Here is a 57,671-nt window from a genome sequence, read left to right as displayed (position 1 = left end):
ATAACGCAGAGTGAGACCACAACGACGACGGTCCGACTCATTCGCTTCGGAGCCGTGCAGCAACAAGTCGGAGTGCACCGAGAACTGACCGGCTTTCAGTTCATCATCGACGGGTTCGCCGTATTGTTCGACGTTTTCGATGACCTGATCGAGCACGCTGTGTTCCGACGAATCCGCTGGGCGATACGTCATGTGGCCATAATGATGACTGCCGCTGATGAACCGCATGCAGGCGTTTTCGGTGTCGGCATCGTCGATGGCTAACCAAACGGTGACGGCTTTCGACGGACTCAGCGGCCAATAACTTGCGTCTTGATGCCACGCAACTTGCTTGCCATCGTGTGGCATCTTACAGAAGAAGTGCGAACCCCATGCGACCACATCTTCGCCGAGCAAATCCTTCACGACGGCGATGATCTGCGGATGTGTCAGCAAATCGTACACGCGACCATGCTTCAGATGAGCGGTGCTGATCGAGTAACTGTCGCCGCCCGCCGCGATCACGTCTTCCAATAGCCGATCGAAATACTCTCGCAGTTCGGCGGCTTCCGTTTCGTCGAACAGTGAGAGCGGTCGCAAGTAGCCGCCTGTGTTGAACTGCTCGATCTGATCAGCCGATAGAGTTTTCGCCTTTGAGGAATCTGCCGGGTGGAATTTCAGATTCCGTGCAAGTTGATCCAACTCGGCCTGCGTGGGTGTGATGGCAAACTTGGGTTCGGTGCTCATAATTGTTCGCGCTCGATAAAGACTTCGGTCGTTTCTCTATTCTTATCATGGAGTCACAAAAAATGCACGGGGAAGACGACGTCGAATCGTCCGCCAATTTCCTTCGACGGGACCGTGTTCAATCGGAATCAGAATCGAGTTCGTTTAAGTCCAAGCGGTACAGGACTTGATTATAATTGTGTCGTGGGGCGGGTTCGGCGGTCTTGGAAAATTCTTTGGTGAAGGTCGCTTCGAATAACAGTATCGGCGAGTCTTTATCGGTCATGCCGGGATGCAACTGCGGATTGTAAAAGGTGTAGTTGTCGTGCGTGACGACTTGGATTGCGTTCCCCCACGGCCCGGTGGGTGCGTCGGATTCGGCGTACCAGAGTTCTCCCAGGAACGATTTCTCTCCGCCGTATTGCGTGAAGATTGTCACCCATTTTTTCCGGTAGGCATTCCAGGCGATTGCCCCCCGATGCGGTTTCACTTTTTTGTCGCCACTCCGGCTGGCCACTTCTTTTTGGGGTGTTAGTTCCTCCCAAGTTTGCGGATTTGCCCAGGCTTCGAACGTTGCCGGACAACGCAGTGACGGAAACGGATCGCCGAACAGCACCCATTCGCGATTGTCTTCGTCCGTCCAGAACACCGGATGACCGATCGGCATGGAAGGCGGATGTGGCGTATCCGCGGATTTCTCCCAGATCGTTTTCAGCTTTTCGAATCGAGCATCCCCTTCATTCCATACGCACAGCCCTTTTTCATAGGCGGTGAGCGGTGGTCGAATTTTTTCGTAGGCGGCTACAAGTCGGTGGCGACCTTTTTCATCCGGCAAACTTGCGAAGCCCCATAGCCACGTGGGTCCGCTGCCCGGCATCTCGGCAATGTTACGAGGCGTGCCGGCGTCGTCCGTGAAGTAGTCGTATCGCAGGCGAATCGGTGGTTCGAATTTTGAAAGCGGTTTTGGTGAGGTGGTGGCACCGATCATGTGAAACCGCCCCAGCGGGTAACCCGGCAGAACGGTATCGCCCCAGGCCCAAAAGAGTTTTCCGTTGTGAACCGTGTTCTGAACGCTGTCGCAACCGAGGATTTTTTGTTCCGTCCAATCGGATTCCAACCCCAGTTTCTGACTTTCCGCGAATAACCCGCCCCCGGTGATTCGCCCTAACCGTTTTGCGGGTAACTCGCGGTAGACTTCGACGGTCAGTTTCCCGCCCGGCTTGGGGACGAGTCGCACGCCTTGAAACCCGAAGCCATCTTTCGGGACGCTGTAGCCGTGCCCTGCGACCGTGAACCACGTCGGTACGCTCATCAATTCCGGCAAGTCGAACGCGATCCGCCCGGCATTGTCGGAGATGAACCGCACGCCATGCGTCGTCCGCAATTCCACCAACGGCACCGGCCAGTTGTTCTCGGCATCGACGACCTGAATCTCACATGGTTCGACCGCCCACAACCTGTCGACAGATGCCAGACAAACGCCGAACAGAAATGGAAGCAAAAATCGTCTCACTTCGAACTCCTCGTGCCGAACGCTTTGAATGGTCGCAAGTGTATCGCAGGCAGTCGACTCTTGATATCCTACAGCATCATGGACAGCGTGATGATCAGGGTATGTGGTTATGTCATCGGATAACAAATCGATCGTGGTCGGGCTGGGGGAAGTTCTCTGGGATTGTTTCAGCGACTTTCGCCGACCCGGCGGAGCGCCCGCGAACATGGCGTTCCATGCCGACCAGCTTGGTGCCTCCGGTGTGGTGGCTTCGAGAATCGGAACCGATGAACTGGGCGACGAATTCGCGGCTTACCTCACCGAACAAGGGCTGACAACCGACTACTTGCAACGCGATGAGCTCCATGCGACCGGTTGGGCCACCGTTGACGAGAGTCTGCCGGGCCATCCGGATTTCATCATTCACGAACCGGTGGCTTGGGACTTCCTCGAACCGACCGAATCGCTACGGGAACTGATGCAGTCCGCCGATGCCGTTTGCTTCGGCACACTCGCACAACGATCCGAAGGCACCCGGCAAACCATTTACGATGCCCTGGCGGCGACGAAGTGGGATTGCATGCGGGTTTACGATGTTAACTTGCGACAGGATTACTACCGACACGATTGGATTCGTCAGTCGCTCGAGTTGGCCAGTGCGGTGAAACTCAACGAACACGAAGCAGCCGTGCTCGGGGCAATACTCGAAATTGGATCGCCCGATACCGAGGACGCGAACCGCCTGGCGGAATTCGCCAAGCGGGTCTGCGAGATTCACCGCTTGCGATTGGCATGCATTACGCGAGGTGCGGAAGGTTGTGTGGTGGTGTCGGGCGAGCAGACGGTCATCGTGCCCGGTCAACCGGTGAACGTGGTCGACTCCGTCGGTGCGGGGGATTCCTTCACAGCGGCATTGGTGACAACGCAACTCGCCGGTTGGTCACTCGAAGAATCGGCGGCTTTTGCGAATGCCGTCGGTGGGTTGGTCGCCTCGCAACAAGGAGCCATGCCTCCGCTACGGGACGAATACGCCACACTGAAGACGCGGTTCCATTCCGACTAAACTGCGTTTCGTCTTTCCCCCCAATTTCCCTCGCCCATTCCCTGAGCCGACAACAAGAGTTTCTCCGTGTGGTCTCGTAAACGCCTCGACATTGGTTGGTCCGATCTCGCCGCCGGATTGCTCGGTTGCCTGTTCCGTTGGAACCGCGAGAGACAACACGAAGCCATCGAACAGCAGTGGTCGGAAAAACGTGATTCGCTGGTTTGTCTGTCTGTTCGCAGCGGCTGGGATTTGTTTCTGTCGACACTGAATTTACCGCCCGGCAGCGAAGTATTGATGTCCGCGTTGACGATCCCCGATATGGCTCGAATCGTGGAAGCGCATGGATTGGTACCAGTGCCCTTGGATCTCGATCCACATACGCTCGTGCCGACAGTCGAAACCTTCGAACACGCTCTCACGGACCGCACCCGCATCGTGCTTGTGGCCCACCTCTTCGGCACACGGAATGATCTTTCCGACCTCATCGCCGCCGCTCACGCGCACAATTTGATGTTCGTCGAAGACTGCGCTCAGGCCTACACCGGTCCCGATTTTCGTGGCCATGCCGACAGTGATGCGGTGCTGTTTAGCTTCGGTACGATCAAAACTGCGACCGCTCTTGGGGGTGCGGTCCTGCAGATTGCCGACGAAACCGTCCGCAATGCGATGCGAAGAACCCAAGCGGAATATACGGTGCAATCACGAGTCAAGTTCGCCAAACGTATTGGGAAATATTCGGGATTGAAATTCATTTCACTGCGACCATGTTACGGGTTATTCGTGCGGGGATGTCGAATTCTCGGGCGGGACTTCAACGCGATCCTCAATGGAGCCGTCAAAGGGTTCGGCACCGCAGCACCGATCGAACGCTTCCGCATGCAACCGTCCGCACCGCTACTTGGTTTGTTGCGGCGTCGTATTGCAAGTCCGCCGGTCGAACGCATCCAACGTCAACAGATGTTGGGCCAGCGAATCCATCAGCGACTTGGCAGCGAAGTCGCATGTCCCGGTGGTCGTGTCCCGGAGCACAACTTCTGGGTATTTCCTTTGACGCCGACCGATCCCCAAGGGCTGATGGAAGCACTTCGCAACGCCGGTTTCGACTCCACACAGGGCGAGAGTTTATGTGTTGTGAACGCTCCCGTGGATCGTCCTGAACTCGACGCGAGCCACTGTCGGGAACTACTCGAACGCTTGGTCTACCTGCCGCTTTACCCTGCTCTGACGGAAGCCGCCTGCGATCAGATGGCGGAAATCGTCGAAAAACACGTCCATGAACCGTCAAAAACGCCGTAACGCAGCTGCAAGGAGTCTCCGAAATTGGAAGAATTCTTCATGTCAGAGGGCGTGCGTTCGGTTTGCAGTGTCCCTAGAATAGGGGTTTGGTGAATTCGATCCGGCGTTCGCCGCAGACTTCAGACTATTCGACTATGCAACACCTTCGCAGCTTGCACGACCTCAGTGCTAATGACATTCGAGACATCCTGACTCTCTCCGGCGAAATCAAATCGGAAGTCCAAAGCGGGACACGTTCGGACCGGTTGGCCGGTCGCGTGTTGTCTTTGGTTTTCGAGAAACCGTCGTTACGAACCCGCGTGAGTTTCGAGGCGGGGATGGCTCAACTTGGCGGACGCGGCATATTTCTGTCGTCCAAAGAAGCCGGCTTGAACGGTCGCGAAAGTTTGGCCGATGTGGCTCGCGTGTTGAGTTCCTACTCGGACGCCATCGCTCTCCGGACGTTCTCGCAAGCGTTGATCGAGGAATTCGCCGAGTGGTCGGGTTGCCCGGTCATCAATGCCCTCTCCGATGATCGTCACCCCTGCCAAGCATTGACCGACTTGTTCACGATTCAGGAAGCCTTCGGCACACTCGAAGGTGTGCGAATCGTGTACGTCGGCGATGGCAATAACATTGCCGCTTCATTGGCGATCGCCACATCGATGTTAGGCATGCCGATGACGTTCGCCTCGCCCGCCGATTACGAACTCGATGCGGATTTCTTGAAAGCACTCCGCGATCGACATCCCGGTGCCGACCTGACGGTGACGAATGATGTCAAAGCGGCCGTTGAAACCGCGAATGTGGTCTACACCGACGTGTGGGCAAGCATGGGGCAGGAAGCGGAATCCGATTCCCGACAAGCGGTGTTTCGCCCGTTTCAGGTGAATCAAGAATTAATGAGCCTGGCCCCCGCTGATGCCAAGTTCATGCACGACTTGCCCGCTCACCGTGGCGAGGAAGTCACGGATGAAGTCATCGACGGTCCCCAAAGTCTTGCATTCCCGCAAGCCGAAAACCGCATGCATATCGCGAAGGGTTTGTTAGTTTGGCTGATGAACAAGTCGGACAAACCGTAAACAATAAACCGTCATGCGAGACAAGCCGTCAACCATCACAACGGAAATGCGTGACCATGCCCAAAATCCTGATGATGCTCGCCGGGATCGTGCTTTCAGGAAGCATGCTGGCGGTCGCCGACGAAAAACCGGTAGCGGTTGAATTGGACACCAGCGAAGTTCCGCATCTCAACCAATGGGGTGAGGACGCCAAAGCATTGATCTTGGAATGGCATCCTCGACTCGTCAATCTCATTCCGGCCCAACAGTTTGAACCGGCACGAGAAATCAAGCTGAGAATTCGCAAATCGAACCGCGGAGTTGCGGCAACTTCGGGGCGAGCGATCACGGTATCTTCTGGGTGGGTGGAGAAACATCCCGAGGATATCGGCTTAGTGTTCCATGAACTCGTGCACGTCATTCAAGCCTACCCCAACGGTCAACCATTGTGGATCACCGAGGGGATTGCCGACTACCTGCGATGGGGCATCTTCGAAGCGAAGCCACAAGCGTGGTTTCCTCGTCCCAAAGACAAACAGGGGTACCGCCAAAGCTACCGCGTTTCGGCCGGATTTTTCCTGTGGCTGGAATCCGGTCAGGCGCCAGGGATCGTCAAGAAACTCAACGTCGCCATGCGACGCGGTGCTTACTCTGACGAAATCTTCCATCAAGAAACGAATAAAACTCTCGACGAGTTGTGGGCGGAGTACACCCAGTAACCACGAAAGCACACGGTCGATGTTGCTGATGCTCGAAGACGATAACGAGCGAGTCACGCAATTCCAAAGTGCGTTAGCAACTTTGCAAGACCCACCAGCATTGCAAGTTTGGGCCGATGCTCACCGTATGATTTCCGAGGCACCCGTCTTGTTGCCTCGGACACATTTGATCTCATTGGATCACGATCTGATTCCGGACGAAGGCATGCCAGACCCCGGCGACGGCTACTTCGTCGTTCAATGGCTCACATCGCAATCACACGTACGACCGGTCATTATTCATACCAGTAATGCCGAGCGGGCTGCCTGGATGAGTGGTGAATTCGATCTCAACGGTTGGACGTACTTCCGCGTGCTCCCCTTAGACGAAAACTGGATTCGCGATTGGTGGCTGCCAACCGTGCAAGACATTCTTGCAAGTTAGAACAGTTCGCGTTCGATCGCAGCAAACCTCTCCTAACACCGTCCCTAGTATTTTGGTTCGTAAAGAACCTTTAAGATGTTTGGCTCACTCGGTTTTGCCCGGTTTCAGGATTCCAGAAGAAAAGTTCGTCGAAGTCTGGTGAACTAAATAGTTCGTCGGTCAGTCGTACAACGCGACGATAATCGTTGTTGATTCCCCGCGAACCGAACAGGTTTTTGACAATCTTCGGCGTTGTCCCTGGGGTTGGGTCCGTCAACGACACACGATTCACACCCGTGACGGTGTTCCAAGCGAAGACATCATCGAGACCGTCGCCATTAAGGTCGGCCACCTCGATTTGATCAAACTCGCGACCGTTAAACACGCTCTGTGGAATCACGTCGGTTTGGAAAGTCGCTAGAGACGAGCTGATTCCCGGTCGTGTCCCCGAGAGCGAAACAATTCGATTCCGCCCGGTCTCGAGATCGATGAACAGCAACTCATCCATCCCACCCGCGATGAACTGCCCGACTCGCACCGCCTGAAACTCGCCGTTGATGATCGTGCGGTCGATTACATCGGTTTGCACGTTGCTAATGTTCGACGCGAAACCGGGGTTTGAAGCTGCCAAATGGTACAGCCGATTACGTCCACTCACGGGGTCCCAGAAGAAGAAGTCATCCGCGCCACCGCCATCAAAGTTGCCGATTGTCAGCGTGGAATAGTCGCCCCCATTGATCTGTCTGACTGAGACGAAATTGTGCTGCACCGCGGGAACGACATTACCCGTCTCACCATTGAGGTGAATTAAACGATTCCGGCCATCAAGCGGGTTCCAGAAGAAAAGATCGGTCCCGCCCCCTTCGTCCAAGTTTCCAGCATAGACGTGCGTGAAGTCTCGGCCATTGATGAGACTTGTAGGAATGGCGTTTGTCTGTACCGAACCATCCCCAAAGACAATCCGATTGTCACCAGTCACCGGGTTCCAGAAAAAGAGGTCGTCGGCATCAGCCTCAGTGAGTGCCGGCGTCCCATCGAAATTGCCACTCACGATCTCCGAGTAAGTGACGTTGATCGTCGTCTTAGCAACACTCTCCGTTTTCAGCTGACCGGTATTCGTATCGAGATCGTCATTCACGATCTTCCCGGTACCAACGGCATTCGCGAGCGTCACGTTCCGACCCGTTGCATTCAGATTGGAAAGCAATGCCGTCAGGGTTTCATGATCTTCCACATCGACATCACTAAGAATCCGAATCGATACCGTTCGCGTTTCTCCCGCGAGGCCGAGGAAATTAAGAGTTTGATTCTCAGGCGGAGTGTAGTCCTCGTTCGCTGTTGCAGTTCCTTCTTGCGTGGCGAAATCGACGGAAACACCAACATCGACTGCCGCGTCGAGCGTGACTGTAAATGTTAGCTCTCGCTCACCCTGATCCCCCTCTGGGATCGAGACGTTGCTCACCGACAAACTTGCAAAATCGTCGTTTTGAATGATTCCACTAGCAAACCGGTTATCGAAACGCACATCGCGGCGGTCCGAGAACAATTCTGTTAGCTCGAGATGGAATCGTTCAGTGAGTTCAACAACACGATCCGCCGCAAGTTCAATCACAAGATTCGCGTTCGTCGTATTGGCCGGAATCGACGCAAAACTAGGAACCGATGTTAAATCACTTTCATCCGCCGTGCCCGCGAGGACATCAAAATCGATCAGAATCTCTGTATCAACCGGCTGATCGAGTGATACTAGGAAACTGATGAATCCAGAATCTTCCGTCGCGGTTGCATTACTAATCGAGACAGTCGCCGCATCATCGTTGAGGATTGTTCCGAACGCACGACTATCGTCGAACTGAACCTTGCGTCCACTCGCATTGGCATTCGCAAGTTGAACTTGGAATCGCTCATCGAGTTCAACACTAAGATCTGCAATGATTGACACACCAATCGTTGTTGTCAGTTGGCCCGCTGGGATCGTCGCCGTGCCGCTCAATTCGGTAAAGTCGTTTGCGGTAGCAATGTCTGCAACCGTGTTGAAATCGATGAGTACATTCTCATCGACCATCCGATCGAGCGAGATCGTGAAGACCATCTCGCCCGCATCTTCGCCAAGTGAGACGTCGGCAATCGAAATGTTTGCGACGTCATCGTTGCGAATCGTCCCAAACGCTCGAGTATCTCTCACCTCAACGGTTCGCGAACTTGCACGCGGATTTGTCAGGCGAACCTCAAATCGCTCATCGCGTTCGACGATGCTATCAGACGTAATTGGGATTGCAATTGTCGTCGACAGAACACCCACCGGAATGGTGACCGTCCCCGATTTGGCCATGAAATCGTCGGATCGTGCACTATCACTTTGTGTGCTGAAGTCGACTTGAACATCAGTCTCAACTAGCCGATCCATCGTAATCGTGAATATCATCTCGCCGGCATCTTCGTCTTGCACGACATCTGCAATCGAAATTCCGGCAACGTCGTCATTCACAATCGTGCCGACTGCACGCTGGTCTCCGAAGGAAACCGCTCGGCCATTGGAACGCAAGTTTGACAGGTCGATAAAGAACTGTTCGTTTCTTTCAACAACCGAGTCGACAGTCACCGGGATTCTAACTGTCGTTGAAAGAAGACCTGCTGGCACGGTAGCCATGCCGGAAGTCAGCGTCACGTCATCGGCGGTGGTGCTATCGTGCATCGTGCTAAAATCGAATTGCACATCTGCATCTGCCGCATGGCTCAACACGACGGTAAAGACAAGTTCACCCGTGTCTTCATCCGACTGCCCATCGAGCACCGATAGCATCGAACTATCGTCATTCCGAATTGTTCCAAATGCTCGGCTGTCGCCAATCTGAACATTACGCTGATTGGATCGTAGGTTCGATAGAAGAACTTGGAATCTCTCGTCAAACTCGACCGTTGAGTCTATGACAATTGGGACCGTCACAGTTGTCGACAACGAGCCGGCTGCAACTGTGGCTATCCCGGAAGTCGCTACAAAGTCATTCTGACTAGCAGTGTCGACAAGTGTGTTGAAGTCAACATGCACGTCCGTATCAACGACGCGGTCCATCGCAATAGTGAATGTGATCTCTCCTGCATCTTCGTTCGCTGAAGCGTCTGTGATCACAACTTGCGCGGTATCATCGTTGACTAAGATTCCTTCAGCCTGCGTTCTACCGATTGAGACGCTGCGACCCGCCGCCTGGGCGTTGGAAAGGTTGACGAAGAACCGCTCATCAAGTTCAACAAGATTGTCGACAGCGACAGGTACTTTGAAGGTGCTTGTCAAAGTCCCTGCACTGATAGTTACCACCCCGGAACTTGGACTAAAGTCATTACTAGTCGCGGAATCCGGATGTGTACTGAAACTAACTTGGACATCCGTGTCTAAAGGTTGGTCCATTGAGATCGTAAAGACGATCTCGCCGGTATCTTCGTTCTGGATGGCGTCGCTAATGGAGATGACTGCGGCATCGTCATTTCGAATGGTGCCAGCCGCCTGACTATCGTCAAACTGAATCGTCCGGTCGGAACCGCGAGCGTTGCTGAGGTGTAACTCGAAGCGTTCGTCGAGTTCAACCGTATTGTCTGACAAGACTGGAATTATCACCATTGTCGATCGCGAACCGGCAGGAATCACGGCGGTTCCTGACTTTGCAACGAAATCACTGTGACCTGCGGTATTCGTCACAGTGTTGAAATCGACTAGGACATCCACGTCGACTAGGTGATCGAGCGAAATCGTAAACGTTATGTCGCCAGAGTCTTCATCTTGCGACACATCCGTAACACTCACGACGGCAATCTCATCGTTGCGAATGGTTCCGAACGCGCGAGAATCAACCAACTCAACGTTTCGATTATTAGCCTGAAGATTCGAAAGTTGAACTTCGAACCGTTCGTCAAGCTCAACGATACTATCAGATGCAACTAGCACATTAATTGTCGTGCTGAGTGAACCCGCTTCGATCGTCGCTGTCCCGGACGTCGCTATGAAATCGGAACTAGTCGCACTGTCGGTCACGGTCGTGTAAGTAACTTGCACATCCGAATCGACAGGTTGACTGAGTGATATTGTAAACGTCATCATTCCCGTGTCTTCATCCTGTGACACGTCTTGGATGGCGACTGTGGCAGAGTCATCGTTAAGAATCGTCGCGTTCGCGGTCGCCGTCTCGATGATGGTCTCGGCCGACGCATTCGATAGAGTGACAGTCAACATTTCGTCGGCTTCAACGGTGTTATCGCTCGCTACTAAAACCGTGATGGTTTTTGTCGATTCCCCGTGGTTGAACATAACCGTACCAGACGGCAACGTCCCGCCAACAAAATCAGTGCCAGTGACTTCGCTTCCGGAAACGGTATAGTCAACGGATGTTTCGCCGATGACACTATTCGTTCGCGAGACTGTGAACGTAAACTCGGTAGCGCCATTGTTGCCTTCCGACTGACTTGCACTATCAGCTACAACCGAAAGCGTCGGCTGAGCCTCGACGGCACCAAGATCGATCGTGCCACGAACCACCCGAGCTTGCCCCCGTTGATCGGTGAGAAGCGAAGTCGCAGCCATAGTGCTTCCCGCATCGATCACCGGACTGTTCGGTTGCGATCGATGAGTGCGTGTGGGTCCGCCATTATCCGCGAGTGCTAGTAAGTCTGCATCGATGACAATCGTATTGAGACCGTCAAACAGTTGGCTACCGAGTTCGATCAGGTTATGTGTTCCCGATTTGGAGACGATACCTCCGTTGATGATGGATTCTGCATAGTCCGAGCTGGCAGTCGAGTCTGCTAAGATGGTGTTGTTCATCGTTAGCTCGGACGTGGCACCGTCTGCGAGGACATAAACTGCACCACCACTGCTAGCCGTATTATTGGCAATTGTCGAGTTCAAGATGTCGATCTGACTGTTCTCGATTGCGATCCCGCCACCGCTGGTTTCACCTTGAGAACGTTGAAGCCCGTCAACCGCCGAGTTACCGGAGAGTGTGCTGTTGATGAGACTGGCCGATCCGTTGTTGACGTAGATCGCACCACCCATCGCCGAACTACCGACGGCACTATTGTTAGTGAGCAGAACCGCGTTCAACTTGAGTTCGCCCCCGTTCACGTAGATGGCACCCCCAGACTGAGATCGGTCTTGGTCACCCATGCTCTGCTCAACGTCGCGTGCCGAAAAACCCGTCAGAGTGAGATTTGCAAGAGAAAGGCGACCTTCGTTTTGAACGAGAAACGCTCGATACGTGTCTTCATCATTGGCACTCTCAATGAAGTCACTCTGCAACGTCACTCCATTCGGGCCTGTCGGTCCAATAATTGTAATGTCGGTATTGATCGTGAAGGCAGAGACACCATGCTCGTTAGTGACCGCAAACTCTTTCGAAAGTAAAATCGTTTGATCGAGATCGGTAAACAGATTCGAATCAAAGGTGATCGTGGTCGGATCGTTATTAGTTTCCGCGAGTTTGAGTGCTTCGTAAAGCGAGAGGTCGCTGTTCGAGTAGTCGTCGTTTGTGTCGCTATCGAGAACCGTGACGACCAGATTTGTTGGAATGAACTCAGATGCGCCAATATCGGTAGCTTGACCGATTAATCTGGGCTTGAGTGTTTGGTCTGTCTCGACGTCGACGATTGCTAGTCCGTTGTCAATAGCCGGGCTGTCGCTAAGCAAGGCCACAGTATGAGTCGGGCCGCCATTGTCGGCGAGAGTTCCCACGAGAAGTTGGTCTGCGGAAACATCAATCAGGTTGTTGCTACTCGATAGACTGATCGACCCACCGTTGACCGCCTCAAAGTTGGGACTAGTCCCGGTGTTATTGCTATTTCGTGACAGAATGACGTTCGTGAGCTCCACATTGGACTGACTCTGTGCGAGTGCTCCGCCGCTTCCCCCTGTTATGTTGTCGACGATCGTGGTCGCCATGACGGAGGTGCTCGACGCTTCCGACCAGACTGCACCTCCGCTCTCCGTCGCCGTGTTCCCGGCAAAGGTACTATTTGTGATCGCTAGTTGTGTGGAGCCTGCAGCACTGAATACGGCTCCGCCGTGGCTTGCCGAGTTTTGTGTGAAGGTCGAACCATTGAGAAGGAGTGAGCCGTTATTCTCGATCGCACCGCCATTCCCGATCACGTTTCCTCCACTCAACGTGAGATTGTTGAGCGTCAGACTAGCACCAGTGTTGATACTGAAGTGTCGTTTCTGAGTCGCCGGTGCGATTGCCAGGACAATACCCGCTCCGCTAGTCAGACCGTTGATAATAAGGTCGTCATCAATGACTAGCGAGTTGACATCGCTAGGACTTGCCCAGCCTTGGCTAAGACTTACTGATTGACCAACGAGTTCGTCGGCGAACGTGATTGTGTTTAGCCCGGGTGTACTGTTGGCGAGTGCAATTGCTTCGCGGAGGCTTGTTCCCGTCCCGAAAATTGGGTCCGCTGTTCCGTTATCTTCATCGACCAACGTGGTAACAACGAAGGACTCGGCTAAGTTGAAATCGATTGTCGTCGCATCGTTTTCACCGCTTTCCGTCGCATCGGAGTTGTTGTTTGCGTCAGTTATGATGCCGGCGTCGGAAATGTCCGAAACCATTGTGTCGCTCGGTGATTTGGCGGTTGCGGTGACTTGATGCGTATAGATGCCAGATGTGGACGGGAGAATCTGGTCGACGCGTACGATCAGTTCAAACACGTCGGATGAGCCAACTCCGAGACTGCCCGAGCGAATGAGTTCATTCTCTGTGCGGCCATTGAAGTCCGAGTTGAGAACTAGCACAGGTCGTGTGCTAGTCAGCTGTGGCAAACCAATCAACTCGTAGTTGCCACTTCCAAAGAGGCTGTCTAAGTTCTCGGTGAGACTGAACTGGTCTAGCGATGTGTTGCCGAGATTTTCGAGGGTATAGGTCAGAGTCACGAACTTGCCGTCGACACTAGCGTCGAGTGCAACCCCAAGTTGAGAGTTGACGACGGTGAATGTCGTAGCCGTGCTTTCGCCAACATCTGCGGGATTCGCGTTTCCATTGGGATCGGGATCGGTGCCATCTGTGGAATAGTCGCCTGTTGCGCCACCAGAAGGAGTGTCTGCGGTTACGTATGTTTGAACATGATAGGTGCCCACTCCGAAGCCACGATCGGCTAACGTGCCAATATCGAGAAGCATGCGGATCTGGATGGTATCGCCCGCTGCAAGACTACTGTTGGCATCAAACAATGCGGTGTCTGAACTGCCATCGAACAGCGAGTTAATTGTGACGGTACCGGGGTCATCAATAAAAGCCGGTTGCGTCAAGATCGTGTAGTTACTAGTTCCAAAGACGGCATCGAGGTCTTGTGGCAGAGCAAGATTCGTGAGGGTTTGATTGCCGAGATTCTCGAGATAATAATCAATCGTAACTTGTTGCCCATTGACTGTGGCTGTGGTGGCAACTCCGATGGATGGTTCTTCACCGATCACGAATGGCGTCGAGTCGTTCTCGCCAGTTTCGGTGGGATCGCCGTCGGCATCGGAATCGGAAAGGATCCCTGCGTCGGACTGGTCCGAAACACCCTCTCCGGTCGGTCCCGTTCCAACGACGTTAAAACTCGTCGTGTATACTCCAAATCCTTGGCCTTGATCGGTCACATTGTCAACATTGATGACGTAGCGAATACGAGCTTTCTCTCCGGCCGCAAGCGACGAATTTGACAGCAAAGCGGTCACGAATGTGCCATCAAAGCTCGCGTTGAGAGTTACCGTGTCCGGTCCACTGATTAGTGTTGGCTGGGTGACCGTACTATAGTTCGCAAAGCCAATCACACTAAACAGAACATGAGACGCACTGATTCCCGTGATGGTGTGGTCGCCGAGATTCTCGATCGTATAGTCGAGTGTGACTTCGGTGCCATTCACATAGGTATTCAAGGCAGCCCCGAGGGCCACGTTTCCAATCAGAAAGAAGTTTGGATCGTCTTCCCCGTCAACAGGCGGGTCCTGAAGTCCGGGGAATGTCGGGTCTTGATTGTTGTCGAAGTTGTCTGGATCGGAGTTTGCATCTGAGAGATCGATTGTTCGTAGATTCTTCGAATCGACACTCGTCACAATAGCTTGGTGTCGATAGACGCCCAGCCCGAGATTAGCGGGATCGGTAAGTTCAATCACATTGACCACAAAACGGATCTGCGCAGTATCTCCCGCAGCTAAAGTGCTGCCAGCACCCAGGATCTCAGTATCGCCACTGCCGTCGAAACCATTGTTCAGAACAAGAGTTCCCGGGTCGTCAATGAACTGGGGAGCAAGCGAGATTGTGTACTTGCCCTGACCGAATACAGCGTCTAGGTCATCGGTGAGACTTACACTTTGGCCAGTTGAGGTGCCAAAGTTCTCGAGGTACAAGTCAATCGTGATTTGTGAATCACTCACGGAGACTTCGCTTGCCACACCGATCGTTGCATCGGAGACAACCTGGAATGATGTGGCGGTGTCTTCACCAGCAGAACCTGGAGTCGAGTCATCATTGGGGTCGGGATTAGTGCCACTCTCCGAGAGGTCACTCACCGTTGCCCCGTAGGGCGTCGAAGCCAAGACTTCGACTTGGTGTTCGTACTGTCCGAGACCGCTTCCATTGTTCTGAAGTGTATGGACCGTAACCGTATATGAGATTTGCGCTGTATCAAGGGCCGATAAGGTGCTAGTTGGTTCTAGTAATTGATTGTTGGAACTTCCATCAAACTCTGGATTAAGTGACAAAGTTCCCGGGTCGTCTACGAGTGTTGGTCCACTTGTGATTGTATAGTTTCCGACACCGAAGACAGAATCTAGGTTGTCAATGAGCGATATTTCACTGAGGTCTTCGTTTCCGAACGATTCTAGGTAGTGACTCAATGTCACTTGATTACCTGTGACCTCTGCTGTCAACGCGACACCTAAGTGTGAGCCGATTGCGAATGTCGTTGGATCGTCTTCGCCCGTTTCTGTCGGGTCACCATTAAAGTTCGAATCCGCAACTCGTCCGGCGTCGGAAAGATCCGTTGTCACGGAGGAATCGGGCCCGACTGCGGAAATGCTTGCTTGATGCGAGTAAACGCCAATGCCCTGTCCCACGTCGGCGACAGTTGTCACTAGTAACTCGGTCGTAATCGTTGCAATGGCACCTGGGCTGAGAGTGCCGTTCGTGATCAACGCGGTTTGCGACGATCCATTGAAGTTTGTGTCAACAGACAGACTCCCGCCACCGACGATTGTCGTTTCGGGCAATAGACTCGATTGATAGGTACCAAAGTTTCCGGCTCCGAAGACGTTCGTAAGATCGTCTGATAGGGTAATGTTAGAAAGATCGACGTTGCCAAGGTTCTCGACTGTCCAAGTTAAGACGACTCGCGTGCCTGATTCGGTCGAGTTTGATCCACCTTTGTTGATGAATGCCGTTGTCTCGTCGGTAATGATGAATTGAGTCGCAAGCCCAATCACAGGGTTCTCGGCGACGGAGAACTCGGTGAGATCGTCTTCGCCGCTTTCTGACGGATCACCGTTACCATTCGGATCGGGATCGGTTCCATGATCGGAGAGATCCGTTACGGTCCCACCTACAGAATCCCGCGCGGACACTGTCACCTGCGAACGATAAGTCCCAGCACCGAATCCGAGATCATCGAGCTTGTCGACCACGACCACGAATCGAATATGAGCGGACTCCGCGACGGCTAGCGTGCTGCCAGGGTCGCTATTTCCCGTCCGCCCGTCAGTTCCTTCAATCGTGCCCGGGTCGAACAAACTCAGATTATCACTGCCATCAAACGTTGCATCGAGAAGTATCGAGCTTGGTCCCGCAACGATTACGGGCGATTGAGTCATCCTATAGTTGAATTCACCGAAAACGCTATCGAGATCGATCGGCAACTCGATATTCGTGAGAGCCTCCTCGCCGAGGTTTTCGACGAAAAGGTCGAAGGTCACTTGACTACCAGCCACATCGACAGAGTGGGCAACCCCGATATGAGGATTGTTCGCGGTTGGCGTCATCGCTGAGCTTGGTGCGAGATTGCTCATACGAATCAGAGCGCCGCCGTTGTTTTTGAGAACGACTAGGTCTCGGTCAGCGGTGCCCGTCGAGGTTTCTTCCACACGGAGTTGAGTGGAGCCATCGTTGCGTTGAATATGAAAACGACCAGAAGGCGTTGCATGTCCAACCCCGATGTAACCTTGGTCTCCGATAACCAAGCTATCAGCCTGCGACCCAGTAGCAACTTGGAAGGCATACTGGTTGTTATCGACATTCTGAATATAGAAGCCGTTCTCGTCGCCGCCAAAGTCCCAGAATGCGGAAGCAAAACCGGAAGTCGTGTCTTGACCGAGGCGGACAGTCGGCGTACTTGAGTCGATTAAATGGAGATCTTTTTCAGGCGATCGTGTTCCTAAGCCGATACGGTTTGTGGAGTCGATTACAAAGGCGTCTTGTCGCGCACCGGCGATAATACGGAACTTAGGACTCCCGTCTGAAGCCCCGACTGTCGATTGTTGATCGAACGAGAAATACGATTGACCGCCATTCTTCGAACTGTTCGCTGTAAGTTGCCAATCAGCCCCTGGTGACCCATCGGTACTCGTGTCATGAAAACCAATACGATTATTGTTTTCGGAGATTCGGATCGTGTCTGTTCCGAAGTACATGCCATTGGAACTATCAACGCCAACGCCGAGATTGCCAACGAATGTCTGATTGCCATTGAGGACTCGATCTTCTAAGAGGACAAGCTCGCCATCGTCGGGAATGGGATCACTCGTTGCGTTCGCATAGAGTGTCTGAATCAAGGCGATATCAAGATTCGAGAACGTGGTGTGCTCACCTCGGTAAGCACCGTCCATCACGTCTTGTCCTTGAACGTGGTCGGTATGGCCAAGTCCTAATGCGTGTCCGAGTTCGTGCAGAAACACAGTTGCAAGATCGTATGTTCCTTCGACATCTCCGTTGCCGACGACTTCGTCCCAGTTTTCGAGTTGATCTAACCACACGACGCCATTGGTGATCGTATAGGCATCGCCGGAACTAACAATGCCACCGCCGACGGCCAATGTACCGCCTTCGCCACCTTGAAATCCAAACGCTTCTAACTGACCAAGCCCTAAGTTGATGATTTGCGAACGATCGACTGTTGTGTTGCGGACAAACTGAATACTTCCACCGGCTGCATCCTCCCACGAATCCAAAGCGGCTATCGCGATTGATTGCTGTGCATCTGTAATGTTGTTTGAATAGCCGTCTTCATTGCGGAAGTCATAGTAAATCTCGGTGATGTCTGGCGTGGTGAGGTCCTGATCTTGCCATGCGAAATATGCATTGCTACCAGTTTCCGCAAGAAACAAGTTGTGAGAGTCCTCGTGTGCTTCCTCACCATCCTGCATACTGTGAATGACCAACGTAGAGGTTGTCTCGACTGTTGTTACCGTCGGATTCACGGCCTGGAAGCTCTGCACCGATTGCGTTGTGGTATCGGCTGATGAACTGCTAGTCGATTCGTCATCAATCGTGCTAGGAACCGGAACACGAGGCGTGTCCCAAGTGGCTAATGTGGTCCAGTTCTGGCCGAGTGTTTGTGTGATCGCTTCGAGTTGCTGACCTTGATGCGCCGCGACTTGCATGAGTCCCTGTAAACCAGAGAGGGCAACGGTGACCAAGTCGGAGGCAGCGAGATGTTGAGCGTCTTCTCCTAATCCGAATGCGGCATAGAAGTCTTCGGCCGTCGGTCCAAGATGCTGTACGTCGGGTCCGTCGTCCGTATAGTTCCAGCGATAGATTGGCAGATCGATCAACCGATCGAGAACACTCGCCGAGTTCAAATGTGAGAAGTTCTCTTTGAGGGTATAAGAAGATCCCTGACTGAGTGTTCCTGCAATTGTCAGGTTTCCATTCGTGTCCAACACGAAGTTCGCCGCACCGTCTGGGCCAATTGTAACTTGACCGTTGGCGTCGATTGTAAACTCACTACCGGTGGTACTAGCCAAGTCGATTGTGAACTCGTCAGATCCTGTGACGCCTGTCCGCCACGTCACATCCTCTACGCCGCTGGTGTCGGTTATTGCAATCGAAGACCCACCCGCATTCAGCAGCTCGATGAGTTCGCGTTGGGCCGTAGTTATAGATTGTTCGGTAATAAGAACTTGAGCGGTACCATCATCCCGAGTGACGTGAACAGTACTGCCTGCTTCATGAACACCCACCCCGATGCGACCATCTTGCGATATCGAAAGGCTATCTGTGGGGGCAGTCGCATGAACTCGAAACGGAACCGTTTCTCCTGTCGTCGAGTTCTGGATGAAGAAGTTGACTTCATTCGCTGCGATATCCCAGGAGGACGATGCGTATTCGCCCAGGTCGGACTGTTCCAAGCGTATTGTTGGAGTGTCTCCACTGTTAACGTGAATGTCCTGCTGCGGCGTCGAAGTACCGACCCCTAACCGGCCGATGGCATCAACGAGCAACGCGTACTCCGGCGCGTTTGCATCGATTCGGAATCGTGTTTCGCCTGATTCGACGTCGACGATCGAAAAGTGACTTTCTCCTCCTGCCGTTTCATCATTGATGACAATCCGCCAATCGTTTGAGGAATCCCCGGGCCGTATGCTGGTATCCTCGAAAAGAACGCGGATGACGTCATCTTGAATTCGAATGGAATCGAAACCGGGATTAACTCCGTTTACGCTCGTATCCCCGACAATCAGACTTTCTCGAAGAATCGAGTCATCAACCGTGGCGTTCGCGAGAACTAGCTGACCGTTTTGAATCGTGTTCGAGGGAGTCGTAGCGAACGCGTATTGTCGTTGCCAGTCCGATGCTAGATTTTGATCGTGACTCGTCGACGGCTGTTGAGTTGCCGAGCTTTCGAACGTCAACGGGCCTGTTTTGTCATTCGGCACCGAGACCGTCGTCGATGTGCTGCTCGTTTGTGATGATGGAGTGACGGCCTCATACTCGAGCCCGGTCACCCAAGTGAGGTAGGCAATTTGCTCGTTCTGAATTGCGATCTGTTCATAGAGCGATTGAATCGTTGCAACAGCGATTCCACCAAGGTCGGCCGTTGCAATGTGTTTGGGATCATCGCCGAGTTGAAACGTTGTATAGAAGTCTTCCGCAATCGGACTAACGTGCTGAGTCGTATCGGGGTCGGAGATATAATTCCAAAGTAAGATTGATAAGTCATCGACCTTCTGCAGAAGTTCATCTGTGTTAACAGGGACGAAATTCTCTTTGAGTGTGACGGACGATGGTGTCGAGATGGTCCCCGACAAACTTAAGTTGCCACTAGCATCGAGTACGAACGTTTCGGTCGCTGAAGTGAACGTGAGACTGTCGTCGTCACCAAGTTGAAACTCTGGGTTGGAGTTGCCGTCAAAGTCGATCGTGTAGGAACCGTCGGTGCCATGTCCCGATCGAACTTGCGTTCCGGTGCTAGTGTCCGAGAACGCGATCCGCCCAGCACCAGTGTTCTGGAGATCTAACAAGTCGCGATTCGAAACTGTGGTGCTCGTTTCTTCAACGATCAGATTCGCCGTTCCATCGGTTGACGAAATATGAAGTGCGGCGTCTGCGGTTTGAGTTCCGACGCCCACGTTGCCCGTGGAACCGATTGTCAGGCTATCTGCGGAAGCCGTAGAGAGAATGCGAAACGGCAGAATCTGGCCACTAGTCACATCGCGGACGAAGAAGCCCGTTTCATTCCCAGCCACATCCCAGACTTGCGGAGTTCCGTCTGTTTGTTCGAGTCGAATCGTCGGCGTATCAGCACTGACGAGTTGAAGGTTGGCCGCCGGCTGATCAGTTCCGAAGCCAACGTTGCCGGATTCATCGATCACAAGCGCATTTCCGGTATCGCCCGCTTCGATGCGAAACGGCACGCGACCGCCATCGACGTCTTCAATGGAGAAATGAGCGTCGCCATTGAGGAACTCATCATTGACCACGATTCGCCAGTCATTCGTGGGGAATCCACTGGATGCACTGGTATCTCGGAAGTGGATTCTCAAAACGTCATCGCTGAGTCGAAACGTGTCTGCTCCCACGGGTTGGTTGTCGGCTTTGGAACCAACCGCCAAATGCCCGATGATGACCTCATCGTCGTTCACAACACGATCTTGATGAAGTACGAGGCTGCTGGAACGATGGGACTGAGTCGATAGTGGTTGACCCGATGCCGTCGCTGCAAAGAGTGTAAACGTCGACTGAGTGTTTGTCTGCGAATGAGTAACCTGAGGCGGGTTCTGAAGCGGACCAACAAACTGAGCTGGGTTGTCCTCTCCGTATTGAGCGGAGGAACTCGTGAGTGTCCGAGGGATTGTGGAAACAGCAATAGGGTCGAACAAACTCGTGAGTGTCCCATCAACATCGGTAAACAGCGGAAGTGGAAGTTGGCCAGATGTTCCTAGTACATTGGCTAGACTCTGAATTTGTTCTTGATGAGACTCAACAACGTTTGATAGTCCTTGAATTCCAACGAGCGTGACACCGGCAAGATCGCTAGGCGCGAGTCGCGTTTCATCGGAACCTAGTCCGAAGAACGCTGCGAAATCTTCTGCAAGGGGGCTAACATGAATCGTGGAATCGGAATCGGCTGTGTAGTTCCATCCATAGAGTGGCAGACCGTTGATGAGTTCTAGTGTTCGCGTGGGGTCGATATCACGGAAATTTTCTTTATAGGTTTCCGAGGAGGCGGTGCTCAGCGTTCCGGATAGCGTGAGATTACCGGCAGCGTCTAATTCAAAGCGGTTCGTGTCACCCCCTCCGATGACGACCGTCCCATCAGAAGAGACGGAGAACTCAATGCCATCTGTACCTTCGTTATCAATAATATAGTCGCCGGATGATGCTAGCCCAGTGAGCCAACTCGATGTCAGTAGGATACGTTCTTCAAGTTGTTCGACATTGAAACACTCCGTGCGGAGGCGATTACGCCGGTTCGCCTTGCGTCGTCGGCTAAAGATGCCAAAGAGACTATTGAAGACGTTAAACGGTTTACTGAAGAGTGCCATGCGGGTGAGTTGTCTTGCGGATTCGAGGTATATAGGTTCTGCGACGACTTTAAGTGTGAGACTCTGTGAGTCGTGTGAGCGCATATCGCATCTGTGAACTAGACTCCGGGCCGTACAAGACACGTTTCGACCTCCGGGTTGTTAAAATGGAGAGGTTCTAGAGACTTTTCGTGTGCGGTGGCGTAAGTTCAAGCGTTGTGGTTTCCTAATGCAGTCAACGGTTGAAATGCTTACAACCTGTGGAATCGTTACACATGCTGTTAGGGAATATCTACGAGTTTCGGCAGAGATATTGAGTTGCATATGGCGGGATATTGCCGTCAGTCTGCTGCACGGGGCGATCGAGGTCAGCATGATATCGGGTCGATGTGTAGCATCCGTCAAACGACGGATGGGATCCGGTACGTCCATCGAAGAGCGGCCCGTTGGAACAGTGGCACACGAAACAGGCGGTTATGGATCTGCCAACAATCGAGCCCACAGTTTTACGGCTGCGAACGGTCGACCTGGGTCGCGTGTTTGCGTACAGTGATCGCGAACCTTAACGAAGCCGGGAGAGCGGAAACGTGCAGGATTATGAAAAACTCGGGGCGTTCTACATGGGACGTCTGTACGAGCAGGAATCGCGACAGACGCGTGATGAACTCCTGCTCTACGATTCGAAAGACCTGACAACGCACGGCGTGATTGTCGGCATGACCGGGAGCGGCAAAACGGGCTTGGGTGTGGCGTTGCTTGAAGAAGCTGCGATCGACGGAATTCCGGCGATCGCCATCGATCCCAAAGGCGACTTGGGCAATTTGCTGCTGACGTTTCCAGAGTTATCCGCTGAGGAGTTTCGTCCGTGGATCGACGAAGGCGAAGCGACGCGGAAAGGGATGAATCCCGATCAGTACGCAGCGAAAGTTGCGAAGACGTGGAAAGACGGATTGGCCAGTTGGCATCAACCGCCCGAACGCATCAGTCTGTACCAAGAGTCCGCTGAACGCGTTATCTACACACCGGGAAGCGACTCCGGTCGACCGTTGACGGTGTTGCAATCGTTGGAACCACCGCCGCCGGAGGTTCGGGAAGACGGTGAAACCTTCCGCGAACAAATTTCTGCAACGACGTCTGGACTGCTCGCACTCTTGGGGGTGAAGGCCGATCCGATTCAAAGTCGCGAACACATTCTTATCGCGAATTTGATCGACCATAATTGGCGAGCGGGAAAGAGTCTCGACATCCCGGACTTGATTCGTGGCATTCAGTCCCCGCCATTCGAAACCGTCGGTGTGTTCGACTTGGAGACCTTCTTCCCCACCAACGATCGCACCGCATTGGCAATGCGATTGAACAACTTGCTCGCATCGCCTTCGTTTGCTGGTTGGATGCAAGGGGAACCGCTCGACATCAAGAGCCTGCTCTACACTGCGGACGGGCGGCCGAAGCTGTCGATCATTTCGATTGCTCACTTGGGCGATTCGGAGCGAATGTTCTTCGTGACGATTCTCCTCAATCAACTGTTGGCGTGGGTTCGCACGCAGCCGGGAACATCGAGTTTGCGGGCGATGTTCTATATGGACGAGATTTTCGGGTACTTCCCGCCGGTGGCCAAACCGCCGAGCAAAGGCCCGATGCTGACGCTGTTGAAGCAAGCGCGGGCGTATGGTTTGGGCATTGTACTCTCCACGCAAAACCCGGCGGACCTGGATTATAAAGGCCTATCGAACACCGGCACCTGGTTCCTTGGGCGACTGCAAACCGATCGCGACAAACAACGCGTGCTCGATGGATTGGAAGGTGCCAGTACGCAAGCGGGGCATGCGTTCGATCGCAAGGAGATGGATTCGCTGCTTTCGGGGCTGAATCAACGTGTCTTCTTGATGAACAACGTGCACGACGACGCGCCGGTCTTGTTTCAAACACGCTGGGTGTTGTCGTATTTGCGTGGACCGCTCACGCGGGATCAGATCCGCAAGCTAACTCCGAAAGATCAAACGGAACCAACTCCGTCGCAGCCCAAGGAGATTCACCCCCGGCAGACATCTACCGAACCGACCTCTGCAGATGATTCCACCGGACGCCCGCTGATTCCGCCGACTGTTGACGAGATCACTCTGGAAGCCGAGAAGAACCCGGCTATTCGCGAAACGCGGTTGTATCGCCCGGCCGTTTTGGGTCGGTTGAAGCTGCATTTTGTCTACAAGACCTACGACGTCGACGAATGGCGTGAGGACGTGTGGATTGCGTTGGCGGATGAGGACATGACAAACCCGCCGTGGACTTCCGCTGAGAGTTATCAACCGGAAGCGATTGAAGCCCGTCGCGAACCGGAACCGGATGCTCAGTTCGAGACGATTCCGCCGGAATTACTGAAAGCCGACAACTACAAAACGTGGACGAAAGACCTCAAGGACTTTGCCTACGATTCCGTTCGTGAGGTAGTCTGGAAGTGCACGGAATTGAAGACCTACTCGGAGGCTGGCGAATCCGAACGTGATTTCCGCATTCGTCTAACACAGGCCGCTCGGGAGAAACGGGATTTGGAAGTCGAGAAACTTCGGCAAAAGTATGCGTCGAAACTCTCGACCATCGAGAAACGCATCGACACCGCGCAGCGAGCCGTCAAACGGGAAACCGAACAATACGAACGCGCTCGCAGTAGCAGCGTGCTTTCGATCGGTTCCACGATAATCGGGGCATTGTTCGGTCGCAAACTCAAAAGCCGAACGAATGTCACGAAGACGACGAGTAGCATTCGCTCTGTCGGTCGTGCGGCTGACCAGCGGAGTGACATTGCCGAAGCGGAGGCGAAAGTTGAGGAACTGCAAACCGAACTCAAGGCGTTGCAAGCCGAGTCGGATGCAGCGATTCACAAACTCCAGCACGATTACGACATTCATCGGCTCGAACTGGAACGGAAGGAAGTCAAACCCCGCAAGTCAGAAATCGAAATCGAACAAGTCGCGTTCGCTTGGGTTCCGTGGGCCATTGATGACGCCGGCCACGCGCGACCATTGTTGGCACCGAAATCGTGATCAGGTAGAGAGTAGAGAGTAGAGGGTTGGGAGTAGAGAGTTGGGAGTTGGGAGTAGAGAGTTGGGAGTTGGGAGTTGGGAGTTGGGAGTTGGGAGTAATGTCGGCATTGCCTACCCTCTACCCACTACACTCCACCCTCTACTTCTACGCTCAGTGCTGGAACAGGAACTCTTTGGTGTTCAAAATAGCCCAGCCGACGTCTTCGAGGGCGAGGCGGCGGTCGTCACTGGCAGCGATGTGCAATTTGGCGGCTTCGATTTCCGCGGCGACCGGTTCCCGGGAGACGGCTGCCAGGTAGAGCGTACGAATGATTTCCTCGTCGGATTTCTGCTCGTCGATCATCTGCTTGATACGGCTGGAATCGCTACGAAGTTTGCCATGCACGAGCGGCCCATTGATCATCTGCAACGCCTGCGACAAGTTCGAATCTGTTGAGCGTTCACACTGGCACGCCATTTCTCGTTGCGGTTGCCCGAAGATTTTAAGGAACTCGTGATTCTCCGGCGGAGCCGCCAACGCAACCGCACGTGTGCCGGCGGGTTGGCCGCTGAATGATTCCGGCATCGCCGTCACTTGGCAAATGGCATCGAGCAATTGCTCGGCGGCAAGCAGCCGCGTGTTCGCGTGCGAGTGGTAAATCTCATCGTTTGCGTTGAACTCATTTTTGCGTGCGGAGAGTTGATACACCCGGCTATTCATGATCGTGCGGATCGCCCACTTTCGGCTATAACCATGCTCGATGAATTGCTCGGTCAATGTCGAAAGCAATTCGGCATTCGACGGCGGGTTGGAATCGCGGAAGTCGTCGACGGGTTCGACAATGCCCCGCCCCATGAGATGTCCCCAAATGCGATTGATCGACGCTTTGGCGAAGAACGGGTTTTCTTTGTTGGTGAGCCAATCCGCGAAGACTTCACGGCGGTCTTGATCCGCGGGAACATCGACATCACCTTGGAGCAGTAGATGAACTTTCATCGTCTCACCGGTGCGAGGTTGTTTGACTTCCCCGGTCGACTGCACATAGATGATTTCCTCGTCCGGCCGGGCACCGTTCTTCCGCCCGACACGGGTGAACGCCGCCGCGATGCCGTAGTAATTGTCCTGCGACCAGCGTTCGAACGGGTGATTGTGGCACTTCGCACACTGGATCCGCACACCCAAAAAGAGTTGAGCGGTGGTCTCGGTGGCGTCCAACGCATCGCGACTGGCCCGCCAAAAGTTCGCCGGCGGATTTTCGAACACGCTCCCACGAGCGGTCAGCAGTTCCTGGGCGAACTCGTCCAACGGGCGGTCATCGCGAATGTTCTCAAAGATCCAACGATGAAATTTATGCACGCCGACGGTTTGCAACTTCTTCGGGTTGGCCCGCAGGATATCCGCCCACTTGAGCGTCCAGAACTCGGCGAAGTCGTCGGTTGCCAAAAGTTGATCGACTAACCGTTGCCGTTTATCTTCCGATGGGTCGGCCAGAAACGCACGCGTTTCGGAGATGCGAGGCAACCGCCCGGTCAGGTCGAGATACGCCCGCCGGAGAAATTCCGCATCGCTGCATAACTCCGAGGGCAGGATTTTGAGATGTTCGAGCTTTGCGAAGATTAACTCGTCGACGAAATTGTTCGCCGGCGGATTCGTCCACGCAAACCCGGGGATGTCTTCAAGAAATGTCATCGAACTCGTCGCCATTCGACCGAGATAGCGGGCGAGGATTGCAGTTTCACCCCGACCGACTTTCTCGACCACGCCGTTCTCGGAGACCGTCGCGACGGCTTCGTTCGAGGAACTGAAACTGGTCAACGCGGTGAGATCACGCACGCGACCATCCGAGAAATAGCCGTTCACTCGCAGTTGCTGGCGGTCTCCCGCTGCTTGGAATGTGCGAGACGTCGGCAGCACTTCAATCTTGAGCAAATCCGGTTCGTTGGGTTCCTCGGTTTGCAGGCCTTCGGCGATCCAATCGCGGAGCACGGTATGAACCGCATCGCCACAGTGAAGTCGTTGTCCGCCGCCGTGTGCGACTTCCATCAACGGTTTGCGGAGCAACAAACTGGCCTCGGGTTCCATGCGGTTGACGCGTCGCCCGAACACTTCTTGCCGAAGCGTGATGCGGTCGAGTTCCGGATCAAACGCCCGCAACGACAACCGAAACCCACCCTTGCCCGATGGCGACCCGTGACAGGCTCCCATATTACAACCGGCTTTCGTGAGCGCAGACAGCGTTTCATTCTTGAAGCTGACCGGGTCGGGCTGATCGAATGCCCTGACAACCACGCGGGCCGTCGCCGTTGATTCACCAACTCGCGCCGTCAACGTGGCTTCGCCGTTGCTTTGAGGGACAGCGACTCCGTCGATAACTTTGACGATGTGCTCATCTGAGGATGTCCACGTCGCTTGTTCGGTTTGGTCCTGAATGTGACTTGCGTGCGGAAACGCGGTGACGATGAGTTGTTGCCGACTGCGTGGGCCATGCAACTCGAACTCGACGGGGTCAACGGAAATCGTCGGTTCCGCCGCCTGCAGCGGACCGATTCCAATCAAGCCGACGAGAAACGCCCAGCACAAACATCCGCAAACAGATTGTCGATGTCGCGTTGTGATCATGGTGAAAATCTCATTTGGCCATTTCAGGCTGAGCAGGTCGGATTTTTAGAAGAATCGATGCCGCCGGAACAACGATGGTTTGCTTGCCACGCTTTATCGTTCCAAGCACGACGACAGTGTAATCTCCGGGCGTGGCCTTCTCGTTGGCTGAGAACGTCACCAAACCGGTCGTCTCGTCCTTCGAAATCGGTTCGAATTTCGCGGTCACGTTCGCAGGCAGAAACGGCACGGCTTTCTTGTTGATCGTGATCGTTTGCAGACTCAATTCGATCGGCTCATTGGTGTCCGTGGAACGAACCGCCGTCACTTCGATTTTCGCCTCAGATTTTTGATGGACCTCGATCGCGTCCGTCTTCATCGTCAATTGAAACGGGGTGGAATCTGTGGTGGCGATTGCCAGGGGCGTCGGCAGAAATCGTGGAACCGTCGTCCATTGAGAATACCGCTTCTGAATGGCCGGATGTACGGAGACTCCATACAACCCTGCTTTCGCATCGTCGAGCGAACCAATGAGTTGAATCGCAGGCACGAACGATGGACTCGCGGAATCGTCTGTGTGTGTGACCGTTAGCACGCCTTCCATTTGTCCGGGGCCCAAGACCGTTGGTGGGATCGACCAACCGGCAGGTAAATTGCCTACCGTGATCTTCACCGGTTTTTTGCTCCCGGTTCGGTGGACCTTCAATACGGCGGTTCCGCCAGACGGGACGTTCAAATGGTCGGCGTCTGTGAAGATGTTCAAGTCGGGAACGCTGAGTCCGACAACGATCCGATATACAAACCCCGGCCCGCCGCGTTGGTTCAGATCGTTGGCGAGCAACTCGTACTCACCATCGTCGGCAAACGTGTATTCGAGAATGGCGTCGCTTGTAACCACGTCATCAACTTCGGCCAGTTTCTTTCCTTGACGATCGCGAAGCGAGAGTACCAAATCGACCGGCGAACCGGCTTCGCGAGTGACGGCACGGAACTGAAACTTCTGGCCCTTGGTAGCCGAGAATCGAAACCGGTCGACATCCCCTGGTGTTTCGAAGCGGCCGTTGAGGTGGTCTCCCAAAGTCATGGGGTTGGCTTGTTCGGGCGTGTCGTTCGGTTCGGACTCGTACGTTTCGTTGGCATAACTGACTTCCAACGTGACGAAAGCACTCGGACCATTTTCATGCCGCACCGCCATTGTCAACCAGTCTTGATTCACGGGCGGTGTGACGGCTTGCGAAATGAGTTCGCTCCCAGTCCGCGATTCCAATTCCACGTTGGTAGTTTTTTCGATCGGAACCGCCAACGGGTATGGCACCGTTACGTCTGGAAAATCGCCGATCCGCAGATGATACCAGTACCCGCTGCCGCCTTGGTAACGAATGTCGCGAAGCTCGAGCAGATACTCGCCGGGCTGAGAAAAGATGTGAGAAAGTCGGGCATCGCCGCCGAGTCCCGGTTCGTCATCGCTGAAGACGAGTTCCCGACCGGATGGCTCCAAAATGCGGATTGCGGGGTCTAATGCCGATCCGATTCGTTGGGCCAAGACGTCGACCGCGACTCGTTGACCGGCTTCGACTGAGAACCGAAAGTATTGACGCTGGGCTTTGCCGACGGAACCCGTGAGCGCGGTCGGTAGCGGAACTGTCTGCGCGGTCTCGGGGGTGGTGTTCTTCGCGTGTCTTGGAACGCTCGGCAAGTCATCGACTACGACCAACTGTAACGGCGATGTGCCATCGTCGTTAATGAGTCGCAATGTTTCCAAGCCGAGTGGTGTCGTTGGTGGGCCAGTCATCTCGAAGCGAATCGATTTGCCGTCGGTGTCGGCGGACCGTTTGGTTTCGCAGGGGAAGCTCGTCCAAAGACGCGTCTCGTTCGTGAAGTTGCTACCGCTGAAAACCCGCTCGATGGTGGTTCCCGGTTGGACACTGATCGGCGTTGGGCTGGAGATCACGGGAGGTGCGGCGTTTGCCAACGTGGTGAGCCCGAGGAAGACGCACACACATCGGCCGACAGAAATCATGGCGGGCATGGCGGAAGCGGATTTCGTAGAGACTCGCAAACCGAATCAACATGACACACATGCCGATTTGTTGATGTTTGATTCTATCGCAATCCGAGTTGTGAGGTCAAAGCACCGAACACAGGGAATCTCAGAAACCGGATGGTTCGCTGTCGACCCAACCGCCGGGTGGCTCGTCAAAGTCACTTCGCGACTCGAACCGCATCGATTCCTTGATCCACGTCAGCGGAACGTTGCCGGTTGGACCGTTCCGGTTTTTCGCGACGATGAGGTCTGCCTCACCAGGACGTTCGCCGGGGTCGTAGGCGTCTTCGCGGTGCAGGAACATCACGAGGTCGGCGTCTTGTTCGATCGCCCCAGATTCCCGCAAGTCGGCCAGTTTCGGGCGTTTGTCGGTTCGCAAGTCGACGCCGCGGTTGAGCTGTGCGAGTGCAATCACCGGCACATTCATTTCCTTGGCCAGGAATTTTAACCGTCGGGCGATCTGCGCGACTTGTTGTTCGCGGGGCATCTTGGGATCGTCGGGTTCGATCAACTGCAAATAGTCGATCACGACCATTCCCAAGCCGAAGCGGTTTTTGATTCGCCGACAGATCGCACTAATTTGGGCCATGTTCCGCCCGGGGATATCGTCGATGAAGATCGGCAGTTCACTGAGTCGCGTTGCGATCTGCAGGAGCTGCTCGGTTTCTTCCGCATCGAGTTCGCCCTTTTTGACCTTCAACCCGTCGAACTTTCCGAAGATGCACAACAGACGTTCGGCGAGTTCGACGCGTGACTGTTCCAAACTGAACACGATGACGCCGCCACCGGGACCTTTACCCGATGGGCTGAGTTGTTGTTGGTACGCCTCGTAAGCGTTCAGTGCGACCGATTTCGCGATGTTACACACGAACGCCGTTTTTCCCATACTCGGACGGGCGGCAACGATCACCAATGCGGCTGGTTGCAGACCGCTGGTGAGGTCGTCGAGCTTCTCGAAACCGGAGCTGATTCCGCTGACGGTGCCGTCGTCAGCGATACGAGCGTGAATGCCGGACATCGCGTCTTCGAGAATATCCCGAAGGGCAAACTTTTCGTCTTCGCCTTCGCGATCGAGAATTTGAAAGATTCGCGATTCGGCATTACCAAGGAGGGCTTCGGTTTCGGAATCGTCTTCGTCGATTTCTTTGAGGATCGCGGTGCTCGCCTCGCGGAGCATCCGGCGAACAAACTTGTCGCGAACGATCTCGGCGTAGTACCGGGCATGGGCGGCGTGCGGGACGGTTTCCAACACACGTGCCAGATACGCGGGTCCGCCGATGCGATCGAGTTCGCCGCGTTTCTCCAATTCCTCGGCGACGGTGACGGCATCGATCCCGCCGATGGTCGTTTCGGAGAGCCGGAAAATCGCTTCAGCAATCCGGACGTGCGCATCGAGATAGAAATGCCGAGCCTGGACGAGTTCGGCGACTTCGTCGATGGCCTCGTAGGAGAGCAGCATACTCCCCAGCAATGCGCGTTCGGCATCGAGGTTTTGCGGCGGCAGGCGATCGAAGTCAGCCGGTGACGAATCCCGTTTGGAGCGGTCAGCCATGCGAAAACGCCTCCTGTGTGACGCAGGCAACGAGACCGTATGACGGTCTTCTGTCTCCGTGAAGAAGTCTGCGTTCTTCGACTTCCACGCGACAGAACCCACTACGATCAAACGTCAACTGCTTAAGACACTGTCGAGTTCCAGTGTAGCAGTTGAACTGGGGTTTTCGTTGCCAGAACTGGGCAAGCAACTCAATACACCCACTCTTATTGCAGGATGACAAACAAAGGCCGACCAAATAGGTTTGGTCGGCCTGGAATGCATTCCACAAGATTGTTAGCCAGCGGCCGGAACCACCCAGACTTTGACTTCGGTTTTGACTTGGGAGTGTAGCTCGATTTTCACCGTGTACATCCCGAGTTCTTTCAGCGGGCCTTCGAGTTTGATTTGCTCAGCGGTGACATCGTAACCGGCCGAGGACAATGCTTTGGCAATGTCGACAGCAACGATCGAACCGTACAAGTGACCATCGTCGTTGGCGTTCGCTTCGAGAGTCACGCTGTACTTGCTGATTGCGTCGGCGCGTTCTTTGAAGAGCTGGATCTGCTTCTTCTCGACTTCTTTGAGTCGTTGCTTGTGCAGTTCGACGTTTTGTTTGTTCTCTTCGGTCGCCACGGTCGCCAAACCGTAAGGCAGCAGGTAGTTCCGTGCGTAACCGGGTTTGACACGCACGATCTCACCACGTTCGCCGAGATTATCGACATTCTCTGCAAGCAGAACTTCGACAGCCGACCGCTTCGAACCGCCGACGGTTTTCGTGTTGGTGTTTCGCAAAGGCATGGGACTCGAATCCTTATTTGATCCGCCGGTCTAATCGTCGGCTGAGATTGTCTTGTGAGTGAGGCCGGTGTATCTGGCGTGAAAACTGAAATTAAAACGGGACTTCGTCATCCGGGATGTCACCGGGACCGTCGTTGTAGTCATGTTGTGGAGCGGATCGCGGTTGATTTCGCGGACCACTGGATTGTTGGCTATCGTCGTAGTCTCCACCGCCGCCGCCGGAATAACCGCCTCCGCCGCCGCCACCGTCACGACCGCCAACCATGGTCATGTTCTCGCCGACCACTTTAAGCTTGCTACGATTCTGGCCAGAGTCTTTGTCTTGCCAAGTGTCAAGTTGCAAGCGACCCTCGATCAACACGCTTCGGCCTTTGGCAAGATACTCTCCCGCGACTTCGGCCTGGCGTCCCCAGAGGGTCACGTCGACGAAGGTGACTTCCTCTTTCCGTTGTTGAGATTGTTTGTCGTACCAACTGCGATTGACCGCCAGACCAAGTTCCGTCACGGCGGTTCCGCTCGAAAGGTAACGAACCTGCGGATCGCGAGTGAGGTTTCCCATCAGGATGACCTTGTTGAAACTCGCCATTCTCGTCGTCCTTTCTTCAATCTTGGTAACCGATCAACGGAAGGTTAATCGTCGTCGTCATCATCGTAATCGTTATCATCATCGTCGTCGTCGTTACTACGACTGGTGTTGTCGTCGTCATCGTCCGCCAGGGACTCTGGCATCGCGCCGGGAGCCACCGAGTTGACCATGGCTTCGAAAAGAATTTCGCTGTGCTTGATCACCAGTTGGCGAAGGATCAATTCGCTCAATTTGCAAGCCCGCGTGAGGGCTTTCATGCCTTCGCCCGGCATGCGGAACAGGACGAGGTAATGCAAACCTTTGCGTTGGCCTTCGATTTCGTACGCCAATCGCCCTTCTTGCCAGCCCCGATGCGCGACGACTTCGCCGCCGGCTTTCTCGATCATTTCGAGAAGGGATTTCACAGTGCCTTCAGGGTCGGCAGCGTACTTGGAGCTATCAATGAGGAACATGCCCTCATAATTGACCGACGGTGCGGTCGCCGTCGTGGTTGTTTCTGCCACTTTGATTTTCCTTCAGTGTGAACCCGTAAAAATCGTGTGATTGGAAATGAGACGAAGCGACCAGGATCTCAATCGTCGTCTGCGAATGATCATCTTGTTAAGTCGAGGAATCGGGCGCATTGACGCGATTCATCGCGGTTTGTATGTCGCTTCGCATCCAGGTTTCGACGCCGTCTGCCGCTTTCGCGACGGCAAGTTCGATCTCTGGTGTTTCTGCTTCCGTAAATCGACCCAACACAAACGCGGCTGCGTCCATACGTCCGGGAGGACGACCAATTCCGATTCGCAATCGAGCGAATTCTTCGGTTTTTGTTTGCTGGATAATGTTAGCCAGCCCTTTTTGGCCTCCTGCCGAACCCGAAGGTTTGAGTCGTAACCGGCCCAAGTCCAGGTTGAGATCATCGCAAACGACGATCAAGTCTTCCAGGTTGAGCCGATAAAAATCCATCAGCGACCGGACTGCCCGACCGCTGAGGTTCATAAATGTCTGCGGAGCGGCGAGAATGATCTTCTCATCCGAGAGGAAAATCTCGACGATTTCCGCTTCGTGTTTGATTGTGGGGTTTGTCCCTCCGTGACGATTCGCTAATTCCGCCAGGACGTCAAAACCGACATTGTGGCGTGTTCGCCGGTACTTCGCGCCGGGGTTTCCTAACCCCACAACTAATTTCATGATGACGTCAGCCGAGTCGTTTTCAGTTTTCGTCGCCGTCAGACGATCCCTCACCGATCACTTCCGGTTCGGCTGGTGCACCACCTTCATCTTCTGGCAATGGTTCGTCTGTTGCCATTTCCGCGAGCACTTGAACAACGACCGTTTCCGGGTCGATGTCGAGTTCCGCACTTGACGGCAATTCCAAGTCTTTGACGAGGATTGAGTCACCGATTTTCAGGTCCGTGATGCGGACCCGAATGACGTCGGGCAATTCCAAGGTTTTGACGTTCATCGACAGCGAGTGAACGTGCTGATCGAGCACACCCCCTGCGACGACACCCGGAGAAATGCCACGGAACTCGATCGGAACTTCGCTCCAGCGACGTTCTTCCGGATCGACCCGCAACAGATCGAAGTGCAAAATCTCTTTTCCGAACGTGTCCCACTGAACTTCGCGGAAAATCGTGGTTTGCGAGTTGTCGCCCAGGTGCAAATCGACAACTTTATGCCCCTCATGGATGATGGGCGAAAGTTCGTCGTTGCTCACCGTGATGGCAACGGCCCCCTCTTTATGTCCGTAGACATTTCCTGGCACTTGCCCCCCGGACCGGAGTCGTCGGGATTCAGCGCTTCCAAGTTTTTCGCGTTTTTCGGCAGTGAGACGAACTGCTTCGGACATGACACGTCAGCCTTTATTGCCCTGGCAAATCTATAATGGCGTAAAATCACCCTCAAAATGAGTGAAGCGCGTCAGCATAGCTACCCAAATGCGAGTCTGCAAGCGTCCGAGACGCGCAGAACCGGAATTCGTGAGACTTTGGAATCAAAACCCGTCGAATTATTCCATTCCGATGGTTTCTAAGCGAACGTCAGCACACGATCCATCCGGGATTTGATGTCGGCGAGTCGTTCTTTGCCGCCGCCCCGGACTTCGGCGGTCGCCCAGCCAGAGTACCCGATCTTGTCGAGCGCTTCCATGACGCCGGGCCAATCGCAGTCGCCTTCACCAATCTCCACGCCAAAGCCGGACCGCGGGCCCTTGGTGTCTTGGAGTTTCCGGCTGTATTCCTTGATGTCCAGTTTGCCGATGCGGTGACCGAGGGCTTCGATCCAGTGGGTTGGCCAGCCATAACGGACGATGTTACCTACATCGAAATACGCACCGACGAGTGGCGAATCGAACGAGTCGATAAAGCTCGCCATTTCGAGCGGGGACAGCAGAAAGTTGTTCCAGACGTTCTCGAAAAGAATGCGAATGTCCAACTTCTCCGCCAATGGCAACGCTTTCAGAATCTCGGCGTGGCATCGTTCATAGGCATCTTTGTAGCTCACGCCTTCATTGACGACCGCTGGTACCAACAGGACCGAAGTAGCTTCGTAATCCTTTGCGGCTTGGATAGCCTTTTTGAAACCGTCGAGACCAGCGGCTCGCACGTTCGGATCGGGGTGGGACAGGGTTTGTCGCCAGTGCACAGAGTCGACCACACCATGAATCGGCAAATCAGCCGCGTCGCGTGCTTCTAGTAACTCCTTTGTGTCGTAGGAGTTCGGTGCACTGACTTCCACACCGTCGTAACCGAGATCTTTGAGCAGTTGGAATTTTTCAGCCAACGAGCCTTGAGTGCTCACCATGCTCAATTTGACCGCTTTGCGAATTCGCGGAGGGGTTTGCTCGGCGGATTTCGCTTGCGTCGTTGGGAACGTAGATGCAGCCGCCAAAGTGACGGCTCCGATGCTGGTGTCTTTCAGGAATTCTCGTCGCGATGGTTGCTCGCTCATATCTTGTTTCTCACAGAGTTTGCGGGTGTCACTCGAACGGCTAGTCAACGACTTTCACACCCTTCCAAAAGGCGATTCGCCCTTGGATATGGAGCGCAGCTTCCTTGGGCTTTTCGTAGCACCAAGCAGCATTCTCATTGACTTCGTCAGCCACCACGACATCCCAATACTTCGCCGTGCCTTTCCACGAGCACACGCTCGAGTGGCTGCTCGGCCGAAGAAGTTCCATATTGACGGAATCCTGCTTGAAATAGTGGTGTCCATCGACAACGACTGTGTCGGCACTTTCCGCCAAGGTGCAATCGTTCCAAACGGCTTTCATGGTCGAGTGTCCCAGAGTGGTATCGGAATGCACTGATACTACCACCATCTCGGAAAGAAGTGCCACTATCAGGGAATATTTCTTTCCGGTTCTCAGAAACGGCGTCAGAAATTTTTCCAGAATCGGCAACCTGAAACGCGTCGTGAGGTGTTGATATGTCTGGGTATCGATTTGTTCCCATCTGACTTTTGTCTTCATTGGATTATTGGGAGAGCAGCTTTGAAGAAGTCCAGAACGATTCATCAAGGGTTCACGCTGATTGAACTGCTTGTCGTGATTGCGATTATCGCCATTCTGATTGCCCTGCTCTTGCCTGCGGTACAGCAAGCACGGGAGGCCGCTCGGCGAACGCAGTGCAAAAACAATTTGAAGCAAATCGGGCTGGCGGTGGAGAATTACGAATCGACATTCGGTGCGTATCCTCCCGGGCGTCTCGGTTGCGATGGGATCAACACCGGTCCGTGCAACGGAAACACCGCCGAGCAACGGAGCGGTGCCAGCGGTTTCGTGCTCCTGTTGCCGTTTCTGGAACAGCAAAACATGTTCGATTTCATCAACATCAACGATGCGCCCTACAACCAAGGCTCCACATGGAATACTGCTGGAGTGCAAACGGCGCTTGAAGCTCGGCTCGAAGCGTTTGTCTGTCCCTCGGACACGAGCAATCCGTTTGTCGTTACCAATGGGTTCGATGCAGCTACAGGAAGTTATGCGTTCTGTCACGGAACGTTGGGGCCATCGAGCGGAATTAGCGTGCAGATGAAGATCGACAACACCGGGCTATTCATGTACAAGGAATCGCTCGCACGAAGTGAAATCACAGATGGAACCAGCAATACGTTCGTGGCTGGTGAAGTCGTCGATGCCCATACGGAAGAGTCCTACAACCGGTGGAGCCTGGGGAGTCGACATTTGGATTGTTTGCGAACCACGGAAAACCCCGTGAACACGCCACCCGGAACCGGAATCACGACGTCTCCCTATGGCATCGCATTGAATGGTGCTTTCGGGAGCGAACATCCCGGCGGTGCACAGTTCCTCTTTGCTGATGGTCATGTCTCGTTTATTTCCGAGAACATCGACATCATCACCTATCGTGCACTTTCAACACGGTCCAAGGGAGAGGTTGTCGAAACGCCATGATGAATCGATCTGCGGAAATTCGATCCATCCATCCGGTTTGGATTGCACTCGGCGTGTGTGCCACGATGGTGCTGGGATGCGGAGGGTTGGATCGGCCGGAGCGTGTTCCCGTCTCAGGGCGTGTTCTCATTGACGGCGAACCACTTACGGTTGGCAACATTCAGATCCTGCCAGACGGTGCACGAGCGGCAAGTGGCAAAATCGATTCCGATGGTCGGTTCGAAATGACGACTTTCGAACCCGGCGACGGCGTGGTGCCGGGGACGCATCGCGTTGTGGTGGTCGCCAACGAAGCACTCGGCGGCACGGGTCAGAAATGGCACGCCCCGAAGAAGTACGTCGATCCGGCAATGTCTAACCTGACCGTCGAAATCACAGAGCCAACGGATTCGCTGGAGATCAACCTATCCTGGGACGGTGGAGAACCATTCGTCGAGAAATTCGCCGCAGAATAGATGCTTCGTCGGATGCGACTTCGCATCTGTGAAATGCGATCTCACAGAACATTCAATCGGGTAAGAAGTTACGACCCATGCCCACCGTTTAGAGTAGGCATGGGTCGTATGTCGAATCATATCCACACAAAACCGTGGACATGCCATTCTTTCGATTTTCTTGCCGACAGTTCTCGTTTCGCTGGGCTTTTACTTCTCAGGGATATTGATGACCATGACGCCCATCAATCCCGGGAGAAGGTCTTTGTCGGTGTTCTTGACTTCGGCCCAAACTCGCACTCGGCCGCGGATCGAACCTGCTTGCACGTCGACGAACTTCAGTTCTCCGTCGTACCATTTGGCGTCTTTGTCGGAATTTTCGGACTGCAATCGCACGCGAACTTTGTGACCGGGTTTGACTCGCTTGGCGTCATCTGTGGAAATTGTGCCGCCGACTTGCACCGTTTCGGTATTCACTAACTGCAGAATCGGATCGCCTTGAGCCACCGCTTCGCCGACGCTCTTTTTGACCTCGGTGATTATGCCATCAAACGGAGCCCGAATTTGCAGCGCCTCCAAACGGGCCTCGGCTTCCTTCACCCGTAAGCGATTGAGTTCTTGCTCGTGTTGGGCCTGTTCGATTTGCAACATCGCACGGTCCCGCGTGAATCGGAGACGATCGAGTTCGACCAACGGCACCGTGCCGATCACACGGCGATTGGCGTCTTCCGCCTTGTCCAATTCGGCTTGAGACACTTTCAACTGGGCTTCCGCGAATCGCAGGTTGACGTCGGTGTCGGCTTCTTTTTGAGCAATCGCCAACGCAGCTTTCAAAATTTCGGCCCGCAACTCGACGAGCAGGTCGCCTTTCTTGACCGATTTCCCTTCTTCCGGTGCCACCACTGCCAACACGCCGGGTTGGTCTGCCGCCAGGGACGCTTCGGACTTGGTTTCCAGGCGAATCCAGGCCTCATCAATGCGAACTTCGGCGGCCGACGCCGAGAAGACCGAAGTCGAGCAGATCCAGGCCATGCCTAGCCCGCACAACGCACGACGGAAATTCTTGATAAGCAACATGAGACAACTTCCTCAGCGAACTCGACGGAACGGCATAGATTCCCAGTTTCCATCGGCAGACAGGCCCGGAAACGACAAAAACCCGCGTTAAGGTCCGATTATACAAGCGAAAGTCAATTGGTTGCTGGAATTTCTGATTGTCAGCAACCACAATACTGGGGTGAGGATTTTTCGATGGGAACGACCCATTTCTCCAAGGGGAGGTAATCGATGCGACTCCGAAATCTTGCCCTGATGACCTGTCTTCTGTTGGCTAGCCCTGTTGGACTGCGAGCGGATGTAGAATCCGGCCCCGAAAAAGACGCGAAAGTCGAACCGTTGCCCGTCTATGTGGGAACTGGTGATTTCAGCGGGCAAACAAAGAATCTTGTCGAACATCGAGCCGGCAAAGCGACTCTTTGGTTTTTCGTTCCCGCGGATAAATGGAGTCGCCCCACGGCTCGACTCTTGCGAACGCTCGACACCAAACTGACCGACATCGACAAAGACGCCGAAATCGTCGCTGTGTGGATGTCCGATGATCTCCCCAAAGCGAAAGAATACCTACCCGTCGCCGAGCGAGTGTTGAAACTCGATCATACGACCTTCAGCGTCTACGAAAAAGACCCGCTAGGCCCCGCCGACTGGGGAATTCATCCCGATGCAGACCTCACGATCGTCGCCACCCGGGACGGTAAAGTCGTGAAGTCGTTCGGGTTTGTCTCTGCCAACGAAACCCTCGCCAAAGACGTCCTGAAAACGCTCGCCAAGAAGAAAGAGTAGTTGTTTCTCAAATGCGAAATTGAATTTGTGTGCCGCGGCTCTGTGAGCCGTCCTAAGCGACGACACCAAAGAGACACGGCTCACAGAGCCGTGGCACACTTGATTTGCATCGAACATGACGTCGTCAATTTTTTGAAGTTAGGTTCTGAAAGGACACTGTATGAAGTTTGCATGTTTGGCCGCGAGTTTGGCCATCGTTATGGGAACGGCGACCCTCTCCGCCGCCGAGAAAAAATCAGCTAAGGACACCTCGCCCGTGCTGAAGCACACGATGAAATCGTTAGATGGCAAGAAAGTCGATCTGTCTCAGTACGAAGGCAAAGTGCTGTTGATCGTCAACGTCGCAAGCCAATGTGGCGCGACGCCTCAGTATGAACCGCTGCAAGAGTTGTACAACAAGTACAACGACGACGGTCTCGTTGTGCTGGGTTTCCCCTGCAATCAGTTCGGTAGCCAAGAACCCGGTAGTGCGGACGAGATTCAAGAGTTCTGCAAATCGAACTACGGCGTAACATTCCCAATGTTCGCCAAGATCGACGTCAACGATGACAACGCGGCCGATTTGTATCAGTATCTCACCAGCAAAAAAGCGTTTCCGAAAGACGCCGGCCCGGTCCGTTGGAACTTCGAAAAGTTCCTGGTTAGCCGAGATGGGAAGGTCGTCGACCGTTTCCGCACCCCAGTCCAGCCCGATTCGAAGCCAGTGATCACCGCCATCGAAGCTGAACTGGCGAAGAAGCCGTAACGGACGAGAAACGATCTCGGTCGCGTCGGCAAAAACGTCTCGCAGATCCTTTCCATCGCATGCCCGATGATTGTAATACCGTTAGAGTTGCGATAGGATCGCGAGCGTTGCCGAGAGTGTTTGCAACATCGCAACCAAACAAGCCGGCGGAGTTTCCGGTGTGGACTCGGTCGCACTGGTTGTTCACTGATTTACCACATGTTTCAAGGAGTGAATGGGCAATGATGAACCCCAAATCGTTCTTGTTGACGCTGTTATTCGGCGTCAGCATTGGCTTGGCACCACTGACGGTGTCGGCCCAAGACGAACCGAAACCGGCAGCGGAAGAGAAACCAGCCGCCGAAGAAAAACCGGCCGAAGAGAAGCCCGCTGCCGACAACCCGGACGTCAAACCTGCGGAAGAGAAACCCGCTGAGAAGCCCGCGGAAGAGAAACCCGCTGAGAAGCCCGCGGAAGAGAAACCAGCTGAGAAACCGGCCGAAAAGCCAAAAGAAGACAAACCCGCTGAGAAGCCCGCCGAAAAACCGGCTGAAAAACCAAAAGAAGAGAAGCCGGCTGATGAAAAGCCCGCCGAGGAAAAACCGGCTGAGTCGGTCGATCTGGTCGGTCGTACGGTTGTCATCAACTTGGACAACCCCACCGGTATCGCAGTTAGTGAAAGTGGCGACATCTTCATCGCCAGTCACGACGGCATTCACCGCTTCATGCCGGAACCGAACACCTGCCCGCTCGCCGTCAGCGGTTTCCCAACCGACGAATACGGCAAAGGTCCGACCTACAAAATCGGTCCGCTGGGCGTAGCGATGCTCGATGCCAACACCATTGTCGTCGGTGACGGTAGCCGACCCGACGGTGAAGAACTTGTTCGCGTTTACAAGATTCCCGAAAAGCATCCTGGCGAATACCAAAAAGAAGCCGATGCCGTTTACACCTTCGGCCCGATCAAAGCCGGTGACCAATCCGCACGCGGTGAAGGCAACTACTACGGTGTGGCAGTCGCGGGTGGCGAAATCTTCGTGACCAACAACGGCGACGACACCAAAGGTTGGATCTCCAAGATCGCTCCGAAAGACGGCAAATGGGACGATTCCAAACTCGAACCGTTCATTGCCACCAAAGAAAAGGTCGGCGTTGACGCTCCTGTGCCGATCGTCACCGCAACTGAAGGCCCGTTCAAAGATCACCTCATCGTTGGTCAAATGGGTGAAGTCTCCGCCCCTGGCGACAGCTTGCTGACCGTCTACGATCCGAAATCTGGCGACCTCATCGCCAAGGGTGAAATGGACGGCATCAACGACGTCTGCGGTCTCGCTTACAGCCCGAAAACCAAGAAGTGGTACGCCACGGACTTCTCTTGGGTCGATGCCAAAGCTGGTGCGTTGTACGAACTCGACGTGCAAGCCGAAGATGGCAAAGAAGGCGAACCGAAGACTCTCAAAATCACCAAGAAGAAGCTGATGTCGCTCGACAAACCGACCGACGCTGCTTTCGATAAAGATGGCAACCTCTACGTTGCGATCTTCGGTTCCACCGCCGATGGTGACAACGCCGAGCAAATGTCGCCTGGCCAAGTGCTGCAAATCTCCGCCGATCAATTCAAATAGTATCTTGAATTGATACGGTTAAAGTCATGAACGCGGTTCGGGTATCCCGAGCCGCGTTTTATTATGCCCACCTTTGTATTCACTCACGCCTGATTTGTTCACACCCTTGCCGTGCAGGATGAGGTGGATATACTTCCGGCTAAGACCTCACGGTCTTCCGTGTCCGTGATACACGCGAAAAAACCGTTTTTCCCGGCATCCACGAGACAGAAGCCGTGATGCTCGCAGGCAAACTGCTCTCAGACGCCAAATCATGAATTTCAACTGGAGTAACGATCGATGAGTATCCGAGTCGGCAAACCGGCCCCCGAATTTGAAGTCACCGCCTACAACCGCGACAAAGACGGAACCGACGGCGAGTTCTCGAAAGTCTCGCTGGCTGACTTCAAAGGCAAATGGGTTTGTCTGTTCTTCTACCCACGCGACTTTACGTTCGTCTGCCCGACGGAAATTGTGTCGTTCAATCAAAACTTGGATGAATTCGAAGATCGCGATTGTGTCGTGCTAACCGCCAGTACCGACAGCGAGTTTTCTCACAAAGGTTGGTGTGAATCTCACGAAGACTTGGCGAAAATGAAGTATCCCATGCTCGCCGACCCAGGCCATGCGCTTTCCGAAGCCTTCGGCGTGTTCGACGAGGAAAAGGGGTTGGCCTATCGGGGTATCTTCCTGATCGATCCGAACGGCATCGTGCGTTGGATGGCTGTGCACGATCTCGGTGTCGGCCGTAACGTCGAAGAAACTTTGCGTGTGCTCGATGCCCTGCAAACCGACAAACTCTGCCCCTGCAACTGGAAGCAAGGCGAAGAAACCTTGAACTAGTTGCACATTGTGCTTGAGAAACTCGGGTGTCACTGGCTTTGCTAGTGCGAAGGTCGTTGAATGTTTGAGGACGAAAGCACTGGTGGAGCCAGTGACACCCGACCCATTCAGTTGAGAATTTGACTTCTCCGTCAGCCCGCCCAAACGAGCGGGTTCGCCATCGGGAATCACCCCGGTGGCTTTGTTTCGTTATTGGAAGGAGGATTTCCCATGTCACGCATCACCCCACTTTCGGCTGCCGAAGCGGTCGACAAAACCGCTCGGACTTACGAACGCGTTTGTGAGTTGCTCGGCACGGAATCCGTCCCGGAACCGTTTTTGGCTTATGGCCGGGTGCCGGCGTTTCTGCAAGACTTCTTCATGAACTTCAAGAAGTTCGTCGTTGGTAGTGGAGCGCTCGACGAGCAAAAACGCACGTTGATTGCACTCTGTGTTTGTGCGTCTGCCGACTGTGATGTATGGGCGGACTTCTTCACCGAACGGGCGAAATCCCAGGGATTCACCGACGATCAAATCGCCGAAGCCCTCGCGGTGGCTTCGACGAATTACATGTACAACACGTTTTTCAAGTTCCGCGACATCGCGGGTACGGATGTCTTTGAAGGCATGTCAGTCGGGTTGCGTGCTCACACCTTCCATGGCACAAGTTTCGATGACGCCACTGTCGAACTGATCAACATCGCGATCAGCGATATGAATGCCTGCAAACCCTGCGTGAGCGGTCACGTCAAGAAAGCCCGCGACCTCGGCGTCAAAGACGAAGCGATCTTGGAAACCATCCAGTGCGCCGCCGTCATGCTGGCGGGTGTGCAATACCTGAAAGCCGGCGGTGTTTGATGGCCTAGGGACAAGGGTCCAGAGGCCAGAGCCGGAACGATTATCGCGTTGCGATTGCTTGCGGCAAATGGCTACGTCGATCGTTGTGTTCGAAATGTGATATGATGATTGACGCTGTCATCGCTCGACCATTTCGAGAATCGAAAATGAGCAAATTCCGTTGTACATGTGGAAACGTGATTTCCGACGTGGTTTGTCCGAACGAAGTCACGGGAGGCATTCTTAGTGACAAGAGTGATGAGAGGTTCTTCGATCAGCTGTGTTCTTTAATCGACGAGTTCTTCGAGCACTACGATTCGAACCGCGATTCGTAAATAAGTTGGGTGCGTGCAGCGAAGCGAAACGCACTTAGTCCGTTCAATGTCGATCACATGGTGGGTTTTGCTTCGCTGCACCTACCCTACAAACTTTGTCTATCACTGGTCCCTGGGCTCTCATCCCTCGCCCATATTCGAAGAATCAACTCATGGTTAGTCCGATTGAATCTGCCTTGTCGAATGATGATGACGAGCTGCAGATTCGCCTGCAAAAGTTTTTAGCCGCCGCCGGTTTTGGCTCGCGGCGGAAGTGTGAAGAATACATCACCGATGGTCGCGTTACGATTGATGGCCAACCGGTGACCGATCTTGGTGTGAAGGTTGACCCGCGTTCGCAAACGGTGGCGGTCGATGGCGAACGCATCAAGCAAGAGAAGAAGAAGTACTACGTGCTGCATAAGCCGCCAGGTTATGTGTGCACGAATCACGACCCCGGTGGACGCCCGAAAGCGGTCGACCTCATCGCAGACGATGCCCGCTTGTTCTCGATCGGTCGACTCGATGAAAACAGCCTCGGTTTGTTGTTGATCACCAACGACGGCGAACTCGCGAATCGGTTGGCTCACCCCCGGTATGCGGTGCCGCGACGTTACCAAGTTCAAGTGGCCGGCAAACCCAATGCAGAGACGTTTAAGCAACTCCGCGAAGGTGTCTATTTCAACGAGGGCAAATTTTTCGTCAACCATATCGAACGCATTCGCGGTCAAGGCAACAGTACGATTCTAGAAATCGAACTCCGCCAAGGTCGGAACCGGGAAATTCGTCGACTGTTCGCCCGCGTCGGTCACAAAGTGATGAAGCTGCAACGTGTGACGTTTGGCCCGGTGAAACTCGGCAACCTCGCGATGGGCAAATACCGTCCGCTGCGAGAGAGTGAACTTGAAGACCTGAAGAAACTCGTGCAGCGTCAGAAAGCCGACCGCTCTGGCGGTCCGAAAAAACCGGCCAGCGGCAAACGCAAACCCAGCGGAAAAAAAGGCGGAAGCCGAAAACCGTCCAGCAAACGCTTCGGCTCGAAAGGCTCATCGTCCAAACCCACCGGCCGACGCGGACGACGCAAACCTTAGAGTGCTATGTCGACTCTAATCGATGCCAACAATCTCAAACTATGGGACTATCGGATTCAGCACTTCGATGGGTCCGAGTTGTTGGTGATCGGGTCTAATAACCTGGTCTATTATCACGACGTGGAACTCGTATTTACGGACGTTTGTCGCATTGATTGTGCGATCAACTTTCATCACCCTCAGTTTCATGATTTCGGCCCGTGTCCGTGTGGTTGCGGCGCTTCTCAATACCACATTCAAGCTGAAGACTCAGAATTCACGATTGCAGCCGAAAAGCTTGAAATCGTTCTTGGCACCGTCTTCCATTATCAACGCAATGAACTGAAACCCGGAGAACGTATTGCCCCCTGGGTTTAGGCGGACAGCGCTAGTTCGCAATCGGTGAATTGACGACTGTGGTGACGATCGCAATTGTTGCAGACTTTGCTACAGCCGTCGTCAGACAGGCAAAGACCCCGCCGGTGAACATGATCAAACCAGACTTCCACCGAGCAGACAGGATTTCTGAGGCTGCCAAAACCAAAAGAGCAAAACCTGCGATTGCCGAAACCGGAATGAGCAAACAACCAATTGCAATCATGACCAGCAATGCGAAGCCAATCGCAAGCGAAAAGACTAAAATTGATAGGTCTATCAATATCTCCATGTTTCATACGGTCCGCAATTGATTTGAACTTTCCGCCCCCGGCCCACAAACACTACTCATGCTCTTCGCCCCATTCGAGGACGGCGTGAATGTCGGGCGATGTTGGGTTGCCGTCGTGGAAGCCTTTCTCGTCGTTCTTGGTCGAGAACTGCAATCGCGTTTCATGGCTGCCAAGTTGCGGCTGACCTGGACCCCATTGGCCGATGTAACGTAGCGGTCGGTTGCGTTCGTCTCTCCACACGCGATCTCCTTCCCGTCGCCAACCGCTGAGCCAGAATTTTCTGCCGCGTCCCTCATCGAGAAAGAACCTCTCCTCTTCCGGTGAGGAAATTGTGAGCAGTCGGGCGTTCAACTTCGCGGCCAACTGGTGGGCATATTTGAACTCGATCGCATTATTCGAAATGTAGTAATACTGCCCGTTCCGCTGGATACATTGTGACAAAATCTCTTTCGGAGGGGCGGCGGCGACTTGGGTGATTGGAGTTTCGAAGTCGTCTCCCAATTGATACGCGTTGCTACGTCGGTCGACTTTAAGTTCGAACTTGTGAATGTCGACGACGGAATGATGGGCCAAAAATCCGATCGCTTTGTGGCAGGGCAACACGCAGTGCGAGTAAACCGTCAGGGCGTCGACTGAACCCTTCCATAACACGAAACGTTGGTTGTTCATCAAGGCATTGACTTGGAGTGATTCACCGCGTTGGATGACGTCGATGTGCAAATGACAGCGTTGCCCATTGGTGACGAGACCGGCTTTGACACCAGCTCCCGGCGCAGGCGAGCCATCCTGCAACTCTTTGCCGTTCGCGGAGTGTAAGCCACTCAGACGATTTCCTTTGGCACTGAGCTTAACGGCACCAAAGTGGTTTCCCGTGGGAAAAATGATCGCCAGGTTCTCGTTACCCGCGCGACGAGTAAACTCGCAATCGATTTCGTAACTTCCTTCGACGGCGACGGGAAACATTAACATGGCATCGTCCGAAGCTTCACAGCCGACGGTATCGCCGCGTTGCTCCCAGTGGCCGCGAAGAACGTGATCGGGAAGTTTTACCATCTCTAACAAATCCACCGATCGGCCGGTCGGTAGTTCTTCGGATTTCTTGAGTTCAGCGAGTTCGGTGGCTTCCGCGTACTCCTCTCCCCATTCCAAGGCGACGTGCAGACGGGGTGCGCCTGGTGGGGTGTCGTGATAGCCCGCTTCGGCTTGACCGGTGAAGAGTGCGAGTCGTAAGTCGCCGGCACGGAGTTGCGGTTGTCCGCGATGCCAATTGAAGTATTGCAACGGCCGATTTCGCTCGTCACGCCAAACTTTCTCTCCCTGTCGACGCCAACCGCTAAGCCAGTATTTCCGACCTGGGCTTTTCTGCACCCAATGTTGAAATTCTGCGTCGGTCGAAATTGTCAGCATTCTCGCGTTCCATTTCCGAGCCATGGCGTTGGCTTGGGCCAAACTGAGTTCGTCTTTGGAAACGTAGTAATACTTCCCGTTCCACTCTTCGCATTCCGATCGGATTTCCTTCGGCGGCGCATCGGCGGCAGCGGTGATTGGGTTCTGGAAATCGTCGCCAAGCGGGTACGCTTCGCCAGCGTCGCGGATGACGGTTAGTTCCCATTTGTGGATATCGACCACCGAATGACCAACCCGCACGCCAAGAGCATCAACGCAAGGCAACACAAATTTGGGATCATCGGTGATGGCGGTCGTGGAGCCTTTCCACAGAACCAATCGTTGCCCATCGAGAGTCGCGTTGACGGCGACGGTATTCGGACTGCGATCAACTCTCACGTGAAGTCGGTGTCGACGACCGTTTTCGATCGAATTCGGTTTGACAGATGCCCCGGACGACTCCGGCAGATCTTTCAACGATTTACCATCAACTTTCGACAGTCCGCCAACGCTGCCGTTGAAACCACTGACGACGACACTCCCCGGTTGCTCACCCATCGGGCCGATGAGCGAAATGCCATCGTTCTGAGTGCGGCGGGTGAATTCCAGGTCGACTTCATAACTGCCGGACACCGCAACGGGTGCCATTAGCGTCGCATCGACGGATTCATCGCAACCCACTCCGTGACCTTGTCGTTCCCAGTGCCCACGATAAACGTGTTTCGACAAGTCCACCATTTGAAGCAAGTCGATGGGTCGACCTTCCGGCAACGGGTCGGAATTCGCCGCGTTCACAAATTTGGTGGATTTCGATGTTGTGGAAGATGAATCTCGCGGCGGTGCGAGGGCGAGTTGCTCGTCCGGATTTGATTGCGATTTCGGGCGGTTTTGCGAACCCGAACCCGAATCGAGATCGGGATCCCCGACTTGGACGATGTCGGTTTGCGATGGTGTATTGATCGAGGCGGGCTCGTTCGCCGCATGACCGACGACTTCAGACGCCCGATTGTCGGTCGATCGTGGAGATTCGTCAGGAACATCTCGACTGAACAGCACAAGGGACAAGAGTAACGCGACCAAGATTCCACTAGCTCCCAGTAACCAAGGTTTGAGGTTTCGCCGCCCGCGGTCGGTTGCGTCATTCGCAGCGAAGGTGGGCAGGACGGGTTTGTGATCGGGGGGTGTGCGGTTGATGATTGTTGTGGCGAACGCGAAGTCCTTCGAGTCAGTCCCGGTTTGGGTCTCGGTCGCCGAACCGCCTCTGAGATAATCGGTCAACGCGTTCGCGACGGACTTCATATCGGGATACCGATCTTCGCCGCGTTTGGCCATCATCTTGAGACAGATTTGCTGCAGTTCGGGATCGAGTTCGGAACATTCCGGATGAGAAAAGTCCGGCGTGGCATTTAAAATCTGACTGAAGACCGACATCGGTGGCCCGGCAAAAGGGATCTGGCCGACCAGCATTTCATACGAGACCACGCCCAAACTGTAGATATCACTTTGCGGCCCGACAGCAGACGGGTCTCCCGAGACTTGCTCGGGAGACATGTAAGCCGGTGTGCCGAGAATGGCACCGGCTTGGGTGAGGCGGGTAGCGTTTTCGCGATTCTCGATCGCGGGCAAATCTTCCGGCGTGATCGACGACTCGTTGGCTTGCATCGCCAGACCGAAATCCATGATGACCGGTTCTTTCTCGGAATCGATCATGATGTTCGCCGGTTTGAGATCGCGATGCACGATGCCCTTCTCATGAGCGCTCGCCATCGCCAAAGCGAGTTTGCGGATGACCACAGCCACCGCTCGCTGTGAAAGCGTTCGTTGGTTTTCGATGTAATCCGATAACGGACGCCCCGCCACAAATCCCATTGCGATGAAGTCGACACCGTCGATGGTGCCCACATCGAAAACCGGGCAAATGTTGCGGTGTAGCAAGATGGCCGCCGATTGGGCCTCCCGCAGGAAACGTTGTCGGGCACGTTCGGTGCGGTCGCGTTTCGACTTCGGGATTTTCAAGGCCACCGGCCGCTTCAGGGTTTGATCGAACGCCCGATAGACACTGCCCATCGCACCTTCGCCCAGCAGTTCCTCGATGCGATACCGCCCAAACGGAACTACCCCGGCGAGTTGCTGCGGCGTCAGAGTACCGGTTCCCGCGGATGTTTTCATGGGCTATGATCGCTCGTCAGATCCTGTCAGGGCGACGCTTGGTTTTCATGTTATCTAAGCACCTGACGCTGTGCATTTCAACATCGGTTGGCCCCAATATGCCTGTGGCGACTCGGAAACCAATTGTGATTTTATCGCATGGATGTGTATCTTTGTATCCTATTATTCGACAGTAAGGCTTGTGCCTTGACTCTCGTCTCTCCGCCGACGATGTTGCTGAAGGAACTTGATGAAATACACGACGGAAAATCACATGAATTCGGCTCTTCCCGGTTTGGTCCCGACAGCTCGACAGACTCTTGCGACGGTGGTGGCTCACGAGCCGATGGCGAAAGATACGTATCGGTTGCGGATTCAGTGTCCGGAGATCGCCGGGCAGATTGTGCCGGGGCAGTTTTTTATGGTGCATGCCCCCGGTCGCACCGATCCGCTGCTTGGCCGACCGTTTGCGTTGTTCGACGTCTACGAGAAAGACGGCCAACCGATGGGCGTCGATTTCGGGTATGTCGTGGTCGGGAAACTCACCTCACTAATGGCCGACTGGAAACCCGGCCAACCGGTCGAATTGTGGGGGCCGCTCGGTAATGGATTTCCCACGCCGGATTGCGAAAGCCTGCTGTGCGTGGCGGGTGGAATCGGGCAAACGCCGTTCTTGGCAGTTGTGCGAGAGGCATTGGGACTGAAAAAGTACGGCGGCAGCGATCGGGAGTTGTCGCTACTGCCTCGACAAGTCGGCATGTATTACGGTGTGCGGTCAGCGGATTATCTAGCCGGTGTGAAAGACTTCACAATCGACGGCTTGGAACTGCGATTGGCAACCGATGACGGCTCGGCCGGGCATCACGGGTTCGTCACGGATCTTCTGAAAGAAGCTCTCACGTCGAACGATCCGCCCGATCGTGTGTACTGTTGCGGACCAGAGCCAATGATGGCCGCCACCGCAAAATTGTGCGCTGAGTATAGCGTTCCATGCTGGTTATCGTTGGAAACCCCGATGGCATGTGGGTTTGGAGCATGCTTTAGTTGCGTCACGCGTGTGAAGCAAGATGACGGTAGCTGGGATTATCGCCGAACCTGTGTCGAGGGGCCTGTTTTTCCCGCCGAAAGTTTGTATCTTGAAGAAAACTGATCAACAACCGTTGATCGATGTTTCGCGCTCCCATTTTCCGTTGCATGGAACTTTCGACGTAATGCCTGCCTGCTATTCTCTCCGTTGCTCGCTTCCCACCTTGTGGGGTTTCCTCATCGTTTTGTTGTCTTCGTCGCTGAGTTTTGCGGACGAAGATTTGGCGTCCGAGATGAAACGCTTGCCCGCTGTCGAGGCGGAAGATGCGTTGGATACGTTTCACGTCGAGAACGGTTTCAAACTGGAACTCGTCGCGTCTGAGCCAATGGTTGCCGACCCGGTGGATGCGTGTTTCGACGAACACGGTTGGATGTACGTCGCCGAGATGCACGGTTATCCATACTCGGAAGAAAAACGTCAGCAATGTCCGAAAGGTCTCGGCAAACGCAATGCCGGCACGGTTCGCTTGCTGAAAGACACCGACGGTGACGGCGTGATGGACAAAAGCACGATCTTCGCCGAGGGCATCAGTTGGCCCCAGTCGGTGTGTTGTTACAACGGCGGCGTGTTCGTGTTGGCTCCGCCGAACTTGTACTACTTCGAAGATTCCGATGGCGACGACATCGCCGATGTGCAAGAAGTTGTGTACTCCGGTTTCCAACGCACGAACGTGCAAGCTCTTGCGAACAACATGAAATGGGGGCTGGATCATCACATTTGGGCGGCGGGCGGTCGTAGCGGTGCGAACCTGATGCATCGCGGCGAGAAACTGTTCACACTCGGTGCTCGGGATTTTCGGTTCGACCCAAAGACCGAAGAATTGTCGGCCGTCACCGGTGGCGGACAGTTCGGGCATTCGTTCGACGACTTCGGCAACCGTTTCATCTGCAGTAATAGCAACCATATTCAGCACATCGTGACGGAAGTTTCCTACCTGGAACGCAATCCGCTATTGAGTGCCTCGGGTTCGGTCCGCACGATCGCGAAAGAAGGTCCAGCGGCTCCCGTGTTCCGTCGCAGTCCTGCAGAGCCATGGCGGATCGTGCGAACACGTCGACGAGCCGCCGATCCGAAATTCGCCAATCGCGTGGCAGCGACCGAACTTGTGCCGACCGGGTTCTTCACGTCTGCAACCGGCGTGACGATTTACCGTGGTGGTGCGTACCCGGAAGATCATCGAGGCAACGCGTTCATCGGAGATGTCGGCGGCAACCTGATTCATCGCAAAACGCTCACTGAGAACGGCGTGAGTTTCATCGCCACGCGTGCGGATCAGAATACGGAATTCATCACCTCGACCGACACCTGGTTCCGCCCGGTCAACTTTGTGAACGCTCCTGATGGCACACTGTATGTACTCGATATGTACCGCGAAACGATCGAACACCCCTACTCCATCCCGGAAGACATCAAAGCGTTTCTCGACTTGGAAAGCGGACACGATCGCGGCCGGATTTACCGGATTACTCCGCCAAATTGGAAGCGGACGGCTCCCAAGGATCTGAGCAAATTGTCCCTGTCGGAATTGGTAGCCGAGTTGGCCTCTGGCAACAGTTGGAACCGCGAAACCGCCGCTCGGTTGTTATGGCAACAAGCGGATGACTCGACCAAATCCGAAATCGCCACACTGCTGAAGACTCAATTCTCGAAGACCGAAAACCCCGCCGGTCGTGTGCAGATTCTCGCCACGTTGGACCGCATTGGTGGTGCCGATGCTACGATGTTGAAGGAATCTCTAGGCGACGCACACCCTGCCGTTCGCGAATACGCCACAAAAATCGCGACCGCCGACGTACTCACCGCCGAGACTATTTCGAAATTGATGACGGACGATTCCGTGCGTGTCCGGCGACAACTCGCGTTCACGTTGGGTGATGTCGATTCGTTGGCGGCTTCGGCTGGTTTGTTGGCGTTAATGGCCGCGAAAGACAGTGGCGAAGTTTCCCAAGCGGTCCTGTCATCTGTCCCGATGCACGCCGACGCGATGCTCGATCTGCTGATGAATGCAGCCCAAGACCACAAAGCCAAGGTGCTCGGTCAATCGCTCAATCCGGCTGCACTGTTGCCGAAGGTCATGCAAACTGCGACTTCCCTCGACGACAATGCCGGCACTTTGAAATGGCTTTCCCGGGTGACGAACTGGAAACCGGAGAACGCCGACGATCGCGGATTGCAACGCCGTACTCTTGTCGCGATTGCAACCGGTTTGGGACAGCGTCGGCAAACCCTGGCGAAGTTGCTGGAATCCGATGCCGCCACCGCCGACGTGCGAACCGCCGTCGAGACCCTGTTCACTGAAGCTGCCGCTACCACACGCGATACCAATGCCCCGATGACCGAACGTCTCGCAGCCACGGAACTGCTTGGTCTGTCAGCGACCAAAAACGCTCGCAAGGCGTTGAACTCGCTGCTCAGTCCCGCGACGCCGCAAAGTTTGCAACGGGTGGCGATTCAGTCGCTCGTGCAACATCAGAATGAAGATTCGACAGCGGCGGTGTTGAAACACTGGGACGGTCTCAGCCCGAGCGTCCGCGAATTGGCGGTGACGGAGTTCCTCTCACAAACGGACGCCACCATCGCACTGATGAAGGCTGTCGAAGAAAGTGACATTGCCCGCACCGATCTCTCACGGACGCAACAAGAAGCCCTGCGGAATCATCCCGCAAAACCGGTTCGCGAGTTGGCGGCTCGTTTGTTGAAAGCCGAACCGACTGGCGATCGCGACAAAGTCATCGCTGATTGGCAAGGTGTGGTCGACTTGGCCAGCAATGCCAAAGCCGGTCGCGAAGTGTACATGAAACGCTGCTCGCAATGTCACCGAGCCGACGGAGCCGGCCATAACGTCGGCCCTGATTTGATCTCGATCAAGAACAAATCTCTCGATGACTTGCTGATTGCGATTCTCGACCCGAACCGGGAACGTCAACCGAACTACACGTCGTACAATCTCGTGACTGTCGACGGGCGCGTGTTCGCCGGGATCGTAGTTGCAGAAACCGCCACCGCAATTACGTTGCGTCAGCCCGAAGGCAAGGAAGTCACCGTGCGACGCGAAGACATCGACTTGCTCAAATCCAGTGGCAAATCGCTGATGCCCGAAGGCTTGGAGAAGGACATCACGGAGCAGCAACTTGCTGACGTGTTGGCGTTCATCAAGTCATTGCAGGACACCGGTTCGGCGAGCGAGTGACGATGGGATAAGGAGTCGCGATGCACGGTTTGCAATCGCACGATGGAAACCGGCGGATTGATTGGGGGCAAACGTCCGAAGATTATGCGGTCTATCGCCCCGGTCCGCCGCCGAGTTTTTTCGTACGGTTGGCTGCGTTCGGAGTCGGGTTGGCTGGGCAAACCATGCTCGATTTAGGCACCGGCACCGGTGTGCTCGCGCGTCAGTTCGCCCATCAAGGAGCGACCGTTTCCGGCATCGACATTTCTGCCGAGCAAATCGAATCAGCAAATCGCTTGGCTGATGCGGAAAACTTGAATGTGGATTTTCACGTTGGACCGGCGGAGTCACTACCATGGACCGAGCCGACGTTTGACATCGTGACTGCGAACCAATGTTGGTTGTACTTTGACAAAGATCGGGTCATTGAAGAACTTCGCCGCGTGTTGAAACCGGGTGGATGTTTGGTGACCTCGCACTTCAGTTGGTTGCCGAGATTAGATGAGATCGCTCGCCGAAGTGAAGAGCTGGTCCTGCAGTTCAACCCCGAGTGGTCCGCGAGTGACTGGCCGGGTGTGATTCCAACGTGCCCGAGTTGGGCAGCCGAGCATTTCAACGTCTCGGCGATGTTCTATTACGACGAAGACATCCCGTTCACCCGCGAAAGTTGGCGAGGAAGAATTCGTGCGTGTCGCGGGATCGGTGCCACACTTTCGCCCGCAGAAGTCGTCGCCTTCGATGCCGCACACGAGGAACTACTCCAGCAAACAGTGCCGGAGTCGTTCACAATTCGACATCGGTTAGACGCACACGTTTTGACGTTCAAGACCTGATAACACCAGATCGAATCGACTATGAAGTTCGTCAATCCATTGGTAATTGCAGTCGTTCTTTGTTTGAGCGGTGTGGACGTGAGTGCCGCCGAGCAAACGGTATCCGAACGACTGCTCCAGAAATGGGCGGCGACTTGGAAAACTTCGAACGTCGACCAGATGATGCAATTTTATGACGAGGGAAACGATACGGTAGCGATTGAGTCGCTCGGTCATGTTCGTCAGGGTTCAAAAGAGATCCGGAACATGTATGAGGGTGCGTTTGACGAACTCCGTTTTGATCGCGTTACGCTCACTTTTATTGCACAGGGACATCAGGGAACTGTCGCCTGGGCGACGTGCCGCTATCGAGCGGAAATTCGTCTCAAAGCTACGCAGGCGAAATTCGTTCTGCAATCTCGAGGAACGTTCATCCTGCGGAAGGACGGCGAGACCTGGAAGATCGCCACAGAGCATTTTTCGACCATTCCTCGTGTACCCCGCGTGCAACCCGCCAACTGAGAGATCAGCGTTTCGTCAAGTAAAGGTGGACTTTCAGAATCAGCACGCAACTTGGGCCGTGCGTGATTTCGCCGGACATCACTTGTTCGACGGCTTCGGCGAGTGGCAGCTTCACGCGGCGGATGACTTCAGTGCCTTCAGGGGATGGGTCGACGAACTTAAGCCCCTGGGCCAAGTACAGATCGGTTGGTGAGACGAGACACGAAGTGAGCGGGTCGATCGTGCCGAGTTTCGTGAACCGTTCGGCGACGATGCCGATTTCTTCTTGCAGTTCGCGGACGGCGGTCTGTTGGGTATCTTCGTTGGGTTCGCTGCCACCGCTAACGCCTTCGAGCGTGTCGCGACCGACGGCGTAGTGGAACTCTTCGGTGAGGTACGCGTTCTGATCGTCATCCACCGCCAGCACACACACGCCAGGTTTGACAGTCACGACGGTATACGTGCCTGGCTCGCCATCGGGACGAATCACGTCATCCTGCCGGAGCGTTACCCAGGGATCGGCGTGCACGGGGCGTTGTTGCAAAATCTTCCACGGGCCGTGTTGAATCATGGTCAGTTGTTAGTTGTCCGTTGTGGGTGGTGTGACTGCTGGGAACCGCGCCGGCGTCTTGGGTTTGGGCTCTTCGTCGGTTTGCGGTGTTTTCTGTTTCGGCGGCTCGGTTTCATCGATGAACCGATTCAAGATGCTGAGGTATCCGTTGAGAGCGGCTCCGTCAGGGCCGAGGTCTTTCTGCAAATCTTTCAGCATATCGCGTGACGTGATGGCATCTTTGCGGAGATCACCGAGGTTCTTGCGACCGGTCATCAATCCGCCCACCATATCGTTGAAGTACGCCTGAGCTTCCGGAGCGGCGAGCAACGGAAACGCTTGCTGCACGTCTTGCAAATCTTTGGGATCGATCGTGCCACCGCCCTGAAGTTGTTGGACGATATCGTTCGGCGATGGTCCATTCACACCAGGAACGGCACGCCCGGTGAGTTGGCCGATGATGTCTTCCGGCGATTTCGCAGCCGCCTGCGGTTGCTGACGGATAGCGGGTGCCGTTTGAACGGGCGGTTTCACATCTCCCAGGTAAATGGTGCCGACTTTGTTTCGCGGAATGACGATCTCCCCGAGCACCTCACTTTTCAGCGTGAGTGATTTCGCGGTGAGGGAAACCACATTGCCGGTGATACGGTCACCATTGACGAGTTGCACTTCCTCGGCACTTGCGACGGCGACGGCGATCAGACTCAGTGCACTCATGCCGACGTGAGTTGTCCAACGTGTGAATTGGTGCATTGGTTTCCTCCTGTGAATGAATGGCCCGTCTCGCTTCAATCTACGAAGACTCGCGTCGGCTGTCGATGGTTTCGATGAAGACGGAATGAACGGAATCGACGCACCGGTCCATTCGTCTTCGAATTGCTCGCGTTGTGAAAAATCAACATGAACGGTGGCATGTTTGAAGTGGGAAACATGATTGTTCAAAACTTCGAACGTTGCATCTCGGCATCGACTATCGTAACGCACGCTGAACAAACGAGTTGCGCCGGACGTTCAATATTTTTCCAATTGGCTGTCGGTCTCCGGTCCGGGCTTTGCATTTGTGGACTGTTGTCTTCGGTTGTCCTGGGGACCCACGGAAAAATGTCCGCGGATCCTTCGGGATTGCAATCTTCTAACGACAGACACGGGGAGACAGCAGCCAATGGCTTCACGCCGCAAAAAGCGAATGACAATTCACCTGTGGAATGAGACGACCGTGCTTGATCTCGGCCAAATCGAGATTTGGGACGGAGCGGATTTGGCACTGCTGCGCGACACGCTATCCGAACAAATTCATGTCGAAGGCGCGAAACGGTTGGGCGTCAACATGGAGTTTGTGAAATATATCCCCAGTGGCTTCTTCGGCATGCTCTACGATTGGCAGGAAAAGGGCATCGAAATTCGCCTGTACTCGCCACAGCCGAATGTCGCCGAGATGCTGTGGTTCCGTCAGTTCTTCAACCAAACCGACGACGGAAGCTACTTGCTGCAACGCGAACCCAAGGAAGACATGGTGGCTTCCGAACCGGTTGCCGAACCGGCGGATGAATGGTCGGACCTCAGCGATTGGGAAGAGATGTACGGCCGAACGCTCAGTCGCAGTAGCCGATGATGAGAGAATATTCGAAACGCGACCAATCGATTGTGGCCTCGATTCCTGCGTGACTGAGAATAGAGAATGTCGAAGACGTGTGGCGTTTTATTTGGGATCTTCGCCACCGGTTTTTGGTCGTGAGGCGTGGAGGATCATGGCCAATCGACGGATGACTTCCGCAGCGGTCTTGCGAGGCAACTTTGGCATTTGCGTGGCTTTCTCCGCCTGTTCGAGAAGCCGTTCTACCTTGGCGACCGGGCGGTTCAACCGACGGGCAATGGGTTCGAGCACACGGTCTTCATGGCCGTGGAGCGTTGCAAGTTTGAGTTCCTGACGCAGATGGCTGAGGTACGCTTCAACCATCCGCCCGGAACTGCGAGCTTTCCATGCGTGACTGCCCACGGTATCGGTGTGGTCGACAAGATTTCGCCGAACCGCTGCTGGTTCCGGGGCAATGGGACCAAACCGCCGATTCCGCCACCAAGCGAATAACAGCACCAACACAAACGCTTGGATCGTCACCGAACGCAACGGCGGTTCCAACAAAAGCCCCACGACTTTCGGTGTGCTGCTGGCGTTCAAAGATTCATCGATCGCCACCCGTTTGATCGGATGGGAATTGACGGCGTTGTAGTCGTGTCGGTCGGTTTTCAACACCGCGAACGCCAAAATCGGGTTGTCGACCCAGGCGAGCGATTGGTTCCAGAACAGAAAATCGGTGGCGACCAAAATCACTTGGCCCCGTCCGACTTCCTGCACAACCGCTTGTTTGTAGCCGCCATATTCCACGAGCGCCTGTGAATTGGGCGCGTCGATGAACGCCGACGATTCCCAGTACAAATCGCCGAATTCTAGAAGACTCGTGTGGACGACTCCGGTGGTGTCTTCATAACGGTCGGCAGCGGTCGCATCTTCGAGCGGTCTGACGTGCATGTCGAGTGTGGGAATCGACAACTCCGGCAAATCATCGCGGGCAGCGACCAGCAATGTACCGCCTTCGCGGGTCCAACTCAGCAAGGCGTTCCATTCTTCCGACGAAAGTTCCCGGCCCGGTCCCAACAAGGCCAACAGCGAACCGCGGGGATTGTCGGTCATGTCTTTGCGGTTGGTGAGCGGCGAGAACGTGCGTTTCACTCGCCAACCAAGTTTCTCGCCTTCCTCCCGTAGCAGTCGATAGAACGCGAGTTTGCCCTCGGCTTTCGTACTGTAGCTGTCGTAGTCGGAACCGGGTGAGAAATTCGGAAACCAAAAATGCATGCTCGCGACCGCCAACACCGCCGCCAACCATAGCCAGGAACTACGGGGGAAAGATCGGGTTGTCGTGGACGAAGTGGGCATGGTGGGATGGTTGTCAGTTGTCAGTTGTCAGTTGTGGGTTGTGGGTTGTGGGTTGTGGCTTGTGGGTTGTGGGTTGTGGGTTGTGGGTTGTGGGTTGTGGGTTGTGGGTTGTGG

At 54.5% G+C, this 57,671-nt stretch carries 40 protein-coding genes and 1 pseudogene (1 of these 41 running past the window's edge); 23 read left to right on the top strand and 18 right to left on the bottom strand.

All coding sequences use genetic code 11. From position 1 onward, the window contains the following. Both AC5DDB_RS08145 and AC5DDB_RS08140 read right to left on the bottom strand, forming a co-directional pair. Nucleotides 1-726 carry the 5' portion of a phytanoyl-CoA dioxygenase family protein gene (locus tag AC5DDB_RS08145; protein ID WP_491739209.1) on the bottom strand. 111 nt of this gene lie to the left of the window's left edge, so 726 of the gene's 837 nt are visible here — the first part of the coding sequence; it begins with the start codon at nucleotides 724-726; its stop codon lies beyond the left edge, outside the window. A 118-nt stretch (nucleotides 727-844) separates the two neighbouring features. Beyond that, complete coding sequence (locus AC5DDB_RS08140; protein WP_491739208.1) at nucleotides 845-2,218, bottom strand: hypothetical protein; 1,374 nt, start codon at nucleotides 2,216-2,218, stop codon at nucleotides 845-847. Between the two features lie 109 nt (nucleotides 2,219-2,327). Here AC5DDB_RS08140 and AC5DDB_RS08135 point away from each other — a divergent pair, with 109 nt between their 5' ends. The 5 genes from AC5DDB_RS08135 (at nucleotide 2,328) to AC5DDB_RS08115 (ending at nucleotide 6,721) form a co-directional block, all read left to right on the top strand. Continuing rightward, nucleotides 2,328-3,260 (top strand): carbohydrate kinase family protein, encoded by a 933-nt coding sequence (locus tag AC5DDB_RS08135; protein ID WP_491739207.1) that lies wholly within the window; start codon nucleotides 2,328-2,330, stop codon nucleotides 3,258-3,260. 66 nt (nucleotides 3,261-3,326) lie between these two features. Next, complete coding sequence (locus AC5DDB_RS08130) at nucleotides 3,327-4,538, top strand: aminotransferase class V-fold PLP-dependent enzyme (protein WP_491739206.1); 1,212 nt, start codon at nucleotides 3,327-3,329, stop codon at nucleotides 4,536-4,538. A gap of 134 nt (nucleotides 4,539-4,672) precedes the next feature. After that, a complete protein-coding gene (argF, locus tag AC5DDB_RS08125) occupies nucleotides 4,673-5,599 on the top strand; it encodes an ornithine carbamoyltransferase (RefSeq protein WP_491739205.1) in 927 nt (308 codons plus the stop codon). 56 nt (nucleotides 5,600-5,655) lie between these two features. Beyond that, nucleotides 5,656-6,297 carry a DUF6647 family protein gene (locus AC5DDB_RS08120; protein ID WP_491739204.1) on the top strand — a complete coding sequence of 214 codons (642 nt, stop codon included), beginning with the start codon at nucleotides 5,656-5,658 and terminating at the stop codon, nucleotides 6,295-6,297. Between the two features lie 19 nt (nucleotides 6,298-6,316). Continuing rightward, on the top strand, nucleotides 6,317-6,721 hold the full coding sequence (locus tag AC5DDB_RS08115; RefSeq protein ID WP_491739203.1) for a cyclic-phosphate processing receiver domain-containing protein: 405 nt from the start codon (nucleotides 6,317-6,319) through the stop codon (nucleotides 6,719-6,721). 70 nt (nucleotides 6,722-6,791) lie between these two features. Here the strand turns inward: AC5DDB_RS08115 and AC5DDB_RS08110 are convergent, their stop codons facing one another. Then, a complete protein-coding gene (locus tag AC5DDB_RS08110) occupies nucleotides 6,792-21,782 on the bottom strand; it encodes a Calx-beta domain-containing protein (RefSeq protein WP_491739202.1) in 14,991 nt (4,996 codons plus the stop codon). A gap of 482 nt (nucleotides 21,783-22,264) precedes the next feature. On the opposite strand from AC5DDB_RS08110, the gene AC5DDB_RS08105 reads away from it, so the two are divergent. Then, nucleotides 22,265-24,718: a helicase HerA domain-containing protein gene (locus AC5DDB_RS08105; protein ID WP_491739201.1), complete on the top strand. Its 2,454-nt coding sequence runs from the start codon at nucleotides 22,265-22,267 to the stop codon at nucleotides 24,716-24,718. Nucleotides 24,719-24,869: 151 nt separating this feature from the next. Here the strand turns inward: AC5DDB_RS08105 and AC5DDB_RS08100 are convergent, their stop codons facing one another. The 10 genes from AC5DDB_RS08100 to AC5DDB_RS08055 form a co-directional block, all read right to left on the bottom strand. Continuing rightward, a complete protein-coding gene (locus tag AC5DDB_RS08100; RefSeq protein ID WP_491739200.1) occupies nucleotides 24,870-27,317 on the bottom strand; it encodes a DUF1549 domain-containing protein in 2,448 nt (815 codons plus the stop codon). Between the two features lie 10 nt (nucleotides 27,318-27,327). Then, a complete protein-coding gene (locus AC5DDB_RS08095; protein WP_491739199.1) occupies nucleotides 27,328-29,325 on the bottom strand; it encodes a hypothetical protein in 1,998 nt (665 codons plus the stop codon). 121 nt (nucleotides 29,326-29,446) lie between these two features. Beyond that, a complete protein-coding gene (gene dnaB, locus AC5DDB_RS08090; protein ID WP_491739198.1) occupies nucleotides 29,447-30,892 on the bottom strand; it encodes a replicative DNA helicase in 1,446 nt (481 codons plus the stop codon). 276 nt (nucleotides 30,893-31,168) lie between these two features. Then, nucleotides 31,169-31,672, bottom strand: coding sequence for a 50S ribosomal protein L9 (gene rplI / locus AC5DDB_RS08085; RefSeq protein WP_491739197.1), 504 nt, complete (start codon nucleotides 31,670-31,672; stop codon nucleotides 31,169-31,171). Nucleotides 31,673-31,763: 91 nt separating this feature from the next. Next, nucleotides 31,764-32,258, bottom strand: a complete 495-nt coding sequence (ssb, locus tag AC5DDB_RS08080) for a single-stranded DNA-binding protein (protein ID WP_491739196.1) — start codon at nucleotides 32,256-32,258, stop codon at nucleotides 31,764-31,766. 44 nt (nucleotides 32,259-32,302) lie between these two features. Further along, complete coding sequence (gene rpsF, locus AC5DDB_RS08075) at nucleotides 32,303-32,761, bottom strand: 30S ribosomal protein S6 (RefSeq protein ID WP_491739195.1); 459 nt, start codon at nucleotides 32,759-32,761, stop codon at nucleotides 32,303-32,305. Between the two features lie 97 nt (nucleotides 32,762-32,858). After that, a complete protein-coding gene (pth, locus tag AC5DDB_RS08070; RefSeq protein ID WP_491739194.1) occupies nucleotides 32,859-33,434 on the bottom strand; it encodes an aminoacyl-tRNA hydrolase in 576 nt (191 codons plus the stop codon). Between the two features lie 22 nt (nucleotides 33,435-33,456). Next, a complete protein-coding gene (locus AC5DDB_RS08065) occupies nucleotides 33,457-34,095 on the bottom strand; it encodes a 50S ribosomal protein L25 (protein ID WP_491739193.1) in 639 nt (212 codons plus the stop codon). A 179-nt stretch (nucleotides 34,096-34,274) separates the two neighbouring features. Next, nucleotides 34,275-35,195, bottom strand: coding sequence for a sugar phosphate isomerase/epimerase family protein (locus tag AC5DDB_RS08060; protein WP_491739192.1), 921 nt, complete (start codon nucleotides 35,193-35,195; stop codon nucleotides 34,275-34,277). Between the two features lie 40 nt (nucleotides 35,196-35,235). Beyond that, nucleotides 35,236-35,517, bottom strand: coding sequence for a DUF427 domain-containing protein (locus AC5DDB_RS08055; protein WP_491739191.1), 282 nt, complete (start codon nucleotides 35,515-35,517; stop codon nucleotides 35,236-35,238). Between the two features lie 219 nt (nucleotides 35,518-35,736). Here AC5DDB_RS08055 and AC5DDB_RS08050 point away from each other — a divergent pair, with 219 nt between their 5' ends. Together AC5DDB_RS08050 and AC5DDB_RS08045 are read left to right on the top strand one after the other, a co-directional pair. Then, nucleotides 35,737-36,660, top strand: coding sequence for a DUF1559 domain-containing protein (locus AC5DDB_RS08050; protein WP_491739190.1), 924 nt, complete (start codon nucleotides 35,737-35,739; stop codon nucleotides 36,658-36,660). After that, nucleotides 36,657-37,115: a hypothetical protein gene (locus AC5DDB_RS08045; protein ID WP_491739189.1), complete on the top strand. Its 459-nt coding sequence runs from the start codon at nucleotides 36,657-36,659 to the stop codon at nucleotides 37,113-37,115. The genes AC5DDB_RS08050 and AC5DDB_RS08045 overlap by 4 nt, the downstream gene beginning before the upstream one ends. 189 nt (nucleotides 37,116-37,304) lie before the next feature. Here AC5DDB_RS08045 and AC5DDB_RS08040 read toward each other — a convergent pair whose 3' ends face one another. Then, a complete protein-coding gene (locus tag AC5DDB_RS08040; protein ID WP_491739188.1) occupies nucleotides 37,305-38,171 on the bottom strand; it encodes an efflux RND transporter periplasmic adaptor subunit in 867 nt (288 codons plus the stop codon). Between the two features lie 210 nt (nucleotides 38,172-38,381). Between AC5DDB_RS08040 and AC5DDB_RS08035 the strand changes: the two genes are divergently transcribed. From AC5DDB_RS08035 to AC5DDB_RS07995, 9 genes are all read left to right on the top strand, one after another. After that, nucleotides 38,382-38,933 carry a hypothetical protein gene (locus tag AC5DDB_RS08035; RefSeq protein ID WP_491739187.1) on the top strand — a complete coding sequence of 184 codons (552 nt, stop codon included), beginning with the start codon at nucleotides 38,382-38,384 and terminating at the stop codon, nucleotides 38,931-38,933. Between the two features lie 160 nt (nucleotides 38,934-39,093). Next, entirely contained in the window at nucleotides 39,094-39,678 is a 585-nt protein-coding gene (locus tag AC5DDB_RS08030; protein ID WP_491739186.1) for a glutathione peroxidase, read from the top strand. A 221-nt stretch (nucleotides 39,679-39,899) separates the two neighbouring features. Beyond that, nucleotides 39,900-41,282: an NHL repeat-containing protein gene (locus AC5DDB_RS08025; RefSeq protein WP_491739185.1), complete on the top strand. Its 1,383-nt coding sequence runs from the start codon at nucleotides 39,900-39,902 to the stop codon at nucleotides 41,280-41,282. Nucleotides 41,283-41,561: 279 nt separating this feature from the next. Then, the gene (locus AC5DDB_RS08020; RefSeq protein WP_491739184.1) at nucleotides 41,562-42,104 is read left to right on the top strand and encodes a peroxiredoxin; all 543 of its coding nucleotides are present in this window, start codon (nucleotides 41,562-41,564) and stop codon (nucleotides 42,102-42,104) included. 210 nt (nucleotides 42,105-42,314) lie between these two features. After that, a complete protein-coding gene (locus AC5DDB_RS08015) occupies nucleotides 42,315-42,941 on the top strand; it encodes a carboxymuconolactone decarboxylase family protein (RefSeq protein ID WP_491739183.1) in 627 nt (208 codons plus the stop codon). Nucleotides 42,942-43,042: 101 nt separating this feature from the next. Then, entirely contained in the window at nucleotides 43,043-43,255 is a 213-nt protein-coding gene (locus AC5DDB_RS08010) for a DUF8617 domain-containing protein (protein ID WP_491739182.1), read from the top strand. A gap of 152 nt (nucleotides 43,256-43,407) precedes the next feature. Next, nucleotides 43,408-44,325, top strand: coding sequence for a pseudouridine synthase (locus tag AC5DDB_RS08005; protein WP_491739181.1), 918 nt, complete (start codon nucleotides 43,408-43,410; stop codon nucleotides 44,323-44,325). 6 nt (nucleotides 44,326-44,331) lie between these two features. Continuing rightward, nucleotides 44,332-44,682, top strand: a complete 351-nt coding sequence (locus AC5DDB_RS08000) for a hypothetical protein (protein WP_491739180.1) — start codon at nucleotides 44,332-44,334, stop codon at nucleotides 44,680-44,682. Nucleotides 44,683-44,723: 41 nt separating this feature from the next. Next, entirely contained in the window at nucleotides 44,724-44,993 is a 270-nt protein-coding gene (locus AC5DDB_RS07995; protein WP_491739179.1) for a hypothetical protein, read from the top strand. Nucleotides 44,994-45,023: 30 nt separating this feature from the next. Here the strand turns inward: AC5DDB_RS07995 and AC5DDB_RS07990 are convergent, their stop codons facing one another. Next, complete coding sequence (locus tag AC5DDB_RS07990) at nucleotides 45,024-48,527, bottom strand: protein kinase domain-containing protein (protein ID WP_491739178.1); 3,504 nt, start codon at nucleotides 48,525-48,527, stop codon at nucleotides 45,024-45,026. A 253-nt stretch (nucleotides 48,528-48,780) separates the two neighbouring features. Between AC5DDB_RS07990 and AC5DDB_RS07985 the strand changes: the two genes are divergently transcribed. The 4 genes from AC5DDB_RS07985 (at nucleotide 48,781) to AC5DDB_RS07970 (ending at nucleotide 54,096) form a co-directional block, all read left to right on the top strand. After that, nucleotides 48,781-49,656, top strand: coding sequence for a dihydroorotate dehydrogenase electron transfer subunit (locus AC5DDB_RS07985; RefSeq protein WP_491739177.1), 876 nt, complete (start codon nucleotides 48,781-48,783; stop codon nucleotides 49,654-49,656). A 61-nt stretch (nucleotides 49,657-49,717) separates the two neighbouring features. Next, complete coding sequence (locus AC5DDB_RS07980) at nucleotides 49,718-52,783, top strand: PVC-type heme-binding CxxCH protein (RefSeq protein WP_491739176.1); 3,066 nt, start codon at nucleotides 49,718-49,720, stop codon at nucleotides 52,781-52,783. A 20-nt stretch (nucleotides 52,784-52,803) separates the two neighbouring features. Continuing rightward, nucleotides 52,804-53,595: a class I SAM-dependent methyltransferase gene (locus AC5DDB_RS07975; RefSeq protein WP_491739175.1), complete on the top strand. Its 792-nt coding sequence runs from the start codon at nucleotides 52,804-52,806 to the stop codon at nucleotides 53,593-53,595. Between the two features lie 21 nt (nucleotides 53,596-53,616). Next, entirely contained in the window at nucleotides 53,617-54,096 is a 480-nt protein-coding gene (locus AC5DDB_RS07970; RefSeq protein WP_491739174.1) for a YybH family protein, read from the top strand. Between the two features lie 4 nt (nucleotides 54,097-54,100). Here the strand turns inward: AC5DDB_RS07970 and AC5DDB_RS07965 are convergent, their stop codons facing one another. Further along, nucleotides 54,101-54,646 carry an NUDIX domain-containing protein gene (locus AC5DDB_RS07965; RefSeq protein WP_491739173.1) on the bottom strand — a complete coding sequence of 182 codons (546 nt, stop codon included), beginning with the start codon at nucleotides 54,644-54,646 and terminating at the stop codon, nucleotides 54,101-54,103. Between the two features lie 9 nt (nucleotides 54,647-54,655). Continuing rightward, nucleotides 54,656-55,378 carry a hypothetical protein gene (locus AC5DDB_RS07960; protein WP_491739172.1) on the bottom strand — a complete coding sequence of 241 codons (723 nt, stop codon included), beginning with the start codon at nucleotides 55,376-55,378 and terminating at the stop codon, nucleotides 54,656-54,658. 409 nt (nucleotides 55,379-55,787) lie between these two features. Here AC5DDB_RS07960 and AC5DDB_RS07955 point away from each other — a divergent pair, with 409 nt between their 5' ends. Beyond that, complete coding sequence (locus AC5DDB_RS07955; RefSeq protein WP_491739171.1) at nucleotides 55,788-56,237, top strand: STAS domain-containing protein; 450 nt, start codon at nucleotides 55,788-55,790, stop codon at nucleotides 56,235-56,237. An 87-nt stretch (nucleotides 56,238-56,324) separates the two neighbouring features. Here AC5DDB_RS07955 and AC5DDB_RS07950 read toward each other — a convergent pair whose 3' ends face one another. Continuing rightward, nucleotides 56,325-57,476 (bottom strand): DUF4350 domain-containing protein, encoded by a 1,152-nt coding sequence (locus AC5DDB_RS07950; RefSeq protein WP_491739170.1) that lies wholly within the window; start codon nucleotides 57,474-57,476, stop codon nucleotides 56,325-56,327. Here AC5DDB_RS07950 and AC5DDB_RS07945 point away from each other — a divergent pair. Continuing rightward, nucleotides 57,475-57,671: pseudogene (locus AC5DDB_RS07945) on the top strand (hypothetical protein); the annotation flags it as partial. The gene AC5DDB_RS07950 and the pseudogene AC5DDB_RS07945 overlap by 2 nt on opposite strands.

This window comes from Thalassoroseus sp., from assembly GCF_984380535.1.
Note: the sequence above shows the minus strand (reverse complement) of the source record. Positions and strands in the feature narration are given on the sequence as shown.

Bases quoted from the DNA above. Each gene is read 5' to 3' on its own strand.
- AC5DDB_RS08135 (WP_491739207.1), top strand. From the start codon at position 2,328: ATGTCATCGGATAACAAATCGATCGTGGTCGGGCTGGGGGAAGTTCTC.
- argF (WP_491739205.1), top strand. From the start codon at position 4,673: ATGCAACACCTTCGCAGCTTGCACGACCTCAGTGCTAATGACATTCGA.
- AC5DDB_RS08120 (WP_491739204.1), top strand. From the start codon at position 5,656: ATGCCCAAAATCCTGATGATGCTCGCCGGGATCGTGCTTTCAGGAAGC.
- AC5DDB_RS08115 (WP_491739203.1), top strand. From the start codon at position 6,317: ATGTTGCTGATGCTCGAAGACGATAACGAGCGAGTCACGCAATTCCAA.
- AC5DDB_RS08110 (WP_491739202.1), bottom strand. From the start codon at position 21,782: ATGCGCTCACACGACTCACAGAGTCTCACACTTAAAGTCGTCGCAGAA.
- AC5DDB_RS08100 (WP_491739200.1), bottom strand. From the start codon at position 27,317: ATGATCACAACGCGACATCGACAATCTGTTTGCGGATGTTTGTGCTGG.
- AC5DDB_RS08095 (WP_491739199.1), bottom strand. From the start codon at position 29,325: ATGCCCGCCATGATTTCTGTCGGCCGATGTGTGTGCGTCTTCCTCGGG.
- dnaB (WP_491739198.1), bottom strand. From the start codon at position 30,892: ATGGCTGACCGCTCCAAACGGGATTCGTCACCGGCTGACTTCGATCGC.
- rplI (WP_491739197.1), bottom strand. From the start codon at position 31,672: ATGCCTTTGCGAAACACCAACACGAAAACCGTCGGCGGTTCGAAGCGG.
- ssb (WP_491739196.1), bottom strand. From the start codon at position 32,258: ATGGCGAGTTTCAACAAGGTCATCCTGATGGGAAACCTCACTCGCGAT.
- pth (WP_491739194.1), bottom strand. From the start codon at position 33,434: ATGAAATTAGTTGTGGGGTTAGGAAACCCCGGCGCGAAGTACCGGCGA.
- AC5DDB_RS08065 (WP_491739193.1), bottom strand. From the start codon at position 34,095: ATGTCCGAAGCAGTTCGTCTCACTGCCGAAAAACGCGAAAAACTTGGA.
- AC5DDB_RS08060 (WP_491739192.1), bottom strand. From the start codon at position 35,195: ATGAGCGAGCAACCATCGCGACGAGAATTCCTGAAAGACACCAGCATC.
- AC5DDB_RS08055 (WP_491739191.1), bottom strand. From the start codon at position 35,517: ATGAAAGCCGTTTGGAACGATTGCACCTTGGCGGAAAGTGCCGACACA.
- AC5DDB_RS08045 (WP_491739189.1), top strand. From the start codon at position 36,657: ATGATGAATCGATCTGCGGAAATTCGATCCATCCATCCGGTTTGGATT.
- AC5DDB_RS08040 (WP_491739188.1), bottom strand. From the start codon at position 38,171: ATGTTGCTTATCAAGAATTTCCGTCGTGCGTTGTGCGGGCTAGGCATG.
- AC5DDB_RS08035 (WP_491739187.1), top strand. From the start codon at position 38,382: ATGCGACTCCGAAATCTTGCCCTGATGACCTGTCTTCTGTTGGCTAGC.
- AC5DDB_RS08030 (WP_491739186.1), top strand. From the start codon at position 39,094: ATGAAGTTTGCATGTTTGGCCGCGAGTTTGGCCATCGTTATGGGAACG.
- AC5DDB_RS08025 (WP_491739185.1), top strand. From the start codon at position 39,900: ATGATGAACCCCAAATCGTTCTTGTTGACGCTGTTATTCGGCGTCAGC.
- AC5DDB_RS08020 (WP_491739184.1), top strand. From the start codon at position 41,562: ATGAGTATCCGAGTCGGCAAACCGGCCCCCGAATTTGAAGTCACCGCC.
- AC5DDB_RS08015 (WP_491739183.1), top strand. From the start codon at position 42,315: ATGTCACGCATCACCCCACTTTCGGCTGCCGAAGCGGTCGACAAAACC.
- AC5DDB_RS08010 (WP_491739182.1), top strand. From the start codon at position 43,043: ATGATGATTGACGCTGTCATCGCTCGACCATTTCGAGAATCGAAAATG.
- AC5DDB_RS08005 (WP_491739181.1), top strand. From the start codon at position 43,408: ATGGTTAGTCCGATTGAATCTGCCTTGTCGAATGATGATGACGAGCTG.
- AC5DDB_RS08000 (WP_491739180.1), top strand. From the start codon at position 44,332: ATGTCGACTCTAATCGATGCCAACAATCTCAAACTATGGGACTATCGG.
- AC5DDB_RS07990 (WP_491739178.1), bottom strand. From the start codon at position 48,527: ATGAAAACATCCGCGGGAACCGGTACTCTGACGCCGCAGCAACTCGCC.
- AC5DDB_RS07985 (WP_491739177.1), top strand. From the start codon at position 48,781: ATGAATTCGGCTCTTCCCGGTTTGGTCCCGACAGCTCGACAGACTCTT.
- AC5DDB_RS07980 (WP_491739176.1), top strand. From the start codon at position 49,718: ATGCCTGCCTGCTATTCTCTCCGTTGCTCGCTTCCCACCTTGTGGGGT.
- AC5DDB_RS07975 (WP_491739175.1), top strand. From the start codon at position 52,804: ATGCACGGTTTGCAATCGCACGATGGAAACCGGCGGATTGATTGGGGG.
- AC5DDB_RS07970 (WP_491739174.1), top strand. From the start codon at position 53,617: ATGAAGTTCGTCAATCCATTGGTAATTGCAGTCGTTCTTTGTTTGAGC.
- AC5DDB_RS07965 (WP_491739173.1), bottom strand. From the start codon at position 54,646: ATGATTCAACACGGCCCGTGGAAGATTTTGCAACAACGCCCCGTGCAC.
- AC5DDB_RS07960 (WP_491739172.1), bottom strand. From the start codon at position 55,378: ATGCACCAATTCACACGTTGGACAACTCACGTCGGCATGAGTGCACTG.
- AC5DDB_RS07955 (WP_491739171.1), top strand. From the start codon at position 55,788: ATGGCTTCACGCCGCAAAAAGCGAATGACAATTCACCTGTGGAATGAG.
- AC5DDB_RS07950 (WP_491739170.1), bottom strand. From the start codon at position 57,476: ATGCATTTTTGGTTTCCGAATTTCTCACCCGGTTCCGACTACGACAGC.